At 63.8% G+C, this 57671-nt stretch carries 49 protein-coding genes and 2 tRNA genes; 31 read left to right on the forward strand and 20 right to left on the reverse strand.

What is annotated here, in order from left to right; all coding sequences use genetic code 11:
• Window positions 1-205: 205 nt before the first annotated feature.
• Window positions 206-1267: a M14 family metallopeptidase gene (locus KMAL_RS00005; RefSeq protein WP_110093724.1), complete on the reverse strand. Its 1062-nt coding sequence runs from the start codon at window positions 1265-1267 to the stop codon at window positions 206-208.
• Between the two features lie 176 nt (window positions 1268-1443).
• On the reverse strand, window positions 1444-2583 hold the full coding sequence (locus KMAL_RS00010; protein WP_110093725.1) for a DEAD/DEAH box helicase: 1140 nt from the start codon (window positions 2581-2583) through the stop codon (window positions 1444-1446).
• Window positions 2584-2667: 84 nt separating this feature from the next.
• Here KMAL_RS00010 and KMAL_RS00015 point away from each other — a divergent pair, with 84 nt between their 5' ends.
• The 3 genes from KMAL_RS00015 to KMAL_RS00025 all read left to right on the forward strand — a co-directional run bounded on the left by KMAL_RS00015 (window position 2668) and on the right by KMAL_RS00025 (window position 5984).
• Window positions 2668-3660, forward strand: coding sequence for a mitochondrial fission ELM1 family protein (locus tag KMAL_RS00015; protein ID WP_110093907.1), 993 nt, complete (start codon window positions 2668-2670; stop codon window positions 3658-3660).
• Between the two features lie 48 nt (window positions 3661-3708).
• On the forward strand, window positions 3709-5595 hold the full coding sequence (locus KMAL_RS00020) for a hypothetical protein (RefSeq protein WP_110093726.1): 1887 nt from the start codon (window positions 3709-3711) through the stop codon (window positions 5593-5595).
• A 146-nt stretch (window positions 5596-5741) separates the two neighbouring features.
• Entirely contained in the window at window positions 5742-5984 is a 243-nt protein-coding gene (locus KMAL_RS00025; RefSeq protein ID WP_110093727.1) for a hypothetical protein, read from the forward strand.
• A gap of 189 nt (window positions 5985-6173) precedes the next feature.
• Here the strand turns inward: KMAL_RS00025 and KMAL_RS00030 are convergent.
• From KMAL_RS00030 to KMAL_RS00045, 4 genes are all read right to left on the reverse strand, one after another.
• Window positions 6174-6248: transfer RNA gene (locus KMAL_RS00030), tRNA-Val, on the reverse strand.
• 66 nt (window positions 6249-6314) lie between these two features.
• Window positions 6315-7829: a YifB family Mg chelatase-like AAA ATPase gene (locus tag KMAL_RS00035; protein WP_110093728.1), complete on the reverse strand. Its 1515-nt coding sequence runs from the start codon at window positions 7827-7829 to the stop codon at window positions 6315-6317.
• A gap of 231 nt (window positions 7830-8060) precedes the next feature.
• Window positions 8061-9155: a glycosyltransferase family 4 protein gene (locus KMAL_RS00040; protein ID WP_110093729.1), complete on the reverse strand. Its 1095-nt coding sequence runs from the start codon at window positions 9153-9155 to the stop codon at window positions 8061-8063.
• A gap of 210 nt (window positions 9156-9365) precedes the next feature.
• Window positions 9366-9439, reverse strand: a tRNA-Gln gene (locus KMAL_RS00045).
• A 178-nt stretch (window positions 9440-9617) separates the two neighbouring features.
• On the opposite strand from KMAL_RS00045, the gene KMAL_RS00050 reads away from it, so the two are divergent.
• Both KMAL_RS00050 and KMAL_RS00055 read left to right on the forward strand, forming a co-directional pair.
• Window positions 9618-10775, forward strand: a complete 1158-nt coding sequence (locus KMAL_RS00050) for a Ppx/GppA phosphatase family protein (protein WP_408887868.1) — start codon at window positions 9618-9620, stop codon at window positions 10773-10775.
• Window positions 10750-11520 carry an RlmE family RNA methyltransferase gene (locus KMAL_RS00055; protein ID WP_110093731.1) on the forward strand — a complete coding sequence of 257 codons (771 nt, stop codon included), beginning with the start codon at window positions 10750-10752 and terminating at the stop codon, window positions 11518-11520. The genes KMAL_RS00050 and KMAL_RS00055 overlap by 26 nt, the downstream gene beginning before the upstream one ends.
• Before the next feature lie 58 nt (window positions 11521-11578).
• On the opposite strand, the gene KMAL_RS00060 is transcribed toward KMAL_RS00055, so the two are convergent.
• Entirely contained in the window at window positions 11579-12478 is a 900-nt protein-coding gene (locus tag KMAL_RS00060) for an ROK family protein (RefSeq protein WP_110093732.1), read from the reverse strand.
• A gap of 135 nt (window positions 12479-12613) precedes the next feature.
• Between KMAL_RS00060 and KMAL_RS00065 the strand changes: the two genes are divergently transcribed.
• From KMAL_RS00065 to KMAL_RS00115, 11 genes are all read left to right on the forward strand, one after another.
• Window positions 12614-12856, forward strand: coding sequence for a sulfurtransferase TusA family protein (locus tag KMAL_RS00065; protein ID WP_110093733.1), 243 nt, complete (start codon window positions 12614-12616; stop codon window positions 12854-12856).
• A gap of 159 nt (window positions 12857-13015) precedes the next feature.
• The gene (locus tag KMAL_RS00070; RefSeq protein ID WP_110093908.1) at window positions 13016-13246 is read left to right on the forward strand and encodes an exodeoxyribonuclease VII small subunit; all 231 of its coding nucleotides are present in this window, start codon (window positions 13016-13018) and stop codon (window positions 13244-13246) included.
• A gap of 56 nt (window positions 13247-13302) precedes the next feature.
• Window positions 13303-14190 (forward strand): polyprenyl synthetase family protein, encoded by an 888-nt coding sequence (locus KMAL_RS00075; protein WP_110093734.1) that lies wholly within the window; start codon window positions 13303-13305, stop codon window positions 14188-14190.
• Between the two features lie 4 nt (window positions 14191-14194).
• The gene (dxs, locus tag KMAL_RS00080; RefSeq protein ID WP_110093735.1) at window positions 14195-16201 is read left to right on the forward strand and encodes a 1-deoxy-D-xylulose-5-phosphate synthase; all 2007 of its coding nucleotides are present in this window, start codon (window positions 14195-14197) and stop codon (window positions 16199-16201) included.
• Window positions 16202-16237: 36 nt separating this feature from the next.
• On the forward strand, window positions 16238-16978 hold the full coding sequence (locus KMAL_RS00085; RefSeq protein WP_110093736.1) for a TlyA family RNA methyltransferase: 741 nt from the start codon (window positions 16238-16240) through the stop codon (window positions 16976-16978).
• 229 nt (window positions 16979-17207) lie between these two features.
• Window positions 17208-18440: a 23S rRNA (adenine(2503)-C(2))-methyltransferase RlmN gene (gene rlmN, locus KMAL_RS00090; RefSeq protein ID WP_110093737.1), complete on the forward strand. Its 1233-nt coding sequence runs from the start codon at window positions 17208-17210 to the stop codon at window positions 18438-18440.
• Between the two features lie 151 nt (window positions 18441-18591).
• Entirely contained in the window at window positions 18592-19821 is a 1230-nt protein-coding gene (locus KMAL_RS00095; RefSeq protein ID WP_110093738.1) for an argininosuccinate synthase, read from the forward strand.
• A 41-nt stretch (window positions 19822-19862) separates the two neighbouring features.
• On the forward strand, window positions 19863-20357 hold the full coding sequence (locus KMAL_RS00100; protein ID WP_110093739.1) for an FKBP-type peptidyl-prolyl cis-trans isomerase: 495 nt from the start codon (window positions 19863-19865) through the stop codon (window positions 20355-20357).
• Between the two features lie 141 nt (window positions 20358-20498).
• A complete protein-coding gene (locus KMAL_RS00105) occupies window positions 20499-20945 on the forward strand; it encodes a c-type cytochrome (RefSeq protein ID WP_239019859.1) in 447 nt (148 codons plus the stop codon).
• 47 nt (window positions 20946-20992) lie between these two features.
• Entirely contained in the window at window positions 20993-21988 is a 996-nt protein-coding gene (gene trpS, locus KMAL_RS00110; RefSeq protein ID WP_110093741.1) for a tryptophan--tRNA ligase, read from the forward strand.
• Between the two features lie 16 nt (window positions 21989-22004).
• A complete protein-coding gene (locus KMAL_RS00115) occupies window positions 22005-22424 on the forward strand; it encodes a secondary thiamine-phosphate synthase enzyme YjbQ (RefSeq protein ID WP_110093742.1) in 420 nt (139 codons plus the stop codon).
• 32 nt (window positions 22425-22456) lie between these two features.
• Here KMAL_RS00115 and fghA read toward each other — a convergent pair whose 3' ends face one another.
• Together fghA and KMAL_RS00125 are read right to left on the reverse strand one after the other, a co-directional pair.
• On the reverse strand, window positions 22457-23335 hold the full coding sequence (fghA, locus tag KMAL_RS00120; RefSeq protein ID WP_110093909.1) for an S-formylglutathione hydrolase: 879 nt from the start codon (window positions 23333-23335) through the stop codon (window positions 22457-22459).
• A gap of 14 nt (window positions 23336-23349) precedes the next feature.
• A complete protein-coding gene (locus tag KMAL_RS00125; protein ID WP_110093743.1) occupies window positions 23350-24465 on the reverse strand; it encodes an S-(hydroxymethyl)glutathione dehydrogenase/class III alcohol dehydrogenase in 1116 nt (371 codons plus the stop codon).
• 244 nt (window positions 24466-24709) lie between these two features.
• On the opposite strand from KMAL_RS00125, the gene KMAL_RS00130 reads away from it, so the two are divergent.
• Window positions 24710-25585, forward strand: a complete 876-nt coding sequence (locus KMAL_RS00130) for a bestrophin family protein (RefSeq protein WP_110093744.1) — start codon at window positions 24710-24712, stop codon at window positions 25583-25585.
• Between the two features lie 76 nt (window positions 25586-25661).
• Entirely contained in the window at window positions 25662-26258 is a 597-nt protein-coding gene (locus tag KMAL_RS00135; RefSeq protein WP_040510844.1) for a CarD family transcriptional regulator, read from the forward strand.
• A gap of 101 nt (window positions 26259-26359) precedes the next feature.
• On the opposite strand, the gene KMAL_RS00140 is transcribed toward KMAL_RS00135, so the two are convergent.
• Complete coding sequence (locus KMAL_RS00140; protein WP_110093745.1) at window positions 26360-30547, reverse strand: translocation/assembly module TamB domain-containing protein; 4188 nt, start codon at window positions 30545-30547, stop codon at window positions 26360-26362.
• Window positions 30547-32418, reverse strand: a complete 1872-nt coding sequence (locus KMAL_RS00145) for an autotransporter assembly complex protein TamA (protein ID WP_239019877.1) — start codon at window positions 32416-32418, stop codon at window positions 30547-30549. Before KMAL_RS00145 ends, KMAL_RS00140 begins: the two co-directional genes overlap by 1 nt.
• 630 nt (window positions 32419-33048) lie before the next feature.
• Here KMAL_RS00145 and miaB point away from each other — a divergent pair.
• From miaB to KMAL_RS00175, 6 genes are all read left to right on the forward strand, one after another.
• Window positions 33049-34443, forward strand: coding sequence for a tRNA (N6-isopentenyl adenosine(37)-C2)-methylthiotransferase MiaB (gene miaB, locus KMAL_RS00150; RefSeq protein ID WP_110093910.1), 1395 nt, complete (start codon window positions 33049-33051; stop codon window positions 34441-34443).
• Window positions 34444-34460: 17 nt separating this feature from the next.
• Window positions 34461-35612, forward strand: a complete 1152-nt coding sequence (locus KMAL_RS00155) for a PhoH family protein (RefSeq protein WP_408887869.1) — start codon at window positions 34461-34463, stop codon at window positions 35610-35612.
• 28 nt (window positions 35613-35640) lie between these two features.
• Window positions 35641-36189 carry an rRNA maturation RNase YbeY gene (gene ybeY / locus KMAL_RS00160; RefSeq protein WP_239019860.1) on the forward strand — a complete coding sequence of 183 codons (549 nt, stop codon included), beginning with the start codon at window positions 35641-35643 and terminating at the stop codon, window positions 36187-36189.
• Entirely contained in the window at window positions 36186-37121 is a 936-nt protein-coding gene (locus tag KMAL_RS00165; protein ID WP_110093748.1) for a hemolysin family protein, read from the forward strand. The genes ybeY and KMAL_RS00165 overlap by 4 nt, the downstream gene beginning before the upstream one ends.
• A 158-nt stretch (window positions 37122-37279) precedes the next feature.
• Window positions 37280-37900 carry a thioredoxin domain-containing protein gene (locus KMAL_RS00170; RefSeq protein WP_110093749.1) on the forward strand — a complete coding sequence of 207 codons (621 nt, stop codon included), beginning with the start codon at window positions 37280-37282 and terminating at the stop codon, window positions 37898-37900.
• Window positions 37901-37924: 24 nt separating this feature from the next.
• Window positions 37925-42481 carry an AAA family ATPase gene (locus KMAL_RS00175; protein WP_110093750.1) on the forward strand — a complete coding sequence of 1519 codons (4557 nt, stop codon included), beginning with the start codon at window positions 37925-37927 and terminating at the stop codon, window positions 42479-42481.
• A gap of 66 nt (window positions 42482-42547) precedes the next feature.
• Here KMAL_RS00175 and KMAL_RS00180 read toward each other — a convergent pair whose 3' ends face one another.
• Window positions 42548-44068 carry an acetyl-CoA hydrolase/transferase family protein gene (locus KMAL_RS00180; RefSeq protein WP_110093751.1) on the reverse strand — a complete coding sequence of 507 codons (1521 nt, stop codon included), beginning with the start codon at window positions 44066-44068 and terminating at the stop codon, window positions 42548-42550.
• 749 nt (window positions 44069-44817) lie between these two features.
• Between KMAL_RS00180 and KMAL_RS00185 the strand changes: the two genes are divergently transcribed.
• From KMAL_RS00185 to gltA, 4 genes are all read left to right on the forward strand, one after another.
• On the forward strand, window positions 44818-45519 hold the full coding sequence (locus KMAL_RS00185) for a metallophosphoesterase (protein WP_110093752.1): 702 nt from the start codon (window positions 44818-44820) through the stop codon (window positions 45517-45519).
• 102 nt (window positions 45520-45621) lie between these two features.
• Window positions 45622-45957: a chorismate mutase gene (locus tag KMAL_RS00190; protein ID WP_110093753.1), complete on the forward strand. Its 336-nt coding sequence runs from the start codon at window positions 45622-45624 to the stop codon at window positions 45955-45957.
• 11 nt (window positions 45958-45968) lie between these two features.
• On the forward strand, window positions 45969-46520 hold the full coding sequence (locus KMAL_RS00195) for a SixA phosphatase family protein (RefSeq protein ID WP_110093754.1): 552 nt from the start codon (window positions 45969-45971) through the stop codon (window positions 46518-46520).
• A gap of 211 nt (window positions 46521-46731) precedes the next feature.
• On the forward strand, window positions 46732-48030 hold the full coding sequence (gene gltA / locus KMAL_RS00200) for a citrate synthase (protein ID WP_110093755.1): 1299 nt from the start codon (window positions 46732-46734) through the stop codon (window positions 48028-48030).
• Between the two features lie 126 nt (window positions 48031-48156).
• Here gltA and KMAL_RS00205 read toward each other — a convergent pair whose 3' ends face one another.
• A complete protein-coding gene (locus KMAL_RS00205; RefSeq protein ID WP_110093756.1) occupies window positions 48157-48396 on the reverse strand; it encodes a hypothetical protein in 240 nt (79 codons plus the stop codon).
• 233 nt (window positions 48397-48629) lie between these two features.
• Here KMAL_RS00205 and KMAL_RS00210 point away from each other — a divergent pair, with 233 nt between their 5' ends.
• Window positions 48630-49391, forward strand: a complete 762-nt coding sequence (locus KMAL_RS00210) for an orotate phosphoribosyltransferase (RefSeq protein ID WP_110093757.1) — start codon at window positions 48630-48632, stop codon at window positions 49389-49391.
• 29 nt (window positions 49392-49420) lie between these two features.
• The gene (murI, locus tag KMAL_RS00215; RefSeq protein ID WP_110093758.1) at window positions 49421-50224 is read left to right on the forward strand and encodes a glutamate racemase; all 804 of its coding nucleotides are present in this window, start codon (window positions 49421-49423) and stop codon (window positions 50222-50224) included.
• A 12-nt stretch (window positions 50225-50236) separates the two neighbouring features.
• On the opposite strand, the gene KMAL_RS00220 is transcribed toward murI, so the two are convergent.
• Window positions 50237-51241: a polyprenyl synthetase family protein gene (locus tag KMAL_RS00220; RefSeq protein ID WP_110093759.1), complete on the reverse strand. Its 1005-nt coding sequence runs from the start codon at window positions 51239-51241 to the stop codon at window positions 50237-50239.
• A gap of 194 nt (window positions 51242-51435) precedes the next feature.
• Here KMAL_RS00220 and KMAL_RS00225 point away from each other — a divergent pair, with 194 nt between their 5' ends.
• Window positions 51436-52194, forward strand: coding sequence for a methyltransferase (locus KMAL_RS00225; protein ID WP_239019861.1), 759 nt, complete (start codon window positions 51436-51438; stop codon window positions 52192-52194).
• A 66-nt stretch (window positions 52195-52260) separates the two neighbouring features.
• Here KMAL_RS00225 and KMAL_RS00230 read toward each other — a convergent pair whose 3' ends face one another.
• The 6 genes from KMAL_RS00230 to pgsA form a co-directional block, all read right to left on the reverse strand.
• Window positions 52261-53265 carry a ribonucleotide-diphosphate reductase subunit beta gene (locus KMAL_RS00230; RefSeq protein WP_110093761.1) on the reverse strand — a complete coding sequence of 335 codons (1005 nt, stop codon included), beginning with the start codon at window positions 53263-53265 and terminating at the stop codon, window positions 52261-52263.
• A gap of 213 nt (window positions 53266-53478) precedes the next feature.
• Window positions 53479-55335, reverse strand: coding sequence for a ribonucleoside-diphosphate reductase subunit alpha (locus tag KMAL_RS00235; RefSeq protein WP_239019862.1), 1857 nt, complete (start codon window positions 55333-55335; stop codon window positions 53479-53481).
• A gap of 270 nt (window positions 55336-55605) precedes the next feature.
• On the reverse strand, window positions 55606-56124 hold the full coding sequence (locus KMAL_RS00240) for a molybdenum cofactor biosynthesis protein MoaE (RefSeq protein ID WP_110093762.1): 519 nt from the start codon (window positions 56122-56124) through the stop codon (window positions 55606-55608).
• A gap of 7 nt (window positions 56125-56131) precedes the next feature.
• Window positions 56132-56386: a molybdopterin converting factor subunit 1 gene (gene moaD / locus KMAL_RS00245; RefSeq protein WP_110093763.1), complete on the reverse strand. Its 255-nt coding sequence runs from the start codon at window positions 56384-56386 to the stop codon at window positions 56132-56134.
• Window positions 56387-56433: 47 nt separating this feature from the next.
• Entirely contained in the window at window positions 56434-56940 is a 507-nt protein-coding gene (locus KMAL_RS00250; RefSeq protein ID WP_110093764.1) for a hypothetical protein, read from the reverse strand.
• Between the two features lie 104 nt (window positions 56941-57044).
• Complete coding sequence (pgsA, locus tag KMAL_RS00255) at window positions 57045-57644, reverse strand: CDP-diacylglycerol--glycerol-3-phosphate 3-phosphatidyltransferase (RefSeq protein WP_110093765.1); 600 nt, start codon at window positions 57642-57644, stop codon at window positions 57045-57047.
• Window positions 57645-57671: the final 27 nt, after the last annotated feature.

The following is a 57671-nucleotide window of genomic DNA, read 5'->3' on the forward strand; positions in this document are numbered from 1 at the left end:
ATCCGTTTTCTTGCCAAGGCACAGCGGTTCCATTTTCGCCCATTGGGCGTCTGTCAGTACGAAGCGATCCATGCAGACCTTGAATCACAATCACACGCTTTTAAAAACCATAATTCCCAACAGACCCCAAAAAAGCTTCAGAAGACGCTGTCTTTTTTTTAAAGGACAGCGCCATTTCGGATTGTTTTTCTGTCCTCCGCGCCTTTCAGGGTGTGGGGCGGGGAAATGATCCGTCCGTAGTGGGTGTAGCACGTCGCGCCAGGCGCAGTGCGGTCTGTCCACGGCCCGGACGCAGGTTGGGCATGACCAGCATGCAGTCGTCATAGGGTGTACGGATTTCATCATCGCCGTCGCGGGCCAGGAGCGTGCCGCGCCGGGCGATGATGTCACCACCACGAAAAGGGGCGACAAAGGCAAAGCGTGAGGAGTGGGCACGGACAAGGTCGGTGACCATCATGCATTGCGCGGTCTCGCGGCCCTCCCGTCCTGCAGTGTCCGCTGCCACGAAGCACGATGGGCGCAGCACCGCGCGCACGGCCCTGCGTGCGGTCTGCAGCGTCTGTGCCTGCCAGTGCTGCCCGGCTTCGAGCAGGCAGGCGCGTGCCTGCGTCCGGGGGGAGGAAAATCGCGCGAAATCGATCAGCCGCGTGCCATCGGCATGCCCGTCGTCGGCCACGATCAGTTTCGTCGCCCCGATCTGCCGGGCAAGTGTCACGCCACGCGGGGCGCGTCCGGACAGGACCAGCGGCCTGCCGGGCCATAGCATGGAGTGCAGGTCGATCAGAATGTCCGCCGTATGGATGACCGGCAGGATCTGTCGCGCGCGGTCAAGTTCATGGGACGAGCGCGTGCCATGCAGCGTGTCCTCGGACCAGACACGGTTCATGTCCTCGTCAATGAAGCGCGAGGCTACGGGATGGTCGGGATCGAACTGCGCCAGTGCCGCCATGTTGGCGAAAATGACGGACAGGCGCCCCGATCCGGGGCGTATGCGCGCGCGCAGCAGTTCGTCCATCACGATCGCGCCGGTATATTCATTGCCGTGGATCAGGCACACCACGACCACATGTGGCCCGACGCGGCGGCTTTCGAAATGCATGACGCCGGGGATGCCGCAGTTTCCCTCCCGCCATGCCGACAGGTCGGGCGGGGGGACCTCGACCTCGAAGCGCGGCAGCGGGGCAGGGGGCGGGGGAAGCGTTTCCATGAAGACGCCGCTGCGGCGCGTGCGCACCGGACCGCGCTCTGCGGAGGTGGCGCGCTTCATGTGGACCGCACGTCCCATGAAAATACGGCCCGTACATCAGCGCGGTATGCACCGACAGAATGCCAGTCGTGACGGGGGGGCGGGATCATGGGGGCAAGTTTATCGCCTCGGCCGCAGGCCGCAATCCATGGTGCGTTCATTTATGCGCCAGCGTCACACGCGGGTCACGTGGCGATTCACACGGGGGCTTCGATCGCTTTCAGCCGTGCTCCGGTTACCCGTTCGATTTCCTTGAGCGCCAGCCGCTCCTCCGGCGCACACAGTGACAGCGCGCTTCCCTGCCTGCCGGCACGCGCCGTGCGCCCGACGCGGTGCACATAGGATTCGGGCAGGGCAGGAATATCATAATTGACCACCAGCGTGACGTCTTCGATGTCAATGCCGCGGGCCATCACGTCCGTTGCGATCAGGACATGCAGCCTGTGGTCACGAAAATCACGCAGCGTACGTTCCCGCCGGGCCTGCGTGTGTTCGCCATGCATGACGCCACACGCCATGTCCCGCCCCAGCGCCTTCGCCAGGTCATCGGCCTGCCGCCGGGTTTGCGTAAAGATCAGGATCCGTCGCGCCGGGTGGGTGGACAGGAAGGAGACGAGCGCGGGCACCTTGCGCCGCGACGGGACGAACATGACCTGCTGGCGGATGCGGGGTGGTGGCGCGTCGGTGATGTCCACCTTTACCCGGACCGGTTTGTGCAGCAGTTTCCGTCCCAGTTCGACAATCCCGTCCGGCATGGTGGCGGAAAACAGCAATGTCTGGTGCGTGACCGGCAGGCGTGAGGCAATCGCCATCATGTCGTCGATGAAGCCGAGGTCGAGCATCCGGTCCGCCTCGTCTACGACAAGGGCGACCGTCTGTTCCAGCGCAACCGCGCCGTCGGACATCAGGTCCACAAGCCGTCCCGGCGTTGCAACAAGGATATCCGTTCCTGCCTCCAGGTCGCGCGCCTGTCGCGCCTTCGGCACGCCGCCGATGGCCACCGTGACCTTCAGGCCCGTGCCCCGCGCACATCCACGCCATGCGCCGCCCGTCTGGTTGGCCAGTTCGCGCGTGGGCGACAGGCATACGATCCGCGCCAGATGCGGTGTGCGTTCCTGTGGTGCCGCCAGCAGGCGCTGCGTCAGGGGGGCGGCGAAGGCGACGGTCTTGCCCGTGCCGGTGGGGGCGATTCCTTCGACATCCCGCCCGGCCAGAATCGGGGGGATGGCCTGTATCTGGATGGGCGAGGGAATGCGTACCCCCATGCGCGACAGGTTGTCACCCACAGGCGTCGCAAGCCCGGTTTCGGCAAAGGAGGTGCAGGAATCTTCGGTCATCGGGTCAAGCCATACAGTGCTTTGCCCCCGCAGGAAAAGGGAAAGGGATTGACGCTGCGATTCCGCGTACGCCAGATGCGTACCATGACGAGTTCCTTCCCCTCCGATGCCGTACCCGATGACGGGGCATCAGGCCCTGTGGCAGGCGTGATTGCCGAAGACTTTGCCGGGATGAAGTCGCAGGCTTTCGGGCTTGCGCGGCGTGCGGGGCTGGAGCCTGTGCTCTGTCCCGTCAGCGTGCGCCCCGTCTGGCGTCACCTGCCCGCGTCGTGGTGGCCCAGCCCCCTGCGTGCGATCCATCCGCTACGGGTGCCCCCGGCCTGCATGAAGCCACCGGGCCTGATGATCAGCATCGGCGGCACGGGCGGGGCGGTGGGTGCGGCCATGCGGGCACAGGGCGGCCAGGTGGTGCAGATACAGAACCCGCGCATGGACCTGCGGAAATTCGACCTGGTGATCGCCAATCGCCATGACGAGATTTCAGGCCCGAATGTCCTGCTGTCACGCACCGCGCTGCACGGGGTTTCCCCCGACTGCCTGGCGCGGGCCCGGCGGGAATGGGCACCGCGACTGGCCCACCTGCCGCGCCCACTGGTCAGTGTCCTAGTCGGTGGGGGGAACGGGCGTTTCCGGCTGGGAGAAGCGGAAGGGCATGCGCTTGCCATGCAGCTTGGGCGGATGATCGATCGTGACGGGGTGGGCATGGCGATCACGCCATCGCGCCGGACCAGCGCGCAGGTGCGTGAAATCCTGTCGCGCCATCTGTCGCCCAAGGGGGCATGGGTCTGGGACATGGAGGGGGAAAACCCCTATCTCGGCCTTCTGGCCTGCGCGGACGCCATTGTGGTGACAATGGACAGTGTCTCGATGATATCGGAAGCCGTGGCGACGGAGGTGCCGGTCATGGTCGCCACGCTGCCGGGACGTTCGCGCAGGATCGGCCTGTTCATGCAGGACCTGTTGCAGGCGGGGCGTGTCCGGATGTTCGATGGGCGCATGCGCGACTGGCAGGTCGCGCCACTTGATGACACGCAGGCCATCGCACAGGAAATGCGCCACAGGCTGGGCCTGAAATGATTCACGAATTATGCGTGTTTCCAGCAGGTAATTATGACATAAGCAGGTATGCTCGATATCCGCACCTATGATGCACGCACCGGTGGCAATATCGCCTACAAGGCATTCTCCCATCCCTTGGCGGCGGAGCGTCTGGCGGCGCTGGCGCGGGTGCTGGGCGACAGGGGGCCTGTTGCAATCTATGACCCCGCGGGCCATGCACGCACGCTTCTTGCACTGCTGCCGCACGATGTGCAGGTCGAGGGTATTTATGTCCATGACTGCGAAAAGGTAGGCGAACCCACGCCCGTCGGCCCGGCCCGGCCACTGGCCGACCTGCCGCATGCGCCCGTGCGGGTGGTATGGGCGCTGGATTTCGAGCATGAGCGGGTCTGCATCCGGCTGCGCGATATCCTGCCCGACGGGATGGAAATCTTCACGCTGGCGGATGCCCGGCTGCCTGACGACATGCTTACGGTGGCCGGTACCTATCTCAACCGCCTCAATTTCGCGACGAATTATGCGTTCTTCCGCGATGAAGGGGGGCTTTCCACCCGTCTGGTCACCACCAATTACTGGGCGCGTTATGGCGCGGGGGATGTCAGGCTCTGGCTGCGGCTGTTCGGACAGGATGGCCGCCCCCTTGCCAGCTGGGTCGAAGGTCCTTTCGCGCCGGAACAGTCGATCGTGCTGGAGAGTGGCGAGGTCCGGCATCGGTTGGGGCTGGGTGCGTTTACGGGGCAGTTGTTCATCCATGTCCTTGGCGTGGCGGGACATGATGTCGTCAAATACGCACTGGAAATCCATGGCGATGCGGCCAGCCATACCCTGTCCGTCACCCATGACGCCAATGCGTGGCCCGCCGAACGCTATGCCAACCTGCCTGCGCCACGGCGGGGCGAAGAGGTGATCCTGTGGGTCCAGAACAGCCATGCGGTGCCCATTCCCGCCGGAGCGATGGCGCTGGGCCGCATGGGGCATGACGGGCGGGCGCCGATTGAGCGGATACTTGGTCCATATGAAACGATGGCCCTGTGTGTGAACGAGTACCTTCCACATGCTTCCTGGCCGGAACAGCTTGAATTCCATGGCGGTCATCATGTGGTGCGGCCGCGTTACGAAATCCGCGCGGACAGCGGGACCCGCATCGCCCACCTGAATGTGGAACGCAGCGACCTTGCCCATGATCCCGGGATCGTCACCCTGTCGCCGCGCTTTTTCGGGCGCGGATACCTTCTGCCATTTCCCATCCCTGATCCGGCGCGTTACCGCACGATCGTGCAACCCGCGCCGATGTCGCATGCGCTGCAGACGCTGCCGGTGCGCGTCGACTGTTTCGATGAGGGCGGCCAGCCATCAGGGGAGCGGTTCCTTGGCTGCCTTGCGCGTGGCCATGCGATCGCGCAGGACCTGTCGGATGTTGCCGGCCGGGCGGGGCATGGGGAACTGGTCTATGATTTCCGTGATGGCGGGCAGGCGGATGGATGGCTGCATGCCCTGATCCGGTACGAGGACCTGCAGACGGGTCATGTCGCGGAAACCAGTTTCGGAGCCCACATCTTCAACACGGTCATGACCTACCGCAATGAGCCGCAATCCTATTCCGGGCCGCCGCCGGGCCTGACGACGCGACTGTTCCTGCAGGCCGGTGCGGGCCATGCGCCGAGTTTCTGCCACCTGATCTATCCCGTTTCGGCCATATGGCATGATGGTTCCGAAACCGTGCTGAGCCTGCATGATGAAAAAGGCGGGAAGGTCGCGGAACAGCAGGTCAGCATTCCCGCGCGGGGATCGATGACGCTCTGGCCCCACCGGATTTTCGGGGCGGAGGCCATGGCGCGCACGGGGGCGGGGGGCTATGTCATGATCCGTGACCAGTCCTGTCGCCTGTTCGGATACCATGGCCGCCTGCGTGACGATGGCGTGTTCTCACTGGATCACATGTTCGGCTTCTGACGCCGTATTTCGGAATTTCCCCGCAGGTCATGCATTCGGTGCGGGGCTGGGTTTCGCGACATTCACGTAACCCCGCCATGCCCATGCGTTTCTTACCGGAGTGCCATCGCCACGATAGAGTGATGGAATCACAAAGGAATACTGAAATGACCGATTCGCATACGCCTTCCGCTACCGAACACCTGCAGAAACTCGCGGCCCGTGGCCAGCACGAGCCCAAGCTGCTGACCCGCGAGGAAGTCACCATGCTGGCCGCACATGTCGGCAAGGAGCATGCCGGGGTTGAAAAGGAAATCGCCAAGAAGGCGGAACATAACCCCGAAGGTGTGACGGCGGACGAGCTGCGCACGCTGTGCAAGCACATTCTGGGTGAAAAGAAGGTCCGTTAATCCGGGCTGACGGCTCATGCGTCCTGTCCCGGACAAGGGGATGGGGCGCAGGCACGTCCCGTAGCATAAATGCAGCAGTCGTGATCCATGCGGACGCAGGTATATGCGCCTGTATCCCAAGTCATGCCAATCGTCGCAGTGTTCGTATACCTGCGACATGCACTCTATTTATTTTATGTGAAGTCCGGATGGTGGGTGCGACAGGGATTGAACCTGTGACCCCCGCCGTGTGAAGGCGATGCTCTACCGCTGAGCTACGCACCCATCCGCTCGGTGAGGTGTTATTAGTCGATCCTTCCTTCGGATGCAAGCACCTGAAGACAGGATTTTTTATCTTCGTACCGGACGCCGCAGCCGGTAGGCGAGTGCTTCGGCAATATGGGCCTGTTCGATGTCCACCGCTGCCGCCAGATCGGCAATCGTGCGCGCCACGCGCAGCAGGCGGGTATAGCCGCGGGCCGACAGGTGCAGGCGCTCCGATGCCATGACGGCGTAATCGCGCGCCGCCGCCTGTATGGGGAACAGGTCGATACTGGCCTCGGCATTGCGCAGGCCGTCCTGACGGCTGGCCTGGCGCGCATATGCCGCTTCGACCCGTTCGGCCACGATGGCGCTGCTTTCCCCACGGGCAAGCCCGGCAATCTGCCCGAGCGGGACGGGTTCGACGCGTACGTACATGTCCATGCGGTCCAGCAGCGGGCCTGAAATGCGGGCCTGGTAATCCTCGCCACAGCGGGGGGCCTTGCGACATTCCTGTGCTGCATCGCCAAGGTATCCGCAGCGGCAGGGATTCATCGCGGCGATCAACTGGAAGCGGGCAGGGTAGGTGACATGCGCCGCCGCGCGGGCGATGGTGATGGAGCCGGTTTCAATGGGCTGGCGGAGTGTTTCCAGCGCGTGGCGGGAGAATTCCGGCAGTTCGTCCAGGAACAGCACGCCCCGGTGCGCAAGGCTGACTTCACCCGGCCGTGCGCGGGCGCCACCGCCGCTCAGCGCGGCCTGGCTGGTGGAATGGTGGGGGTCACGGAAAGGAGGACGCACGATGGGGTTGCCATCCGACAGCAGGCCGCTGACGCTGTGGATGCGGCTGACCTCAAGGATGTCTTCGGCCGTCAGGTTGGGCAGGATGCCCGGCAGGCGCGCGGCCAGCATGGATTTCCCGGCACCCGGCGGCCCGGACATCAGCAGCGAATGGCCGCCCGCCGCCGCAATTTCGAGCGCCCGTTTCGGGCTTTCCATGCCGCGCACGTCCGCAAGGTCAGGCTCCGGCATGATTGACGCAGCACGCCGGAGGTCCGGAAGTTCAACGGGTGTGAGGACCTGCTGGCCCCGGAAATGATTGACAAGGGCAGGGAGGCTGTCAGCGGCGAGGATGTCCATGTCCTCGCTGGCCCAGCGTGCCTCCACACCCTGTGCGCGCGGGCAGATCAGGCCCAGAGACAGGTCATGCGCGCTCATGGCTGCGGAAAGCACGCCGCAGACGGGATTGAGGCCGCCATCAAGCGAAAGCTCGCCCAGGGCGGCGTAACGTGCCGCCATGTCATGCGGCACGACACCCATGACACATAAAAGGGCAAGGGCGATGGGAAGGTCGAAATGCGATCCTTCCTTGGCCAGGTTGGCGGGCGCAAGGTTCACGACGATCCGCTTGGCCGGCAGAGCCAGTCCCATGGCGGAAAGTGCCGCGCGCACGCGTTCACGGGATTCCGCGACGGCCTTGTCCGGCAGGCCGACAATCAGGAACGATGGCAGTCCGGTCGAAAGCTGCACTTCAACCTTAACGGGTGTGGCGTCAATGCCACAGAAGGCAAAGCCATGAACACATGCGAGCAACGTGTCAGCCATCGGTCAGAATTCAATCCGTCAGTCAGTAGAAATCCATGATGCCGGAATGCAGCGCAAAGCGCCAATTTCCATCTTCCCGGAAACATTTGTTGGCATAATATATATTATGAGACTTTTGACGCAGACCGGACGGGGACGAATTCCGGGCTGTCCGGATGCTGCCTGATGTCCGCCATGCGCATCACCAGCGCCAGTCATGGCATCAGCCCATCTGGCGCTGGTTCGCTTTTATTATTTATGGAGTCCCGTAATTGCCTGCACACGCTCCAGGATGTCCATCCCCGCTCTGGTGAAGTTTTCCTCGCTGAACTGGGTGCAGACGTAATTGCGTGCCTGCTGCCCCATGTCATGGAAGCGTTCCGGCTGGGACAGCGCCCGGATCAGTACATCCGCCAGCGATTGCGGGTCACGTGGTGCGGCACGCCAGCCGGTTTCCCCTTCCCGCACCGAGTAGCGCATTTCCCCCACGGCAGTCCCCAGTACGGGCAGCCCCGCCTGCATCGCTTCGTGCATGGCGACGCAGAACCCTTCCCAGCGCGATGGCTGCACATACATATGCTGTGATGCGAGGAAATCGCGTGTATCGGTCACAAATCCCGGAAAATGGATCATGTCGAGGCCATGCGCCCTGCATCGTTCTTCGATGAAAGCGCGATGGTTGCCCTCACCGCGGACGGTAATTTCGTAAGGCGGCAGGTTGTGCCGGGCTTTCTGCACCAGCGCCAGCGCGGCACAGAGGTCGCCATATCCCTTTTCACGCGACAGGCGTCCCAGTGACCCGATGCGGATCACTTCTCCTTTCTGCCATGGCTGCGCCTGCGGGGCCTGCGGGGTGGCATAGAAGATGGGCCAGCACGCCAGGCGTTCACGCGGGATTCCGAGGATCCTGTGCGTTTCATCGGTCACGAATTGCGAATCCCCCACCCAGAAGCACGACAGCCGGCGCATCGACAGCAGGAGGCGCCGGTTGATGGGTTTGGGGTTCGCGTTGTGCTGCCAGCTGACCACGGGCCAGCGATGGCGCGTGCCAAGGATCTGCCCAAGGAGCGTGGCGCGGATCAGTGATGTCCACAACAGGTCCGGCTTCCACGCTGTCAGGGCATGGTTGAGCCAGCGGAGCGTCTGGACCTGCTGTTTTTCCCCTGCGGGGCAGATCTCGACCCTCAGGCCCGCCTCTTCCAGTCGTGGCAGCGCCAGTCCGTCACGTCGCGACAGCGCGAAGACGGCAACTTCATGCCCGGCCTTGCGAAAGACGGATGTGATGGCGGGAACCGGGAAACATGCGCCGCCGCCTTCAAGTGAGTTTATGATATAGGCAATGCGCATTGTCCGTCACGTTCCGTCCATGTTTCCACAATGCGCGGTTTTAACAAAAAAACCGTGGAAAACCAGTATCGGATCCGCGCTCCCCTGCTTCGGGGCCGGATGGCTGGTAATGGGAAGAACTGCCGTTCCATAGACATGGATAATCGCATGACGGACTTCACATGTCCGCAGCATATCACACAGGAACTTTTATGTTTTGGAAGGAAGTTTTGGCTGGGGGACCTGGATTCGAACCAGGGCTGACCGGGTCAGAGCCGGTAGTTCTACCGCTAAACTATCCCCCAGCAGTTCCGCCTGAGTGGCGGAGGCGCTGTCGTTGCGGTGAAGGGGTGATAGCACCGGGCCGGGGGGTATGCAACCACCTTTTTTCGATCTTTTCACAAGATCACATATTTGACTTGCGTTTAATGCAGGACAGTCCCCACAATGATGGAATGCCTTGAAAGGCAAAGGATTGCACGCATGCTCCATGACGTTCCCCGTCCCGCAGCGCCGGGACAAGGTCTGCAGATGTTCGGGATGCCTGATTTCAGGCGTCTTCCGTATGCCGCCCCCCTGTACGCGGCGCTGGACCTGGGAACGCATAACTGCCGCCTGATGGTTGCCGCCCCCGCGGGGCGCGGCTTTCGGGTGATCGACAGCTTCAGCCGCGTCGTGCGCCTTGGCGAAGGGCTGCACCATACCGGGCGCCTCGGGCATGAAGCCATGGAACGTACGGCCGATGCCCTGCGCGCATGCGCCGTGCGGATGCGCCGTGCGGGCCTGCGGAAATATACCGCCATCGCGACAGAGGCCTGCCGCCGTGCTGAAAATGGCCCGGCATTCCTTGATGGCATCCGCGATGAGACCGGCCTGTCCATTTCCATCATCTCCGCGCGGGAGGAAGCCGAACTTGCCCTGACAAGCTGCGCCTCCCTCCTGCATGATGGCCGCTTCTCTCCCCTGCGCGAACGTGCGCTGCTGTTCGATATCGGCGGCGGCTCGACGGAAATCGCATGGGTGCGGACGGATCACGCACGCAGGCGGCAGTCCCTGATCGGGTATCTGAGCCTGCCGATGGGCGTCATCACCATATCCGAACAGATGGGCGATGCGGCCTTCACGCCCGAAGGATACGGGCGCATGGTCTCGATGGTGCGGCAGCGGCTGGAGGCGTTCGAGGACGTCCACTGCATCCGGCGTGAAATTGCATCTGGCAATGTCGTGCTGATGGGAACCAGCGGTACGGTGACGACCCTGGCGAGTGTCGCGATGGGGCAGGTCCGCTATGACCGTGCCATGATCGATGGCGCGACCCTGCCGATGGAGCAGGCGCTGGCGGTGATCCGGCGGCTCAACGGCATGGATCGGGCGGGATTGTCCGGCCATGTGGGAATCGGGCCTGACCGCGCCCGTTACATCATGGCGGGATGCGCGATTTTCGAAGCGATTCAGCAGGCATGGTCGGTGCCCGAAGTGGTCGTGGCGGATCGAGGATTGCGTGACGGCATGCTTTTGCGCATGATTGACAGGAGTTCGCGTATCGCTTTTCAGCCGGTACCTTCTTCCTTTTCTCCTGTCCGGCACAAGCTGAAGCCGACGAGCGGCCCCTTACATGAAACGACGACCAGCAGACCCTAAACCCAGAATCCCGGGAAAATCACGCACCAGCAGTCTGACGCCCGGCGAATCCCTCGCCAGTGCGGACTCCGGTGCCGTCCGCTCCGCGCGCAACCAGACCGTTACCGTCAAGAAGGCGCGCGGCCGCACCACGGCGCAGCATCGCTGGCTTCAGCGGCAGCTCAATGATCCCTATGTGCAGGCGGCCCAGAAACAGGGATGGCGGTCGCGTGCCGCTTTCAAGCTGATAGAACTCGATGACCGCTTCCACCTGATCCGGCCGGGCATGCGCGTGGTCGACCTTGGCGCGGCACCCGGTGGATGGGCGCAGGTGGCGGTCAAGCGCGGCGCAGGCCACGTCGTGGGGGTGGACCTGCTGCCGGTTGATCCCGTTCCCGGCGCCACGATCATCGAGGGGGACTTCAACGATCCCGACATGCCGGACCGCCTGCGTGAACTGCTTGATGGGCCGCCCGACCTTGTCATGTCGGACATGGCCCCCAATACGACCGGCCATGCGCCAACCGATCACCTGCGCATCATCGGCCTTGCCGAACTGGCGCTGGATTTTGCGGTCCAGATACTGGCGCCGGGCGGCAGTTTCATCGCCAAGGTCTTTCAGGGTGGATCGGAAAAGCAGATGCTGCAGGCGCTGAAACGCGCCTTCGGGCAGGTCCGCCATGCCAAGCCACCGGCAAGCCGCAAGGAATCCAGCGAACTCTACGTCATCGCCACTGATTTCAAGGGGCGCGCGCCTGCATCCTGAAGCCGTGAATGTCCCATCCGCCACCCCATCAGGACCGGGGGATGGGACTGTCAGAGGATTACGGCGTATTCCACAGCCACGCCGCACCGCGCACGCCGGAACTGTCGCCATGGACGTTCTTGACGATCGGGGTGTTGCAGTTCGGGGTGATCGCATAGCGCCGCATCATCGGCGGCACCCGTTCATAGATTTCCTTGATGTTCGAAACGCCCCCGCCCAGCACGATGACGTCGGGATCAAGGAAATTGATCGCCAGCGCGCAGGCGCGCGCCATGCGTTCCATGTAACGGTCCAGCGCGCCGATGGCCGTGATGTCGCCACCTTCGGCGGCTTCCACGATTCCGCCCGCGCTGCGGTGCCCCGGTCCCTTCCAGTCCTGCGCCAGTGCGGAACCGCTGAGGAAGCGTTCCATGCAGCCCTCATTGCCGCAGAAGCATTTCGGCATGGGAAATTCTTCCAGCCGTGGCCACGGCAGCGGCACATGCCCCCATTCACCGGCAATGTGATGCGCGCCGATGATCAACTGGTGGTCCGTGACGATCCCTGCCCCCATGCCCGTGCCGATGATGACGCCGAACACGGTCTTGTAACCCTGCCCCGCCCCGTCGATGGCTTCGGAAAGGGCAAAGCAGTTGGCGTCATTTTCCACGCGGACATCGCGGCCAAGGGCCTCGGTCATGTCCTTGTGCAGGGGCTGGTTGTTCAGCCATGTCGCATTTGCATTCTTGATGACGTTCGTGTCGGGACTGATGGAGCCGGGAATGCCGATTCCCACGCTGCCCTGCCCGCCATGTTCCTGGTCCACGCCCGCGATCAGGTCGCACATGGCGCGGATGGCGCCACTGTAATTGCCGGGATTGGTAATGCGACGACGGACCAGTTCCCTGCCGTCCTGGCCCAGGGCCGCGATCTCGATCTTGGTGCCGCCAAAATCGATTCCGATACGATAAGGCCCCATCAGCAGCTACTTTCGTGCGTCATGATTACATCCATGGCTTGATTTTCTTTTATGATCCGAATTGGCTCAGACTTCAAACCCCGTCCCGGCCCTCATGCCGGGGATGGGCCCCGTATCATAAGGAACAGACGTGGCATGAACGAAATCCTACTTGATGCACGCGGACTGACATGTCCACTCCCCGTGCTGAAGGCGAACCGGATATTGCGTGGCATGCCTGCTGGTGGCCGCCTGCGTGTCATGGCCACGGATCGTGCGTCGGTTGCCGATTTTCAGACCTTCTGTCGGGAGACCGGGCATGCGCTTATCGCATTCGGCGAGGAAGGAGGAACCCTGTCCTTTGTCATTCGCCGGAAACAAGATACTGAAAATAAATAGTTTTTTATGATCTGGCGGCAGCATTGACAGCGATCGGTGCAAAATGCCGTACCCGTGACACCCGCGGCGCGGGATAATCCGTTGATATGTCCCCTTGGCAGAAGGCCGCCCAAGGTTGTAATTCCTGCGCCACCATGATGATGAAAGTGTGACATGCCGATGACAGATGACCTGACTTCCCTTTCCTTCGAGGACGCGCTTGCCGAACTGGAAGGCATTGTCCGTCAGCTGGAAGGCGGTCAGCTCAGGCTGGAGGATGCCATCAAGGCATATGAGCGTGGCGCCGCCCTTCGACAGTATTGTGAGACCAGGTTGAACGAGGCCGAGGCCCGCGTTCAGGCGATCATCCAGCGCGCCGACGGCACGCTGGATGCGAAATCTATGGATTGATGCATCAGATGAGCCAAACAACAGCACCCTCGCCCGAAAAAGACGGCAAGGACCGTATGGTCCGTCTGCGTGCGTCACTCGCCACGCGGGCCGAAGCCGTCGAGCATGCGATTGATCGCCTGCTGGCCCCGGTCAGGGGCGGCGAAGCCCGCCTGATCGATGCCATGCGCTATGCCACGCTTGGCGGCGGCAAGCGCCTGCGCGGATATCTCGTGGCCGAAGTCGCCAGCATGTTCAGGGTGGACGAGGCCGGGGCCTATCGCGCCGCCGCGTCGGTCGAAATGCTGCATGCCTATTCCCTGGTGCATGACGACCTGCCGGCCATGGATGACGACGACCTGCGTCGTGGCCAGCCCTCCACCCATCGCAAGTTTGACGAGGCCACGGCCATCCTGGCGGGCGATGCGTTGCAGACCATGTCGTTTGGCATCCTTGCCGATCCTGCGACCCACCCCGATGCCGGCGTGCGCATCGACCTTGTCACCACGCTTGCCGCCGCGTCTGGCGCCGCGGGCATGGTCGGGGGGCAGATGATCGACATGGAAGGCGAAGGCCGTTCGCTGTCGCTTGAGGAAGTGGCGCGGCTGCATGCGCTCAAGACCGGCTGCCTGATCCGCTATTCGGCGGAAGCCGGGGCGATCCTCGGTCAGGCCGCCCCGGACGTACGTGCCCGCATCGCGGCCTATGGGCGTGACCTTGGCGCGGCCTTCCAGGTTGCGGACGACGTGCTCGATGCCACGGCAAGTGCCGAGGAACTTGGCAAGACGGCGGGCAAGGACGAGGCGGCCGGCAAGTCCACCTATGTCGCCCTCCTCGGCGTGGAAGGCGCCGCGCGGGAAGCGCGTCGCATCGCCGCGCAGGCCGAGGCACATCTCGATATCTTCGGGTCCGAGGCCGATCGCCTGCGTGACCTTGTGAATTACGTGGTAGAGCGCAGGAACTGAGTGCATGACTGATACCCCGACACCCAAGGCGGACACATGGGGGGCGATCCCGACGCTGGGGCGTTTTCCGCAACTGGACCGTGTGCGCTACCCGCATGACATGCGCAACCTTTCTGTGGAGCAGTTGAAGGCGCTTGCGGACGAACTGCGGGCGGAGACGATCGACACGGTCTCCACCACCAGCGGGCACCTTGGCGCGTCGCTGGGCGTTGTGGAACTGACGGTCGCGCTGCATGCCGTGTTCGACACGCCCGATGACCGCGTGATCTGGGATGTCGGCCACCAGACCTACCCGCACAAGATCCTGACCGGGCGGCGCGACCGCATCCGCACCCTGCGCCAGCCGGGCGGCCTTTCGGGCTTCACCCGCCGCAGCGAGAGCGAATACGACCCGTTCGGCGCGGCGCATTCCTCCACCTCCATTTCCGCGGGGCTTGGCATGGCGGTGGCGCACCACCTGCGCGCCGAACATGACCCCTCCTACCGCGAACGCAACGTCATCGCGGTGATCGGCGATGGCTCCATCTCCGCCGGCATGGCGTACGAGGCGATGAACAACGCCTCGCACTGCGGCCCGGGCGCGGAGCGGCTGATCGTCATCCTCAATGACAACGAGATGTCGATCGCGCCCCCCGTCGGCGCGATGTCGAGCTACCTTTCGCGGCTGATGTCCTCGCGCAAGTTCCTCAGCCTGCGCGACCTCGCCGCCAAGATGGCAAAGCGCCTGCCCGACCGGCTGGAGCGCACGGCGAAGAAGGCCGACGAATACGCACGCGGCATCATCACCGGCGGCACGCTGTTCGAGGAACTCGGCTTTTACTATGTCGGCCCGGTCGATGGCCACGACATGACGCAGCTTGTCCAGATCCTGCGCAACCTGCGCGACGCGGACGACCTCGGCCCCGTGCTGCTGCATGTCATAACAGAGAAGGGGCGTGGCTATACCCCTGCCGAATCGGCGGGTGACAAGTACCATGCCGTCGCCAAGTTCAACGTCGTCACCGGCGAGCAGAAGAAAGGCCCCGCCGGGCCGCCGTCCTACACGTCCGTCTTCTCGCGCGAGCTGCTGCGCCAGGCGGAGGCGGATGACCGGATCGTGGCGATCACGGCGGCGATGCCGTCGGGCACGGGCCTCGACAAGTTCGCCAAGGCGTTCCCCGAGCGCTTCTTTGACGTCGGCATTGCCGAACAGCACGCCGTGACGTTCGCCGCCGGCCTTGCGACCGAGGGGATGCGCCCGTTCTGCGCGATCTATTCCACCTTCCTGCAGCGCGCCTATGACCAGGTGATGCATGACGTGGTGCTGCAGAACCTGCCGGTGCGCTTCGCCATCGATCGCGCGGGCCTTGTCGGCGCGGACGGCGCGACGCATGCCGGCGCGTTCGACCTGAACTACCTCGGCTGCCTGCCGGGCATCACCATCATGGCGCCGAGTGACGAGCTGGAACTGCTCAACATGACCACCACGGCGGCGGCGTTTGACGAGGGGCCGATCGCCCTGCGCTACCCGCGTGGCGGCGGGTTCGGCCTCGACCTGCCGGCGGCGGGCAGCGTGATGGAGATCGGGCGCGGACGCATCGTGCGCGAGATGACGCGCCAGTCCGGGCCGGAACGCGGCGGGATCGCGATCCTGTCGCTCGGCCCGCGCCTGGCCGAGGCGCTGAAGGCCGCCGACATGCTGGCGGCGCAGGGGCTGTCGCCCACGGTGGCGGACGCGCGCTTCGCCAAGCCGCTGGATACCGCGCTGATCGAGCAGCTGGCGCGCAACCATGCCGTGCTGATCACCATCGAGGAAGGCGCCCCCGGCGGGTTCGGCGCGTTCGTGATGATGCACCTTGCGAAAACCGGCCTGCTGGACCGCGTGCGTTTCCGCCCCATGGCCCTGCCCGACCGCTTCATCGACCACAACACCCAGACCGCCCAGTATCACGAGGCAGGCCTCGATGCGCAGGCGATCGTGGATACGGCGCTTGGGGCTCTGGGGCGTTCCCCGTCGCAGCAGATGGCCTGATTGCCGGGCAGCCGGGTCAGGAAACAGGGGGCAGGCATGGCAAAGCGGCGCGTGGACCAGATGCTGGTTGACCGGGGACTGGTTGAAACGCGCACGCGTGCGCAGGCCCTTATCATGGCGGGTCTGGTCTTTACGCCCAACCGCCGCATTGACAAGCCCGGCGACCAGTTGGCCGAGGATGTGCCCCTGACGGTCAAGGGACAGGATCACCCGTGGGTATCGCGCGGTGGGATCAAGCTGGCGCACGGGCTGGAGCATTTCGGCTTTTCGCCGCAGGGTCTGACCTGCCTTGACGTTGGTGCTTCGACGGGCGGCTTTACCGATGTCCTGCTGAGCAACGGCGCGTCGAAGGTCTATGCCGTGGATGTGGGGCATGGGCAGATCGCATGGAAACTGCGCAATGACCCACGGGTTGTCGTGCTGGAAAAGTGCAATGCGCGGCATCTGGATGCCGGTGTGATCCCTGATCCCGTCGGTGCGCTGGTCTGTGATGCCAGCTTCATCGGGTTGCGCACGGTCCTGCCTGCGGCCATTGACCTGTGCGCGCCCGGCGCGTGGGCGATCGCGCTGATCAAGCCGCAGTTTGAGGCAGGGCGGGAAGCCATCGGTCCGAAGGGGGTGGTGCGTGATCCCGCCATTCATGATGCCGTATGCACCATGATCCATGACTGGTGGCAGTCGCTGCCGGGATGGTCCGTGATCGGGATTGAGCCCAGCCCCATCACCGGTCCGGAAGGCAACCGCGAATTCCTGATCGCGGCGCGCAGGGATGCCTGATAACAGATAAAAGTTTCCGGACACTGTCTTTTCCTGAAAAGGCAGCGTCTTTCGAGGCTTTTGGGAAAGAGCTTCACCAAAAACTTTCTGAAATTTCGATATGGTCTGCGGGTGGGCTTTTGAAACCGCCTTTTAGTCTGTGGTCGCTTTCGGTGGGGCAGATGTGTTAGGGAGCGGGCAATCCCATTCCTGAACCTGTCCCGGTCCGAACATCAAGGCGTGTTTCGTTATGTCCGCAGTCCCTCCCCCTTATGCCAGTCCCGTTCGGGAGGCCGCGTCGGCAGCGGCGCTGACCGATGATGAACGCAGCCGCATCCTTGCGAAATCGGCGCAGTTCGCCCCCCCTTCGGCCGTGCTGCCGGACGGGCGGCGTGAACTGGTGGGGCTGTCGCGGGAGGAACTGACGGAAATCCTGCTGGAAATCGGGGAAAAGCCCTTCCGCACCAAGCAGTTGTGGCACTGGATCTACCATCAGGGTGTGACCGACTTTTCCCGCATGAGTTCGATTGCCAAGCCCCTGCAGGAAAAGCTGGCGGAGCGTTTCGTCGTCAGCCGCCCGCAGGCGGCGACCGTCCAGACGTCGAGCGACGAGACCCGTAAATTCCTGTTCCGTTTCCGCGACGGGCAGGAGGCGGAGACCGTCTATATCCCCGACCGGCGCGAAGACCGGGGGGCCGTGTGCATTTCGTCGCAGGTTGGCTGCACGCTGTCGTGCACCTTCTGCCATACCGGAACGCAGGGGTTGGTGCGCAACCTCGGTGCTGCGGAAATCGTAGGCCAGTTCATGGCCGCGCGCGACAGCTATGGCGAATGGCCCAGCCCCAAGGGGGAGACGCCGCGCCTTTTGTCCACCATCGTGCTGATGGGCATGGGCGAGCCGCTGTACAATTATGAAAACATCGCCAAGGCCATGAAGATCATCATGGATGGCGAAGGGATCGGCCTGTCGCGGCGGCGCATCACCCTGTCCACGTCCGGTGTCATCCCGATGATGGACCAGTGTGGCGACGAACTCGGCATCAACCTCGCCATTTCGCTGCATGCGGTGCGTGACGACCTGCGCGATGAACTTGTGCCGCTGAACCGCAAATATCCCATCGCCGACCTGATCGCCGCATGCCGCCGGTACCCGGCCGCCAGTAACGCCCGGCGCATCACATTTGAATACATCATGCTGCGTGGCGTGAACGATAGCGAGGCCGATGCACGCGAACTGGTGCGCCTGATCGCCGGCATCCCGGCCAAGGTCAACCTGATTCCGTTCAACCCGTGGCCCGGCAGCAGGTTCCAGCCCTCCACGCGCGAACAGCTGGACCGTTTTGCGAATATTGTCATGGATGCCGGCTTCGCCTCCCCCATCCGCATGCCGCGCGGGCGTGATATCCTTGCCGCGTGCGGGCAGTTGCGCACCGAAAGCCAGCGCGCGCGCCGACAGCCTGCCGCGACCACGGGCGACGCCTGACGCCGGGGGCATGGGCGCATGACTTCGTGGCGGGGCGGATAAAACCTGTCCTCGCTGCTGGTCGTGGGCGCGTGGGGATGCTAGGACGGCATGCTGCCGACAGGGTGGTCGGCAGGAAATTTTCAGTTTTGTCGACAGGAGACCTCTCCCCATGGCCGCCAAGGACGTCAAGAAGGTTGTGCTCGCCTATTCAGGCGGTCTCGATACGTCCGTGATTCTTCGATGGTTACAGACCGCGTATGGCTGCGAAGTCGTAACCTTTACCGCCGACCTTGGTCAGGGCGAGGAACTGGAACCCGCGCGCAAGAAGGCCGAGATGTTCGGCGTGAAGGAAATCTTCGTCGAGGATCTCCGCGAGACGTTCGTCAAGGACTTCGTCTTCCCGATGTTCCGGGCGAATGCGCTGTATGAAGGCCAGTACCTGCTGGGCACCTCCATCGCGCGCCCGCTGATCGCGCAGCGCCAGATCGAGATCGCCGAGCAGGTCGGCGCCGACGCCGTGGCGCATGGCGCGACCGGCAAGGGCAATGACCAGGTCCGCTTTGAACTGGCCTATTACGCGCTGAAGCCCGACATCACCGTGATCGCCCCGTGGCGCGAATGGGACCTGACGTCGCGCACGAAGCTGCTTGCCTTTGCCGAGGAACACCAGATCCCCATCGCCAAGGACAAGCGCGGCGAGGCCCCCTTCTCCGTCGATGCCAACCTGCTGCATTCCTCGTCCGAGGGGAAGCTGCTTGAGGACCCGGCGGTCGGACCTGACGAGATCGTCTTCCAGCGCACCATCTCCCCCGAGGCGGCCCCCGACAAGGCGACGGAAATCACGATCGATTTCGTCTCCGGCGATCCGGTTGCGCTGAATGGGGAAACCCTGTCGCCCGCGACGCTGCTGACGCGCCTGAATGAACTGGGCCGGGCGAATGGCATCGGGCGTCTGGACCTGGTGGAAAATCGTTTTGTCGGCATGAAGTCGCGCGGCATCTATGAAACGCCGGGCGGCACGATCCTGCTGACCGCGCACCGCAGCATCGAGAGCATCACGCTCGACCGCGAGGCGATGCACCTCAAGGACAGCCTGATGCCCCGCTATGCGGAGATCATCTATAACGGGCTGTGGTTCTCCCCGGAGCGGCGGATGCTCCAGGCCCTGATCGACCAGAGCCAGCATTCGGTAAGCGGGCGCGTGCGGCTGAAGCTGTACAAGGGCAACGTGATCTGCGTTGGTCGCGAAAGCCCCAACAGCCTGTATGACACGCGCGTCGTCACGTTCGAGGATGACGAGGGTGCGTACAATCAGGCCGATGCACAGGGCTTCATCCGCCTGAACGCCCTGCGCCTGCGCCTTGGCGCCAAGATCGGCCGTCGTGGCGGCGCCCTTTGAGGAGTCGCGCCGTTCATTTCCATTCCATCAACCGAGGTGTCATGAAACGTTTTTCACGCGTCATTCCCTTTCTTCTGGCGACTGCGCTGGCGGTACCGCTGGTGGCATGTGGCGGCAGCAAAAAAGAAGATGAGCCCGAACTGACGCCTGCGCAGTTCATGGCAAACGTGAAGACGCAGCCCGGCGTGAAGGTCCTGCCGGACGGACTGGCGTACAAGGTGCTGAAGTCCGGGCCGAAGGACGGGGCGCAGCCCACGGTCAATGACAGCGTCATGGTCATCTATGAAGGCCGCCTGCCTGATGGCGGGATCTTTGACAGTTCGGACCAGCACGGGCATGGCGCCTACATGCAGATGCCGCTGGAAATGGTCATCAAGGGCTGGCAGGAAGCCGTGCCCATGATGCATGTGGGTGACGTCTGGATGCTCTATGTCCCGCCGGAACTGGCCTATGGGCACAAGTCGATGGGAATCATCCAGCCTGACAGCCCGCTGATCTTCAAGATCCAGCTCCTCGGTGTCGCGCGCTCCCACTGAGGGAGGCCGACTGGCAGGGACACCGGTTTTGGAAACGCCATCAGGGTCAGCCCTGGTGGCGTTTTTCGTATCCCTTCCCGGCCGCTGGCGGTATCGTTGGGCATGTTGACTTTTCCAGACATGCCGCGCCTCGCGAAAGGCATGATTCTTCTCTGTCTCGGGACATTTTCGCTGGCGGCCTGTTCGGGCAAGCATGAAGGTGCCGCGCGCTACCGTACCAACTGTGGCATCTGCCATCATAATGGCGAGGGCATGAAAGGTGAGATCCCGCCCCTGATCGGGCGGATCGACCTGATCGGGTCCTCTGCCGAAGGGCGGCATTACCTGGCGGATGTCCTGCTCAATGGTCTGAATGGACCGCTCGACATCCGCAGCGTGCATTACAATTTTTCGATGCCATCGTTTCGCACGCGGCTGTCGGACCATGAAATCGCGTCCATCCTCACCTATCTTGCGGCGCGTGGGGATTCACCGACCCCGCCGGTCTTTACTGCTGAGGAAATCGCGGCCGTGCGGGCGCATCCCATTCCCACCAGCGCGGTGGCGGAGGAGCGGCGCCGGCTTGATCAGATTCATCGCCTCCCCTGATGTCAACGCGCTTGACGTATGGGCGCGAAAGAGCGGAAAACAGCGGGATGCGACGCATATTTTCCGGCATCCAGCCGACTGGAATTCCGCAGCTTGGCAACTATCTCGGTGCGATACGCAACTGGGTTGGGCTGCAACGTGACAATGAATGCATATTCTGCCTTGTGGACATGCATGCCATCACCGTCTGGCAGGACCCTGCGGCCCTGCGCGAACAGACGCTGGCGCAGACGGCTGTCCTGCTGGCCTCGGGCATTGATGTGCAGCGTCACATCCTGTTCAACCAGTCCGCCGTGACGGCGCATGCGCGTCTTGCGTGGATATTCAACTGTGTGGCGCGCCTTGGCTGGCTGAACCGTATGACGCAGTTCAAGGACAAGGCGGGCAAGGACCGTGAAAACCATTCGGCGGGTCTGTATGTCTATCCCGACCTGATGGCGGCCGACATCCTGACCTACAAGGCGACGGCGGTGCCCGTGGGCGATGACCAGCGCCAGCATCTGGAACTGACCAACGATATCGCACAGAAATTCAACCATGATTACGGGCTGGACTTCTTTCCTATCGTCGAGGCGCTGATCCCGCCGCAGGGCGCACGGATCATGAGCCTGCGTGACGGCACGAAGAAGATGTCCAAGTCCGACCCTTCGGCCCAGAGCCGGATCGAGATGACGGATGATGCCGATACGATCGCGCTGAAGATCCGTCGGGCGAAGACCGACCCCGAACCCCTCCCTGCTGAGGAATCCGGCCTTGAAAACCGGCCCGAGGCCCGTAACCTCGTGACGATCTATGCCACCTTGCAGCAGTGCAGCATTCAGGATGTGCTGAACCAGCATGGTGGCGAAGGGTTTGGCCCGTTCAAGAAGGCGCTGACCGATGTGCTGGTGCAGCATATCGCCCCCATCGCGGACGAGACGACGCGCCTGCTGAAAGAACCGGGTTTCCTGCGCGATACGCTGCGTGACGGTGCGCGCCGCGCCAACGTGATTGCCGAACCCATCGTGGCCGAGGCGGAAGCCCTCGTCGGGTTTCTGAAATAACCACAAGGAGCATGCCATGCGTCAGGAACTGCACACCCTGCATGTCAGGACGCATGGCAAGGGGCTGGTGCCCATCACCCGTCCCGTCATCGACTGGGTTGCATCCACCGGGATCGGCACCGGTCTGCTGACGCTATGGTGCCGGCATACCTCGGCCAGCCTGACCGTGCAGGAAAATGCCGATCCCACGGTGCGCGAGGATATTGCCCGTTATTTCGAGGCGCTGGTACCCGAAGACCCGTCGCGCTACATCCATGATGATGAAGGGCCGGATGACATGCCTGCCCACCTGCGCACCATGCTGACCAACACGCAACTTTCGATCCCTGTCGCGGACGGGTGTCCCGTGCTGGGCACGTGGCAGGGCCTGTATCTGTTCGAACACAGGCGCATGGCCCATCGGCGTGACATTGTGCTGCACATCATCGGCGCCTGATATGCCAGCGGGCATGAGCCCGCCGGTGTCGTTTATCGGGCAGGTGTGCCGTTCAGGATCGCGGCATGGTGGCGGACATGGTCCTCGATAAAGGACTGGATGAACCAGTAGGAATGGTCGTATCCCGCATGCAGGCGCAGGTCCAGCGCCTGCCCGGCGGTGGCCGCCGCGTCACGGAACAGGTCCGGACGCAACTGGTCATGCAGGAACTGGTCCGCCTCCCCCTGATCGATCAGGATGGTGGTGGGATGGGTATGACCCACCCCCAGCAGCAGTGTTGCGTCATGCGCGGCCCATGTGGCGCGGTCGGCCCCGAGATAGGTGGAAAATGCCTTCTCCCCCCACGGCACGATGGCCGGATGGACAATCGGGGCAAAGGCGGAGACCGATTTCCATTTCTGCGGTGCACGCAGGGCATGGACCAGCGCGCCGTGCCCGCCCATGGAATGTCCCATGATCCCGCGGCGTGATCCATCCAGTGCGAACAGTCGTTCCGTAAGGCTGGGCAGCTCCTCGCCCACATAGGTTCCCATGCGGTAATGCGCATCCCATGGCGCGCGCGTGGCGTCGAGGTAGAAGCCTGCGCCGGTGCCAAGGTCGTAGGCATCGTCTTCGCCCGGCACCCCTGCCCCGCGCGGCGAGGTATCGGTCGCCACCAGCGCAATGCCATGGCGTGCGGCAAAGCGGATGGCGTTGGACTTGATCAGGAACGTCTCCTCGGTGCAGGTCAGGCCCGCAAGCAGGTGAATGACCGGCACGCGTTCCGCCATGCTGGCCCCTGCTGGCATGAATACGGCGAAACGCGCCTCCAGCCCCAGCGCGTGGGAGGCATGGCTGTAGAAGCCGACCCGGCCGCCACAGCACGCATGTTCCGCACGGATCGTCAGTTCCCCGCCCGGATCGGACAGCATCGCGGCATCCATGGTCAGAATTCGACCACGGTGCGGATGCTTTCGCCGCGCGCCATCATGTCAAAGCCTTCATTGATGCGCTCCAGCGGCAGGCGATGGGTGATCAGGTCGTCGATGTCGATGCGGTTTTCCATGTACCAGTCCACGATCTTCGGCACGTCGGTGCGCCCGCGCGCGCCACCGAAGGCCGAGCCGATCCAGCGCCGCCCGGTTACAAGCTGGAACGGGCGCGTGCTGATTTCCTGTCCCGCGCCCGCAACGCCGATGATGGTGGACACGCCCCATCCCCGGTGTGCGCATTCCAGCGCCTGACGCATCAGGGTGGGATTGCCGACACATTCAAAGGAATAGTCCGCCCCGCCCCCGGTCAGTTCGACCAGGTGCCCGACGATGTCACCATCGGGGCCAAGGTCATTCGGGTTGACGAAGTCGGTCATGCCGAATTTGCGGGCGATGGCTTCGCGCGCGGGGTTGATGTCTACGCCGATGATCCTGTCCGCGCCCACCATCTTCGCGCCCTGTATGACGTTCAGGCCGATCCCGCCCAGCCCGAAGACCACGACGGAGGCCCCGGCCTCCACCTTGGCGGTGAACAGGACCGCGCCGATGCCGGTGGTCACCCCGCAGCCGATATAGAACACCTTGTCGAAGGGCGCGTCGGGGCGGATTTTCGCCAGCGCGATTTCAGGCAGCACCGTATAGTTCGCAAATGTCGAGCAGCCCATGTAGTGGTGGATCGGCTGTCCCCTGAACGAAAAGCGCGACGTTCCGTCGGGCATCAGGCCCTTGCCCTGGGTTGCACGGATGGCGGTGCACAGGTTCGTCTTGCGCGACAGGCACGACTTGCATTCGCGGCATTCGGGGGTATAGAGCGGGATGACATGGTCGCCCGGCTTCAGGTGGCGCACGCCCGGCCCGACCTCGACCACGACGCCGGCGCCTTCATGGCCAAGGATTGCGGGAAACAATCCTTCGGGATCGGCGCCGGAGAGGGTGTACTTGTCAGTATGGCACAGGCCGGTCGCCTTGATTTCCACCAGAACCTCGCCCTCGCGCGGCCCTTCGAGCTGCACGGTCTCGATTTCCAGCGGTTTCCCTGCTTCGAACGCAACGGCGGCCCTGACATCCATGATCTGTAAACCCTTTTCCAGCAAGATAAAGTGACGGGTGGCGGGGACACATAAGAAACGCCCGACGCCCCTTGCGTCAATGTCGATACGACAGTGTGGGCGTGTGTGGCGGGTATTACAAATCATGCAATCGTGAGGGCGGGACGTTTCCCCCCATGCCGATATGGTATGTGCGGAAACCATGGTACGGGCCATCCGGTCCGTGCCATTTCCATCGACCCCATCATTTCAGGACATTGCCCAGATGATCGTGAATCGCCGGATCGGACTGTGGATACTCATGCGCGAGAGCCTGCTGTCGCTCGTGCTGCTGTGCGCGTGGGATGTGGTGGTTGTCGTCATGTTCCAGATCTATCATCAGGACTGGATGGAGCAGCCGACGCTGCCGATCTCCCTGATCGGCTCGGCGCTGGTGCTGTTCATGAGCTTCCGCAACAACACGGCCTACAACCGCTGGTGGGAGGCGCGCACCCTGTGGGGGGCGGTCACCAACAACAGCCGTTCCTTCGGGCGCCAGGTCGGGACGATCCTGCGCGGCAGCCCGGAACTGGCGCGTGCGATGGCGGCCTATCCGCATGCGCTGCGCGGCGCGCTGGGCCGCATCGACACGATGGAGGATGTCAGGCGTCTCCTGCCCGAAGAGATGCTGCGCGGGATCGAGGGACGCGCCAACATCCCGGCGGCGATCCTGTTCCAGCTGGGCCTCGGCGTTGACGCCCGTGCCCGCGCGCTGGGAATCGATGGCGCGCTGCAGGGGCAGATCGACCGCATCCTGTCGGACCTGAGCAACGCCCAGGGCGGGCTGGAGCGGATCCGCAACACGCCGCTGGCGATCCAGTTTTCCGTGCTGCCCAAGCTGGTGGCGACGGTCTTCTGCATCATCCTGCCGCTGTCGATGGTGCAGACGCTGGGATGGATCACGCCGCTGGGGTCGTCGCTGGTCGGGCTGCTGTTCGTTGCGCTGGACAAGATCGGCAGCGACCTGCAGGAACCCTTTGCCTCCACCCCGCATGGCATGCCGATGCGCACGATCGCGCGCACCATCGAAATCGACCTGCTGCAGTCATGTGGGGAAGCAGCCCCCCCTGCCCTTGCCGCCGTGCGGGGCGTGCAGAACTGAAAACATTTGGCGGACACACCCTCATGGCTTTCGATCAGTCAAGACATATGGGGAAATTTATGTTATATGACATGTCATGAGCATGTTCAGAACGACCCCGAAGGGCAGTGTGACCGATGCAATGGCGCGGACCGCCGCAGCAGTGACCGCCGCCGAAGCCAAGAGCAGCAAGCCGGAAAAGGACGAGGATCCGTTCCGCGAAGGTGACGCCATCGTCTATGCGGCGCATGGCGTGGGACGGGTTGACCGGATCGGCATTGACGAGATCGCGGGAACGAAGCTGGAAATGATCCAGATTTCGTTCCCCGGCAACCAGATGACGTTGCGTATCCCCCTGTCCAAGGCCCGCAAGTCCGGCCTGCGCAAGATCGTCTCGCGTGAGATCGTGGACAAGGCCATGGCGATCATCAAGGGCAAGCCGCATGTCAGTCGTGGCATGTGGGCGCGTCGTGCCGTCGCCTATCAGGAAAAGATCAATTCGGGCGATCTGGTCCAGATTGCCGAAGTGCTGCGCGACCTGCGCCGCAATGTCGACAGTCTCGACGGCAGCTTCAGCGAACGCAAGCTGTTCGAAGCCGCGCAGGAGCGTTTCGTGGCGGAGGTCGCTGTGCTCGAAGGCAAGGAACCCGCCATCGTGCTGGAAACGCTGACCGCCGTCATGAAGGCCGCCTGACCTTCCTGACCCCTTCCTTGACGTCTTTCCCCCGCCTGCCAGGCCTTTTGCCTGGCAGGCTTTTTCATGTTCCAGACCAGTGCCCTGCCCTGGAACATGCCTCAGTAATTGAACTGGTAGAGCAGGCCGATGCTGCTGCCGGGGTCATTTTCAGGGGTCGTGAAGCCGGTCACGTTGCCGCCGGTCCCGACCGTCGTGTTGAGCTTGAGGCGCTTGGTCAGGTCCACCTGCACCTGTGCCTGCGTGCCGGACCCCGATGTCGCCTGTTTCGCCCCGACATAGACGCCGCGCATGACGTATTTCCCGGCCTCGATACTGCCGGTGTCGTTGCCGCCCGAACCGTTGGACGAACTGCTCATCTGCAGGCGGTCGAGATGCAGCGTCTTGCGCACGATGCCCAGCGGGTCGAAGGCCGAGCCGCCGCTGATGGTGGCGATGGCCGAGGCGATTTCCGCCATCTGCGTGGGCGACAGCGACTGTGAATCCGTTCCGAACAGCAGGATCGCAAGGATCTGGTCCTGCGACAGCGGCGGGGTGGAGGAGAAGGTGATCTTCGGCGCGCTGGCGTAACCGCCGACATTCAGTCGCGCCGTGCCTTCGTTCGTGCTGCGCTCCGCCACGAAATCAAGGCTGGGGTCGATGGTGTGGGTGACGCCCATGCCATCGAACCCGACCTTGCCCTTGCTGAAGCTGAGTGAAATTCCCCCAAGGGCGAAGGTGCCCTTGGCCATGGAAAATGACCATGTCACTACGGGCGTGTCGGTGGTTCCGCCCAGATGCAGGTTGCCGTGCATTTCGGTATTCAGCCCATGCCCGCGCACAAAGAACTGCCCCGGGGAGCGCAGCGCAAGGTCAAGGCCGATGACCAGCGGGGATTGCGGCTGCTGGGCAGGCGTCGTGGCGTCTTCGGGGCGGATGACATTGAGGTGCGCGACCGATGTCGGCAGGGAATCCGGAATGTTCACGTCCACGCGTGACAGGGTGATATCCCCGCCTGCGTTGATGCGTGATGCAAGCTGCCCCTTGACGTTCAGGTTGGCGTCAAGGGTCGCGGTGATGAGGTCGCTCGCCAGCGGGCGGGCATTGCGTGCCGTCAGGGTCAGGTCAATGGGATGTCCGGGTTCGAATATGCCATAGGACCCTGCGGCCGTGATGGTCCCCTTGCCCGCGTTGGCATTGAGCGACTGGATGACAAGCCGGTTGCCCTGCGCCAGCACGCTGCCCCTGATTGCCGAAAGCTGCACGCCCTGCGCGTAATCATGGAACGTGCCGTCCGCAAGGTCGAGCGTGCCGGAGACAAGCGGGACTTTCGGCGTGCCGCGGACATCCACGTTCATCCGCAGCATGCCGCCCGCCTGCCGGGCCTGCGCGCCGAGATAGGCGTTCGCCGCGGCCAGGTCGATCGTGCCGGCGGAATGCAGCGCCAGCGTGCCGTTCATGCTGGTCGGCGCCTCCCCCTTCACGCTCAGCGCGACCTGCCGCCCGGCATTGAGGCTGGCGTCCACGCGCGCCGTGGCCCCGTTCAGCACCGCAGTCGCGTCAAGGCTGGCGGCGGCAAGGGAGGACGTATAGTCCGTATGGTATTTCAGTCCTTCGGCCTGCAGCGCAATCCGCCCGCCCGGTCGCGCCAGTATCCCGGTCAGCCGCGCCTGGGCCGAGATCTCGCCTTCCGCGCGCAGCGACGGCATCAGCGGGCGCAGCAGTGCTGGCGTGACATGCGCAAGGTCGGCCTTGAGGTCGAGGGCCGGCCGAACCGACCCGGCAATGTCGAGGCTTGCGGCCTGTCCCTGCGGTGGTGCAAGGCTCGCGCGTACATGATCGACGCCCAGTGTCGCGCCATAATTGACGGTAGCCGGGGCCAGCAGTTGCAGCCGTTCGCCGCGTGCCTCGGCCGACAGGGTGCGCGCCGTGGCCCTGTGTCCAGGGATGTCCAGCAGCAGCGCCGTATCAAAGCCCGCCGGGCCGAGTTGCGTCGTGCTCAGGCGTGACGTGGCGCTGACCAGCAGGGCGTTCAGCGGCCCCTTTGCGGTGACGTGGGCATTGGCCCGGATATCGTTGATGGCCGCATTGTCAATGCGCAGGTCCAGGTCCGGGTGCGGTGCATCCACCGGGTCGCGGATCGTGCCGCCAAGTTGCAGCCGCCCGATATTGGCCCAGGGCGAACCGATGGCCCCGTCAAGGTTGAGCGAGACGACCGGCGGCACCGTCGCCGTGCCGGCGGTGGTGTGTACGGCGGTTGCGACATGCCCGGTGATGTCATGCCCCAGAAGGTCGCGCCAGTCCGCCAGTCGCGCCATATGGATGTCCATCGTGCCCGATGGCACCATGTGCCCTTCCGGCAGGGCCATGTCCGCCTGTCCTGACAGGCTTTTCCACGACAGTTGCGCAAGGCGCAGGTGGCGTGTCCCGTCCCCGTCCGTCGCCAGTGATGCGGCCAGTGCGACTGGTGCGTGATCGAGCGTCCCCCTGATGGTGGCCTGTCCTTCACGCACTGCGGGCAGGTGGCGGAAATCCAGGTCGGTCGTCAGGTTCCCCGGCTGGATCTGTGGCGTTCCGATCTGTGTCTGCGCATGCACGATCGCGGCAAGGTCGTTGACCGGTCCCTTCGCCGTCAGCGTCACATTGCTCTGCCCGCGCAGGGAGGGCGCGAGTTTCTGCAGGTCAAGCAGCGCAAGCCGTGCCGTGAGGTCGAGTTGCGTGGGCGATGACAGCGTGACCGTGCCGCCGCTCGCATCCAGATGCAGGGTCTGCCCATCCACCGTCAGGGTCTGCAGGCGCATGATGCGCGGCGAACCGTCGGCGGGCGGCAGGCTGGCCATCACCTGCACCTGTCCCGTCCTGCCGATCAGGCCGACGGCCTGTGCCTGCCCGCCCGTCAACGCCACCTGACCATCAAGTGCGACCCGTCCCGCCGTTTTCGCGTCCGGCACGTCGAAATTCGCATGCAGGTGCGCGTTGCCGTCCAGTCGGGTGGAGGCGAGTGCCGCAAGCGGGGTGAGTTGCGGCAGGTCGAGCGTCACGTCGCCCTGTCGCGGGGCCGTGGTGCGGATGTTCCCCTTCAGTTGCATCAGGTCGTGATGCACCGTGATGTCGGCGGGCGCGCCCTGCGCATCGGGGTGCCATGTCAGGTCGATGGCAACCGGGCGTGCCGCAAACACGGTGGGATGCGCGCCCGGTATCCGCAGTCCGTCGATATCGGCATGGACGTTGATGGCATCGCCCGCGCCCTGACCCGAAAGCCCGCTGAAGACGGCGTGCAGGGTATTGAGGCCGGTCGCCCCCTGGTTCAGTTGCCCGATATCGAGGGTGCCCTGCCCGGTGGGGCGTTCCATCGTCCCGCCAAGTTCGGTGCGCAGCGCGATCGACTGCCATCCCGTATCCGGCCCCAGCATCATGGCCGGGGCGTCAAGGCTGGCGCGCAGGCGCATGGCATGGTGGATCAGCCCGACCTGCCCGTCGATCTGTGCCCGTGCCGCGCCCGCCTGCATCGCCAGCGCAAGGGTGCTGTGGTCACGCGGGCCGCTGGCATGCATGTCGAGGTTGAGCGGCGCGAGCATTGGCAGGCCGCTCAGCGTGCCGAGGAACCCTTCTTTCTCCTCATGGGCATGGACATCGAGTGCCAGGGTGCCGGTATCAAGCACCGTGTGGACCGACAGTTGCCCCGGCCGGTCCAGCCGATGGACCGCAAGGTCGATGTCGGCCGCAGGCAGCGTCGCGACCGATATGCCATTGAGGACGGGCGCGATATCCGCGAGGCGCGCATGCCCGTCCAGGCTGAAGGTCGCGGGCAGGCGCGCGATGGGCGCGCCGACATCGATGCGTGCGATATGGGCATGGCGGATATCCACGCCCATATGCAGGTTGTCGCTGCCCGGCTTGCCCGGCGGCGACGGGTGCGCGGGGTCTTCCTCGCTCAGGCGTGGAATGGACAGGTGGGCAATGGTGATATTGTCCACCACCGCCCTGCGCAGCAGCAGGCGCAGGGGCGACCAGTCCAGCGCAAGGTCGTCGATTGCAAGCCAGGTGCCGCGATAGTCGTCAAGTTCAAGATGCGCGATCCGTAGCGAATCAGGAAACCGCCCCGACAGCCCCGTCATCCGCACGCTGCCGCCCGTAAGGCCCGGCAGGCGGCGTTCGATTTCGTGGCGGCCCATCCCGGTATTGGCCCCCACAAGGATCAGCGCGAACGCCAGCACCACCAGCCCGGCAGGCACGCCCAGCAGCAGTCCGCCGAGTTTCAGCAGTTTCCGCCAGATGGCGGGACGGGCTGGTTCCTGCGTCTCGCTCATCAGAACGTTTCCCCCAACCCGACATACAGTTCCCATTTATCGCCGCGTGGCGGGCGGTTGAGCGGGACCGCGATGTCCAGCCGCACCGGCCCGATGGGCGTGTAGTAGCGTGCCCCCGCGCCCGCGCCCGCACGCAGCGTTCCCTTGAACGGCGTGCTGCCGTCGGACACCTGTCCCGCGTCGATAAAGCCGACCGCGCCGAATTTCTGCAAGATGCGCTGCCGGTATTCCAGCGACCCCGCATCCATTGACGTGCCGCCAATGGCATAGCGGCTGTTGGGGAACTGTGGTCCCACCCCCTGGTAGCGATAGCCGCGCACGGTCGCGCTGCCACCGGCATACAGCCGCTGGTCGGGGGGGATGGCATAGGTGGAGGCCCCTTCGACATTGCCGATCGTCCCGCGCACGGCGAACACGCTGCGTCCCTTTCGCGCCAGCCCGAGGTTTGCGAGGTCGAAATAGGTCGAGACCGTCGCCTGCATGATCATGAAGAACGATGTCCCGTCCTCCAGCGAGGCGGAGGGCGTGACATTCATGCTGATGCGCACGCCGTGGGTCGCGGGCATGATGGGGTTGTCCACGCCGGTCCCGTCATAGGTCGCGCTCAGCGGCAGGGAGGCGATGAAGTAGCTGTTCGTGCGTGACATCTGGTCGATGCGCTCTTGCTCTATTTCCCCGCCAAAGGCGACGTTCCAGTGCGAACTGATGCGGCGCACGATGCCCGCGCGGGCCAGCACGGCGGTCTGGCGGTAGGAATACAGAAGCTGGCGGATCCCCTCGATCCGGGCGCTGAGGTTCTGGTTGCGAGACCCGAAATCCGGCTTCATCAGGTCGGCATACAGGTCATAGCCCAGCCCCTGTTCGGCCGAACCGCCAAGTCCGGTGGCAAGCGCGGTCAGGCGCAGGCGCTCGGCATTGCCGAACAGGTTGCGATGCGTCCACGACACGCCCACGCGCCCGCCAAGGTCGGTGGAATATCCGCCCTCGACCCCGACGCTGTGCAGTTTCGATTCCGCGAAACTGAAATCCAGCGGCAATGTCCCGTCGGAGGCCAGTTTCTGGTCGTGATGGACCTGCACGTCGGAAAATACCCCCATCGACGACAGGCCCTGCCGGGCGGCTTCGATGCGTGACGGCTGGTACAGTTCGCCCGGCGCGATGGTCAGGCGCCGCACGACGTAGGCCGGATGGGTCCGGCGCAGCCCGCTGAAGCTGAAGGCGCCAAGGTTGACCACAGGCCCGCGCGTCACCGTGATGGCGACATCAATGGTGCGTGTCTGCGGACGCAGCCAGGCCTGCGGCGTGCTGACATCGGCCAGCGCATATCCCTCTTCCGCAAGTGTCGTCTGGAGCTGTGACTGGGCCTTGAGGATCGTAGCGGCCAGCGCGGGATCCCCGCTCCTGATGCCCAGCGCCTCATTTTCGTGGGCGTCGAGCCTTACCGCAGGCTGCCCCTTTGCCGCGACGATGCTGATGGCGCCGATATGGTACTGCGGCCCCTTGGTGATGGAAACGCTGATTTCCATCTTCTGGCTGGCGGGGATGGCCTGCATCCATTCCGGCAGGTCGGGGTCATGCCCGTCCTGCGGCGTTGATGTCCCGTTCTTGGAGGCGATCGCCGCCTGTATTGCGATCGTGGGGGCGTAATAACCGAAGCTTTCCAGCGCGCTGCGGATGCGGGCGTAGTCGTTGTGGATGCGCCCGACAAGGGCGAACGGGCTGACGGTATGGGTCTTCTGCAGCCCCAGCAGGTCGGAGGACGCGCGCACGGCGGCGTCGAGGTCCGCATTCCCGGTGGGATGGATCACGGTGACGTAGGGCTGCGGGTCGGCCGCATGCGCGGGTGCTCCGGCCATGCACAGCGCGGCCATGCACAGCGTCATGGTGGTCAGGCATGCTGGCATCCGCCATGGGGACTTGCGCGAAAATGTCCCGGTTTCAGCCGGTGCGGGCCACGATTGCCGTGTCGTCAGAAAGTGACGCAAAAACGTCAAGCCGTCCCCATTCCCGGTTCTGTCATCCATCCACCTGCCACAGGCATGTTAAGCACGGAGTCTGCGCATGGTGATATGGAAAATCCCTCTGTCTGGGTATCTGGCATTCCGGTGACGCATATTCAAACCCATATCCATTCAGGCCATCCGGGTCGAGGCCAGAATTAAGGGCCAAATATGGTCATAAGGTGAACATGGCCATGGAATGCGGGTGCAGGCCCAAGACCACGGGGCATGGCCCCGGCGTGTGCCGGTCATCCGGGCCGTCCCGTGGCGGCGGGAATGCCAAAACTGTCCTTGACAAAACCCCTGCGTCATCCGCCATGATCGGTGGGCACGATACATGAGTCGGTCATCCCATCGGGGGATAATGTCACGATATGGGTCCTTCGTCCTTTATGACATGTGGTTTCGGGTCTTGACCATCCGCGCGACACACACGATGTGTTTGCGCCGCCCCGCGGGATCGTCCCGCCCGATGTCAAGGAACCCGTTTGCGTGAATGAGATGACCCCCCTTCCCTGCGCCACCAGCGCGCGGTCCGGCAAGCAGGCACGCGGATTGCATGTCATTACGTGGGGCTGTCAGATGAACGTGTATGACAGCGAGCGGATGACCGATGTCCTGCGCCCGCTGGGCTACGAGGCGGTCGATGCGCCCGACCGCGCCGACATGATCATCCTTAATACCTGTCATATCCGTGACCGCGCGGCGGAGAAGGTGTTTTCCGAACTCGGGCGGCTGCGCCTGGTCAAGGAAGCCCGTGCGCAGGCCGGGCAGCAGACCGTTCTGGCCGTGGCGGGATGCGTGGCGCAGGCGGAAGGGCGCGAGATCCTGGCCCGTGCCCCCTATGTCGATATCGTGCTGGGGCCGCAAACCTATCATCGCCTGCCCGAAATGGTCGCCCGTGCCGCCCGTGCTGCGGGCGCCGTGATCGAGACCGACTTCCCGGTGGAGCAGAAATTCGACTTCCTCCCCCCCGAACGCGAGGTGCCGGAAGGCGGGGCGGCGTTCCTGACCATCCAGGAAGGGTGTGACAAGTTCTGCTCCTTCTGCGTCGTGCCCTACACCCGTGGCGCGGAAGCAAGCCGTCCCGTTGCCGCCGTGCTGGAGGAGGCGCGCCGGCTTGTGGCGCATGGCGTGCGCGAAATCACGCTGCTGGGCCAGAACGTCAATGCCTATCACGGCGAAGGCCCGGATGGCGCGACATGGGATCTTGCACGACTGGCGACGGAACTGGCCGACCGGGTCGGGGTCGAACGCATCCGCTACACCACGTCGCATCCGCGGGACATGGGTGACGGCCTGATCGCGGCCCATCGCGACCTGCCCGCGCTGATGCCGTTCCTTCACCTGCCGGTGCAGTCGGGTTCGGACCGGATCCTTGCGGCGATGAACCGTGGGCATACGGCGCAGGAATACCGCGACCTCGTGGTGCGCCTGCGTGCGGCGCGGCCAGACCTTGCGCTGTCGTCGGACTTCATCGTCGGCCATCCGGGCGAAACCGATGAGGATTTTGAACAGACGATGCAACTGATCCGCGACGTCGGCTTTGCTCAGGCATACTCGTTCAAATACTCGCCGCGTCCGGGCACGCCGGCATCGAATGCCGGCGCGCAGGTGCCGGAGGATGTGAAGGACGCAAGGTTGCAGCGGTTGCAGGCGTTGCTGCGTGAACAGCAGGATGCCTTCAACGCGGCCAGCGTGGGGCAGCGTGTGCGTGTGCTGTTCACCGGCCGCGGGCGCAAGCCGGGGCAGATTTCAGGCAAGAGCCCGTATCTGCAGGCCGTGCATGTCGAAGGTCCCGACAGCCTGATCGGACAGGTGGCGGAGGTCGATATCGTGAAGCTGTACACCAATTCACTCGGTGGTGTGCTGACAGGGGAGACAGAGAGGGCTTGAGAGAACACGCGGCATCCATGATCCCGTCCCGCCGCCCCGAGGGCGGCCGGAATCCTTCCGTCAACGGCAGGCCGCCCGCGGCGTCCGGCACCCATACCGTGACGATGCAGTTTGATGACAATGCCCTGCTTGCGCAGCTTGTGGGGGGACATGACCGCCATCTCCTCCACCTTGAGCGCGGGTTCGACGTGCGGCTGTCATGCCGGGGCAACAGGATCGCCATTACCGGAAGCCCCGAACGTGTTGCGGTGACGCAATCCGCCCTGACATCGCTGTACCGTCGCCTGCAGGAGGGCCATGCCCTCGATAGCGGGGAAGTGGATGCGGCCATCCGCATGTCCGCCCAGCTTTTTTCCGCCCCGGACACCTCTCGCGACACGTCAAAGGATCCGCGCCCCATGGCCCCTGTCTCCCCCCTTGCGCGGCCGGAGGTCGCGGCCGCGCGCGTGGCCGACCTTCCCACCATCATGACGCGTCGTGGCGCGATTGCGCCGCGTTCCGCCGGGCAGGCGCGCTACATGGACATGCTGGCGCGGCAGGAAATGGTCTTCGGCATCGGGCCTGCGGGCACGGGCAAGACCTACCTTGCCGTGGCGCAGGCCGTCGCCATGCTGCAGGCCGGCCAGGTGGACCGCATCGTCCTGTCCCGTCCCGCCGTCGAGGCGGGGGAGCGGCTGGGCTTCCTGCCCGGTGACATGAAGGACAAGATCGACCCCTACCTGCGCCCGCTCTATGACGCGCTGCATGACATGATGCCGGGGGACCAGGTGGTGCGCCGCATGGCCACGGGGGAGATCGAGGTCGCCCCCCTCGCCTTCATGCGCGGCCGCACGCTGGCGCACAGTTTCGTGATCCTTGATGAAGCGCAGAACACGACATCCGCGCAGATGAAGATGTTCCTGACCCGCATGGGCACGGGCACTCGCATGGTCATTACCGGCGACCTGAGCCAGATCGACCTGCCGCGCGGCGTGACATCGGGCCTGCGCGAGGCGGTGGAGACGCTCGAGGGGCTGCCCGGGATTGCCATGACACGGTTTGAATCGCGTGACGTAGTGCGTCATCCGCTGGTTGCGCGTATAGTGGATGCATACGATCAGCGTGCCGAGGCCAGCAAGGAGGCCACGCGCACCAGATCGCGGCAGGAGAACAATGGAACCGCGAAGTAGAATAGCCCCCGTCCCTTCACCGGACGGGGTGCATGAAGATACCAGGCCCGTCGGTCAGGATGACGGGCCGGTCCCACAATCGCCCTTTGGCGATGACATTGATGTCAGCATTACCGACCGGCGCTGGCATATGGCAATGCGTGACCCGGCACGCGAGGTGAAACGCGCGGTCCGGGCCGCGATGCGTGAACTGGGCGTGTCGGGGGGCGTAAGCGTCGTTCTGGCGGATGACCGCACCGTGCAGCGCCTGAACCACCTTCACCGCGACAGGAACAGGCCCACCAATGTCCTGACATTCGAATACGCCCCGGCGGGTTCGGGCGCGTGGCTGTGGGGCGGCGACATCATGCTTGCCTTCCCCACGGTCGCGCGGGAGGCGCGGGCGGCGGGGCGCACGGTGCGCAACCACATGATGCACCTGCTGGTCCATGGCGTGCTGCACCTGTCGGGATATGACCATCACCATGCGGGCGACGCGCGCGCCATGGAAATGGAGGAAGCGCGCATCCTGGGGCGGATGGGCATCCCCAACCCGTGGAAGCATCGCAATGGCCGCGCGGCCGGGGCCGCACGATGACGCGCACCCCTTCCCCGTCGGAAACCGGCGCGGCGGCGCCCCCGCCCCGCGGGCGTGGTTTCCTGTCCCTGTTCGGGCGGCGGCGCAACAGTGACCAGGGCCTGCGCCATTCGATCGCGGCGCTGGTCAAGGAAGCTGACGCGGCGGCTGACGACACGACGGAATCCCCGTCCTCGGAACTGGACCGGCAGGAACGGGCGCTTCTGGCCAATGTCCTGCGCCTGCGGGGCATTACCGCCGATGACGTGATGATCCCGCGTGCCGACATCGTGGCCATGCCCGCCTCCATCAGTCTGGACGAGGCGCTGGCGATGATGCGGCGCGAAAACCATTCGCGCATGCCGGTCTATCGCGACCAGCTTGATGACATCGTGGGCATGATCCATGTGAAGGACCTCATCGCCTATCTCGGCACCAGCGAGGCGTTCAGTATCGAACCACTGCTGCGCCAGCCATTGATGGTGGCGCCGCAACTGCCGGTGCTGGACCTGCTGTTGCAGATGCGGCTGCGGCATGTGCATCTTGCGCTTGTGATCGACGAATATGGTGGGATCGACGGACTGGTCACCATCGAGGACCTGATCGAAACCATCGTGGGCGACATCTCCGACGAACATGACGAACCCACGGTGGCGATGCTGCAGGAACGCAATGACGGCACGTTCGATGTCGATGCGCGCCTGCCCATCGCGCAATTCGAACAGCGCACCGGCCCCATCCTGACGCAGGATGAGCGCGAGGCGGAAATCGAGACGGTGGGCGGTCTCGTCTTCCGGCTTGCTGGCCATGTGCCCACCCGTGGCGAGGTCGTGACGCATGAAAGCGGCACGGTCTTTCGCATCCTTGATGCGGATGCCCGCCACATCCGCAAACTGCGGGTGCGTCCCGTTGCCGATCCCGTGGCGGACCCGGTCCCCGCGCCACAGAAATAGGACGCGCCCGTCCCGGTCGCGTGATACGCAGGTGACGTCCGACAGGCCAGCCAGCCGTGCTGGTGGCCATGGTCGGGCGTCACTGGCCTTGACGCACCCGTCCTTTGACAGTTCTTTGCGATATCACGATGCGTTTTCTTATCCGGAGGTCCGCTGCAATGCTTATCAAACGTCGCACACTGCTTGCTTCCGCCGCGCCGGCCCTGCTCCTTGGCGCCGGGGTGGCTTCGGGCGCGCGGGCGCAGGCGGCCGACCCGCGCCTTGCGATCCGGGCGCTGGGCAATCCATCTGCCAAGGTGCATGTCGAGGAATGGTTCTCCCTGACCTGCACCCACTGCGCGCGCTTTTCGCAGGAAGTCTTCCCCGAGGTCCGCAGCAAGCTGATCGATACGGGGAAGGTCTATTACATCTTCTGTGATTTCCCGCTGGACCAGGTCGCGCTGTCGGCCGCGATGATCGCCCGCGCCCTGCCCGGCGAGCGTTATGAGGCGTTCGTGCTGGCCCTGCTCGCCAGCCAGGACCGCTGGGCGTTTGGCAAGGACGTCAATCCGCAGGACGAACTGCGCAAGATGGCGGCGCTTGCGGGCATGTCGGCGGACCAGTTCCAGCAGACGCTGGCCGATGACAAGCTGCGTCATGCCATCATGGACGAGGAAGACCGCGCCCAGGCCCAGTACAAGATCGACGGCACCCCGACCTTCCGTTTCAACGACAAGGAACAGGTCTCGCAGGAACTGACCTATGAGCAGTTCGCCCAGAAGGTTGAATCCCTTTCCTGATTTTCCAAGGCAGCCGGTTTCTTCATGACAGCACGTTTCGTCCGCCTTCGCATTGCCGGGTTCAAGAGCTTTGCCGATCCGGCTTCCATCGAGATCCTGCCGGGCCTGACGGGTATTGTCGGCCCCAACGGGTGCGGCAAGTCGAATGTGGTCGAGGCCCTGCGCTGGACCATGGGGGAAACGTCCGCGCGGTCCCTGCGCGGTGGGGAAATGGATGACCTGATCTTCGCAGGCACCGCAGCGCGCCCCGCGCGCAACACGGCGGAGGTCACGCTGTCGCTGGAAGGCACGGCCGAGGTCGCCCCGCCCCCGTTCCAGGGGCAGGATGAACTGCAGGTTGTCCGGCGTGCCGAACGTGGCGCGGGAAGCGGGTATCGCATCAATGGCAAGGCCATGCGCGCGCGTGACGTGCAGACACTGTTTGCCGACCTGGCGTCGGGGGCGCGTTCGTCCGCGATGGTCAGCCAGGGGCGCGTCTCCGCCCTTGTGAATGCCCGTCCGGAAGAGCGGCGCACAATTCTGGAAGAAGCCGCCGGGATTACCGGACTGCATGGCCGGCGGCATGAAGCGGAACTGAAACTACGCGCAACCGAAGCGAACCTTGAACGTGCGGAGGACCTGCGCCTCCAGCTTGAGGCACGCCTTGGCGACCTGCAGGCACAGGCGACGCAGGCCGCGCGGTATCGCGAACTTTCGCAGGGCCTGCGTGAGAGCGAGACCATGCTGCTCGCGCTGCTGCATGCCCGCGCGCGCAATGCGGTGACGCAGGCGCGCGAGACCCTGCATGCCACCCGCCAGGCGCTGGTTGCGGCCGAGCAGGCGGCCGAGGATGCCACCATCGCGCAGTTCGAGGCGACACAGGCCCTGCCCGGCCTGCGCACGCAGGCCGACACCCAGCGCAGCCTGCTGGAACGGCACCGGGTGATGGCGGAAAATATCGCGGCCGAAGTCGCGCGGGCCAATGCCGCCGTGGCGGAGGCACAGGGCCGCCTTGGGCAGTGTCAGGACGATCATGAAGCCGCGCTTGCGCGTCTGGGGGACGCCCAAAGCATGCTGGAACGCCTGGAGGCGGAGCATGCGGACGCGCAGGCCGCCCTTGAGGCCCTGCCCGGCCGCCGGGAGCAGGCGCGTGAAGAACTCGCCCGTCTGGAGACGCAGTTGCGCGATCAGGGCGAGGCCCTTGAAAAGGCCAGCGTCGCCGCGCGGGAGGCGCAACTGCGTTTCACCCAGATGGAGGAAGCCCGCACGGCCGCCAGCGAACGGCAGGCCCAACTGCAGGCCCGCCATGATGACATCGCCGCCGAGGTCGCGCGCCTGCGTGCGGAAATGCCCGATGCGCAAACGCTTGCGGCGCTTGACGCGACGGTGGCGGCGGCAACGCAGGCCGCCCGGCAGGCCCGCGCCGAACTGGAAACGGCGACACAGCATCAGTCCGACTGCGTGCTGAAGGCGAATATCGCGCGCAACGAGGCGGCGGAGAGCCGTCGCCAGCACGAACAGGCCGCACAGGAACTGGAGCAGGCGACTGCACGGCTGGAGACCCTGCAGCGCGATCATGCCGCGCTGAACCAGCGCGAGGCGGAGGCACGCGGACTGCTGGTGGCGCAGGAGCGGATGGCGGCGCTGGAACGCGATGTCGCGACGTCCGAAGCTGCCTTTGACGCCGCGCGGGAGGTGCTGGAACGCGCGGAGGTGGTGCGCACCGAACGTGCGGCGATGGAAATGGAAGTCCGAGCCCGTGTGGAGCAGGCCGCCGCGCGGCGTAGTGCGCTGGAGCAGGCCACCCGTGCCGCACGTTCCGCCTGCGCCCGGGCAGCGGCCCAACTGGCCTCCCTCACGGAAGAAACCGCCCGGATCGAGCGCGAGGCCCTGCCCCCCGGAAAACTGGATGCCGCCATCGCGGCGCGCGAGGCGGCCGAGCAGGATCATGCCAGCGCGGAGGACGCCCTGCAGGCGGCTGAACGGCGGATTGCCGACAGCCGCACCGAAAGCGAGGCACAGGCACGGCGTCTGGGCGAACTGACCGCTACCGTGACGGGCATGGAGGCCGAGGCCGACGGACTGGCCAAGGCCCTTGCCGCCGATGGCGCGGCGCAGGACAGCGATGCCCCCGACCTTGCCACGCTGCTGCATATTCCCGAAGGGCTGGAGACCGCCCTCGCCGTCGTGCTGGCCGAAGGGCTGGAGGCATCGGTTTCATCCGGGGCGGCGCGGCAGTGGCGTGACCTGCCGGTCCTTGATGCCCCGGATTTTCCAGCGGGTGGCATCCGTCCCCTGCGCTCCCTGATTGACGCGCCGGAGGCACTGGCGCGCGTCCTCGCCTTTGCCGGTCTGCTTGACGATGGGGCGGATGGCGACGCATTGCAGCGCCAGCTTGCGCCGGGGCAATGCCTTGTAACGCGCGCTGGGGCATTGTGGCGGTGGGATGGGTACCGGCTTGCCGGAAACCTGCCCAGTCGCGCGGCGCTGAAACTGCGCCAGATCAACCGGCTGCGCGATATCCGTGCGGAACTTGAGCGGCTGCGGGCCGAACTTCCGGGTCGCAGGCAGGCTGCGGATGACGCGCAGGCCGCACTGGATGCGGCCACCGTGGCCATGAAGGAAATCCGCGCCCGGCGGGCCGGTGTCGAGGAGAAACTCGGCCAGTTACGGCGGCATGAAGCGGAACTCGGGCGGCAGGATGCGGCGGTGCGCGCGCGTCTGGACACGATTGCCGTGCAACTCGAAGCTGCGCGTGCCGCCGATGCCGAGGCGCGCCAGACTCTGGAGGCCGCGCAGCATGAGGAAGAGGCCGAGCCTGCCCCTGCCCTGCTGCAGACGGAACTTGAGCGTGCAGCCGCCGCCGCGGTCGCGGCCCGGCAGGAGGAAGCGCAGGCCCGCCAGGCGCGGCAGGAGACTCAGGGTAAACTCGAAGCGGCGCGGCGTGCCCTTAACGAAGCGACCAACCGCCATGGTGAGGCCGAGACGCGGCTTCAGGCGATCACGCCTGCCCTTGCCCGCATGGTGCAGGACCTGACGCAGGCGCGGCAGGATCATGAACGCGCGCAGGCCTATCAGGCGTCACTCCCGCCGCCGGCGCAGGCCACGGCCACGCTGGAAGCGGCGCAGCAGGCGGCGGAAGGTGCCGCGCAACGCCTGTCCGCCGCACAGGATGGCCGGGATCGGACGCAAAAGGCCCTTGAGGACGCAACGCAGGCCCGGACCGCAGCCGGAAACCGGCAGCATGAGATCCGCAGCATCCTTGATGCGCAGGAACCGCGCCTTGATGAGGTGACGCGGGAACTGGCCACCGTGTCCGAAACCTGCGCGCGTATCCTTGCGGATCAGGCAGCCCTGCCCGATCGTGACGTACTGGCCCGCGAGCTTGAGGCGTTGCGGGAAAAAACGGTCGCGACCCGGCAGGCGGAACAGGAATTGCGTGACCTGCTGGGACGTATCGGCACGGAACACGACACCCTGACCCAGCGTATTGCCACGGCCGTTGCCGGCCTGGCGGAATGGCGCGAACGTGTGGAGGCGACACAGCGCGACGTGGCGGCAACGCACGAGCGCCTGCGTGTCGCGCGGGAAGAGCATGCGCGCACGGCCCTGCAGCCCGAGGAGATCACGTCACGCAGCGAAGCCGTCGCCACCGACCTGTCCACGGCGGAGGAGCGCCACAACCAGTCGGCGGAAGCGCTGAAGGTGGCGGAAAACAGGCTGGCTGCGGCGCAGGCCGCGCGTGAAAAGGCGGATGCCGCGATGATCGGCATGCGTGAGGACGTGCTGCGCGCCGAAGGCAGGCAGGAGCAGGCCGATGCCATCCTTGCCCAACTCCTTGCGGAATCTCAGCCCCCGGCCGGTATCGTGCCCACGGACCTGAGCGAGACGGCCGAGGCGGGATTGCGGCGCAAGGTTGGCCGCCTTGCGCGGCAGCGTGAGGAACTGGGGCCGGTGAACCTGCGAGCGGAGATCGAGGCCAACGAGGCGGGAGAGCAGATCAACACCATCATGACCGAACGCGCGGAGCTTGAATCCGCGATAGCCCGGCTGCGTGGGACGATCGGTAACCTCAATCGTGAAGGCCGGGAACGGCTGATGGCGGTCTTTTCGCAGATCGACCAGCATTTCCAGTCACTGTTCACCCGCATGTTCAATGGCGGGCGGGCGCATCTGGGCATGGTCGGCAATGACGATCCCCTGCAGGCGGGGCTGGAAATCTATGCCCAGCCGCCGGGCAAGAAACTGGCGACCCTTTCGCTGCTGTCCGGTGGGGAACAGGCGCTGACGGCACTGTCGCTGATCTTCGCGGTCTTCCGCTGCAATCCCGCGCCGATCTGCGTGCTCGACGAAGTTGACGCGCCACTGGACGATGCCAATGTCGGCCGGTTCTGTGGCCTGCTTGGCGATATGGTGGCGGAGGCCGGTACGCGCTTCCTGGTCGTTACCCACCATCAGTTGACGATGGCGCATATGGACCGGCTGTATGGCGTGACCATGCAGGAACGCGGGGTCAGTCGCGTGCTGTCGATCGACCTGGAACGTGCGTCGGCCATGGTCGCGCAGGAGAACGCATCCCCCGCGCAGGCCGTATCTTCCTGACGCCATAACGGCATGGCGCAGGTTGGGCCAGCACGTCCTGCCGGACGGACTGGCCCGCCGTCATGCTCAGGACGGGAGCATGGAGCCCGTTTCGATGAAGCGCTGGTGCCATGACAGGGCTTCGGTCAGCAGGTGCGGCGACTGCTGCCCGAACGACCCGGCGCGGGCGCGCTTGTAGTAATCCTGCAGCATCGGGCGATAGTCGGGATGCGCGCAGTTGGCGATGATGACTTCGGCGCGCTGCTTGGGTGACAGGCCACGCAGGTCGGCCAGGCCCTGTTCGGTCACCAGGACCTGCGAATCCTGCGTGATGTGATCGACATGCGACGCCATCGGCACGATCGCGGAAATCTTGCCCCCCTTTGCCGTCGAGGGCGTCATGAAGACGGAGATGTAGGCATTGCGGGCAAAGTCGCCCGAGCCGCCGATTCCGTTCTGGATCTTCGAGCCCATGATCTGCGTGGAGTTCACGTTGCCATAGATGTCGGATTCGATCAGGCCGTTCATCGCGATACAGCCAAGGCGACGGATCAGGCCGGGATGGTTGCTGATGTCCTGCGGGCGCAGGATGATCTTCTTATGGAACTCCCGCATGCGGGCATTCAGCGATTCCGCCGCTTCGGGGCTGAGCGAGAATGCGGTGGCCGAGGCGACGCGCATCTTGCCCGTTTCCAGCATGCCCAGCATGCTGTCCTGGATCACCTCGGTGAACGCGGTCAGGTTTTCGAACGGCCCTTCCTCCAGTCCGCCCATCACGGCGTTGGCGACATTGCCCACGCCCGACTGCAGCGGCAGCAGCGACTGCGGCAGGCGGCCACGCGCGACCTCGTGGCGGAAGAATTCCATCAGGTGCCCTGCGATGGCCTTGGCCGAGGCATCGGGCGGGCTGAACGGCGCATTGCGGTCGGGCGCATGGGTTTCGACGATGGCCACGATCTTGGCCGGGTCCACCCGCAGCGACGTCTCGCCAATGCGTTCGTCAGGCCGGATCAGGGGAATGGGCTGGCGGTGCGGCGGCAGCGCGGTGCCGGTCCAGATGTCGTGCATCCCCTCCAGCGCGCTGTCCTGCCAGCTGTTGACCTCGATGATGACCTGTTTTGCCGTGTCGAGCCATGTCTTGGAGTTGCCGACCGAGGAGGACGGCACGATGCTGCCGTCCTCGCGGATGGCGGTGGCCTCGATGATGGCGGTGTCGATCTCGCCAAAGAACCCGGCCCATGCCATCGGCGCGACATGGCTGAGATGCATGTCGAGATATTCGGTCTCGCCCTTGTTGATGCGCGCGCGCAGCGTCGGGTCGGAGTTGTAGGGCATGCGGAAGGAGATGCCGTTGACCTTGGCCAGCGCACCGTCGAGTTCCGGCCCGGTGGAGGCACCCGTCAGCAGGCGGATACGGAAATCGTTGCCCTTGGCATGTTCACTTTCCATCAGGGCGGCCAGCGCCTCTGGGACCGCCTTGGGATAGCCTGCGCCGGTAAAGCCGCTGGTGCCGACCGTCATGCCGGGCTTGATGAACGACGCAGCCTGTTCTGCGGTCGTGATCTTTGCCCGGAGCGCCGTATTCCGGATTCGGGTGTGGTCGATCATGAACTTTCCCTCAAAGTCTTTTTGTGTGCGCCAGCGCATCTGCTGCACCGGGCCGGTTTGTCGTCGGTGATGGCCCCGTGCGGCATGGGGGCGCTTTTACACCCCCGTTGCGCGCAGGCCACCCGGTGCGCATTCCCATGTGCCGGCCCTGCCGGCCGGTTCGTGCCGTGACGTTTCCCCTTACAGGATTGTTACGGTGCAGGCGATATGGGGGAATGCGCATCGTTTTCCCTCCTGACATCTGTTCTCCGTCTCGGGGCGGGCGTCACAACAAAAGCGTGTGACAGTTGCACCGCGCCTGCATCACCGGCTTCACGATTGCTCTAGCGACGGATCTGGATATGATTATGCGCAACATAGGCATGTGATTTTCGCATGGACCAGGCATCCGAAGCGTTATCTATTGTCGATGCGCAACAGCGTGGAGACGTCAAGGCAAGCCATCCCTGTGTTTGCGGGTAGTGCAAGGATCGTTATCCTGATGGATAATAGTCCTGATATGCGCATCTTTGGTGCGTCTGCTCTGCTATGGTTCGGTCAGGAAGCGGCGATGGGCCGTCATTCATTTTCAGGGAGAGGATTTTCGTTTGAGACGTCGATTACCCTCCCATCTTCCCCATGCCTTTCCGGGTGACATCGCCTCTCCTCCCGGTTTTCCTTCCCGCGTGCCTGTTCCGCCCACGGGGGGCGATCCGGTGGAGAGTCCGCGCCACCACCCGTCAGCGCCCGATAATGATGCGATTGCCCGGATGATCGGGGGGCGCCGCATCCGCATCGTGGGGGATGTGCATGGTGACCTGCATGCGTTCCGGCACGCGGCGGCAACCGACCGGTTCCTGATACAGTTGGGGGACCTGGTGGATTATGGTCCCGATAGCGTGGGGACGTTCCGGTTGATGCAGCAACTGATCGACGAACGGCGCGGACTGTTCGTGCTGGGCAACCATGACCGCAAGCTTGCCCGGGCCCTGCATGGGCGCAAGATGCGGCGTGACCCGCCCCTGATGGAAACGCTGGCGCAGTTTCTGGCGCCGGAGAATGAAGATGTGCGCCTGCGTGCGATAGATGACCTGTCAATGGCGCCCGCATGGATCGTGCTGGGGAAATATGTCTTCGTGCATGGGGGCTTCCATGTGCGCATGCTGGACGAGGCCCCGCCCCCCGGGCTGGGCACGGTCACACCCCTCCTTTCCCGCGCGCTGTTCGGAGAGACGACCGGCCGGATGCAGAAGGACGGATATCCCGAACGGCGTCTGAACTGGGTGGATCACATTCCCGCGGGCTATACCGTCTATTGCGGGCATGACCGGCGTTCTACAGACGGGCGGCCATGGGTGCGCACGGGGCGGGCTGGGGGGACAGCCATCTTTACGGATACCGGCGCGGGCAAGGGTGGCCATCTGGCATGGATCGACCTGCCGGGGATCGAGCCTGCCCCCGCCGGGGCATGAGCATACCTATCCCCTCATCCTGATGGACCCCGTCCTGCAGACCTGCTTCCCCCGGCGTTTGCTGGTATTCCTATTGCGACTTTACTGGGAGCCTTGACCTACATGAACGAAACACCCGTGACGGCCGTGCCGGACGAAGCGCGCGACGCCCTGCTGGAACTGCGCCGCAGCATCGACAATATCGACGCGGCGCTGGTTTACCTGCTGGCGGAGCGTTTTCGCCATACGCAGGCCGTCGGACGCCTGAAGGCCCGTTACCAGATGCCCCCGGCCGATACGGCGCGCGAAGCCCAGCAGGTCGAACGTCTGCGCGCACTGGCCCGCAGCGCGAATCTTGATCCCGATTTCGCGGAAAAATTCCTCGCCTTCATCATCAAGGAAGTCATCCGGCATCATGAGGCCATCGCCCGCCATGCCGATGACAGGCCCCAGTCCTGAGATCCCACGGCATGTCAGGTCTCGAGGAAGGCTGGCGGCATTCCGCGCGCCGGCTCGTGCTGATGCGCCATGCGCAGGCGCGGCCTGCGGTCTTTGGTGATTTCGGGATGGATGCCGATATCCGCCGTCCGCTGACCCCGCAGGGACGCGAGGCCGCCCGCCAGCGCGGTCGCGACCTGCAGGCGATCGGGTTCGTTCCCGACCTTGCGCTGGTCAGCCCATCCGTGCGTACGCGTGAAACATGGACGGGAATGGGATCATTTTTCGGAGATCGCGCGCCCGATGTCCAATATGTGAACGCACTTTACGAAACCTCTGCGGACCGTATCCGTGACGTGCTGTGCGAGGTTGATGAAAAATACAACAATATCATTGTCTTATCCCACAATCCGGGGATTGGAAACCTGGTCGTGGAACTGGCGGGACGCGACAGTTCGGGTAGCCTGCCCCCTGCCCTGTCATTTGGCTTCCCCCCAGCCGCGATGGCGTGCTTTTTCAGCGCAATTCCGTGGAATAATAACCGGAATTCCGAAATGGAACTGTATCGCGCCCTGTGTGACTGATGCCTCCCGGGCATGGCTGCCCCGGATTGCCATGGATGCCATTTCGTCCTTATCTCGGTTTTAACGCCCGCCATGATCCGCATCGGACGGGTGGGCACATAAAACGTGGGCAGGCACGAAACTGTCGCCAGAACGACAGGCTGCCCCAAGGTTGGAGACACGTTTCGCCATACCGCGACAGCGACGGCGGACGACCAGGAGGAAGTGTTTGATGAGAGAGTCAGGAAAAACCGCGACTATCTCGCTAGGCGAAACGAGCGCAACGCTGCCGGTTCTGTCCGGTACGCTGGGGCCGGATGTCGTTGATATCCGCAAGCTGCCTGCGCAGGCTGGCGTATTCACCTTTGATCCGGGCTATGGCGAGACGGCGTCGTGCACCAGCAAGATCACCTTCATCGATGGTGAAAAGGGCATCCTGCTGCACCGGGGATATCCGATTGCACAGCTGGCGGAAAAAGCCACTTTCATGGAGGTCGCCTATCTCCTGCTCAATGGCGAACTGCCGGACCAGAAGGCCTATGACGCCTTCGTGACGGATATCAAGCATCATACCCTGCTGCATGAACAGATCCGCAATTTCTTCAACGGTTTCCGTCGTGACGCGCATCCGATGGCGATCCTGTGCGGCACGGTCGGCGCGCTGTCGTCCTTCTATCATGACGGGATCGACATCTCCAACGCGGCAAGCCGCAACCTGTCCGCGATGCGCATCATCGCGAAGATCCCGACCATTGCGGCCTGGGCCTACCGCTATACGCAGGGCGATACCTTCATTTACCCGCGCAATGACCTGTCCTATGCGGAAAACTTCCTGTCCATGATGTTCGCGGTTCCCAGTGAGCCGTACAAGATCAATCCGGTGCTTGCCCGCGCCATGGACCGTATCCTGATCCTGCATGCGGATCATGAGCAGAATGCCTCGACCTCCACGGTGCGCCTTGCGGGGTCCACGGGGGCCAATCCGTTCGCCTGCATCTCCGCCGGCATCGCGGCGCTGTGGGGACCTGCGCATGGTGGCGCGAACGAGGCCGTGCTGAAGATGCTGGCCGCGATCGGGCACAAGGACAACATCCCCGACTTCATCGCCAAGGTGAAGGACAAGAGCAGCGGCGTGCGCCTGATGGGCTTTGGCCATCGCGTCTACAAGAACTTCGACCCGCGCGCCAAGATCATGCAGGCCACCTGCCACGAAGTCCTGAGCGAACTGGGCATCAAGGACGATCCGCTGCTCGACCTTGCGATCGAACTCGAAAAGATCGCGATCAGCGACGAATATTTCGTCAAGCGCAGCCTGTATCCGAATGTCGACTTCTACTCCGGCATCATCCTCAAGGCCATGGGCATCCCGACCAGCATGTTCACGGTGCTGTTTGCCGTGGCGCGCACCACCGGCTGGATCAGCCAGTGGAAGGAAATGATCGAGGAACCGGGCCAGCGCATCGGCCGTCCGCGCCAGCTGTATGTCGGCTCCCCGCAGCGCGACTTCACCCCGATTTCCGAACGTCCCTGATCCCTTCCCTTTCCCCGGCCCTGACGGATCGGGGAAAGCAGAAGGAACGTGCCAATGGAAACGGGCCTCTCCCACCTGTGGAAGAGGCCCGTTTTCCTGTCTGTGTCACGCCTGATGATGTGGTGTTCAGGCGCAGTCGCATCCGGCGGTCGGACCGGGCTTGTGATGGATGACGTGGTGGTCGATCCATTCGGAGACCAGCCGCCGTGCCTCGTTCAGCGATGCCTCGGGATGATGAATGCGATACAGCGTTGTGCAGGCATGAAAGGCGGACACATCGGTTGTCCCCACCTGACGCAGTTCCTGGTACGCGGTAACGACGGCCCGTTCGCAGTTGCGAACGATATGGCTTGTTTCAGAACCCACGATAAGACACCACCCGAAAATGAGAATTATTATTAACTAGGTGCAGTCTAGTCGATAAGTTGCCCTGAAATCAAGAAAACACTTGTGACCATTTCTCAAATTCATGTTTTTTCAAGGAAATCGCGCAGGTGCGGCACAATGTTGCGTCTGCCTGCGCTAATTATGGATTTTCCGCGCTTTTCCCGGTAAGCGTCTTTTCAACATTTCACATCCCTCATCTGGAGTCAGGTTAGATGCACGACGCAACAGGAAATGGCGCTGGTCTTTCAACCGGTTCAACCGCATGGGATCGGGACGCCGCGCTGACGACCGCGCGTCTCCTGCTGGAAATCAAGGCTGTCAATTTCCGCCCTGACGAGCCCTATACCCTGACGTCTGGCTGGAAGTCGCCGGTTTACATCGACTGCCGCCGGATCATTTTCTTCCCCCGCGCACGCCAGAAGATCATGGAGCTGGGTGTGGAGAAGATCGGCCGCCATGTCGGTTATGAAAGCATCGACGCCGTGGTCGGTGGGGAGACGGCGGGGATTCCCTTTGCCGCGTGGATTGCCGACCGGATGATGGCGCCGATGGCCTATGTCCGCAAGAAGCCCAAGGGCTTTGGCCGCAATGCCCAGATCGAGGGCGATGTGCCGGAGAACATGCGCACCCTGCTGGTGGAGGACCTGACGACGGACGGCTCCTCGAAAGTGCAGTTCGCGCAGGCCCTGCGTGATGCGGGCGCGATCGTGAACCATACGTTCGTCGTGTTCTTCTACGGCGTCTTCCCCGGCGCGTACCAGACCCTGGCGGACATGGACATCACGCTGCATGCCCTGTGCACGTGGTGGGACATCCTTGAAGCCTGCTCTGGCAAGCCGTACTTCTCTGAAAAGGATGCGAACGAGGTCCGCCGCTTCCTTGAAAATCCCTGTGCGTGGTCGGCCAAGCATGGTGGCGTCGCCAGCGCGGAAGAAGCCCTGGCCCGCAAGCTTGCCGCCGCCAAGGGAGCGTGACCATAAGGTGACGGATGGCGTGACGGGACGTGCGGATACTTGCATTTGATTCAGGTATCGGGGGTCTGGGAATCGTGCGCTGCCTCAGGAAGGACATTCCCGGGGCCTGTATCGACTACCTCGCCGATACGGCTGTTTTTCCCTATGGGGAACAGGCGGACGATTTTCTGGTCGCACGTATTGTCATGCTTGTTGGACAGGCCATCGCACGTCTGCAGCCGGATCTGGTTGTCATTGCCTGCAATACAGCCAGCACGCTGGCCTTGGGTGAATTACGTGCACGTTATGATGTGCCCTTCGTGGGGTGTGTGCCCCCCATAAAATGGGCGGCCGACCTGACGCAAAGCGGGACAATCGGCCTGCTGGCCACGCGCGCGACGCTGACGCGTTCCTATCTGCATGACCTGCAGAGTCGGTTTGCGCCTGACTGTACCCTTGTCACCTATGGTACGCGCAATCTGGCGGACCTGTCGGAGCAGGCCTTTCGCGGGCACCTGATCCCGGATCAGGTTCTCAGGGCTGAAATGGCGGGGCTGTTTTCCCAACCGGGCGGGGATGGCATTGATGTGGTGGGGCTGGGCTGCACCCATTACACATTCCTGCTGGATCACTTCCAGCGGCTTGGCCGTCCCGGCGTGCGCTGGATCGACCCGGCGCACGCCGTGTCACGACAGGCCGCACGTCTCGCCCGGAGCCTCGATAATGTCGCCCCCGACCGGGAGGAGACGGGACAGGCATTCTTTACGGCCCTGCCGGGAGATATCGAGGCGTTGCTGCCGGGATTGCGCCACATGGGATATGATACGGCCTGCCCCTTTACGGAGCAGGCATGATGGCAGGTCCGGTTATCGCAGGCGACTGACGGTGTAGGACGCCGTATCCTGCAGCAGTTGCTTCAGGCGCGAGGGCGGGAACATGTCCAGCGCCTGAGACGCCGCCTCGGCATAGCGCGTGGCATGGTCCAGCGTAATGCCGATCGCATTGGTGCGGGCAATCAGTTCGAGCGCATGCTCAAGGTCGCCGGGCTTCTGCTCGCTCTCCTCAATGACGCGGCGCCAGAAGGCGCGGTCTTCCTCGGAGCCGGCCGTATAGGCCGTCAGCACCGGCAGGGTGATCTTTCCTTCGCGGAAGTCGTCGCCGATGGTCTTGCCCAAGGTGGCCTGATCCGCTGCGTAATCCAGCGCGTCATCGACAAGCTGGAACGCCATGCCCAGGTTTGTGCCGTAGGAATCCAGCGCCTCTTCCGCCTTGAGCGGCTGGTCGGCCACGACGGCGCCAACCCGGCAGGCCGCGGCGAACAGGGCTGCCGTCTTGCCGTGGATCACTTCGAGGTATTTTTCGATGCTGGTCGAAAGGTCGTTCTGCGTGGACATCTGCAGCACCTCCCCTTCCGCGATGGTCGCGGAGGCGGAGGAGAGGATGCCCATGACCTTCAGCGAGCCATCATCCGTCATCAGCTGGAACGAGCGGGCGAACAGGAAGTCCCCCACCAGCACCGATGCCTTGTTGCCGAAGATGGCGTTGGCGCTGGCCAGGCCGCGCCGCAGGGTGCTTTCGTCCACCACGTCGTCATGCAGCAGGGTTGCGGTGTGGATGAACTCCACACACGCCGCAAGGGCCACGTGACGCTGGTGGGTGGCATCGGGTTTGTACCCGCACAGCCGCGCCGACGCGAGCGTCAGCAACGGGCGCAGCCTTTTCCCACCTGCCGCGACAAGATGTGCCGCCAACTGGGGGATCAGCGCGACCGGACTGTCCATGCGTTCAACGATCGCGCGATTGCATGCCGCCATGTCATCGGCGAGATATTCAGCCAGGTCGCGCAGGGCAACCTCAGATCCGTCTGCCATCGGGCGTCGAGCCCCTTTGTCTTTCTGACTTGCCGTTTTATCGGATTCCGGCAGACTAACTGCAAGGCCCAAAAGGTTATTCTCCCGGTTCCGAAGGTTCAATCTATCAGAGTATATGAGCGGCGCCGGAAAGGCGGTCAAGCCGGAGGACGAAACCGAATGCTTAATGCGCACGTATGACGGCGATCTCGCGCATGGATACGCTGCCCCCCGTGACGGTGGGAACGCTCCTTGATGGGCGGGTCCGTTACCGCCAGTTTTGCGATGGATACCGTACAGGACTGGAACCTGTCCTGATGGCGGCCTGTGTTCCCGCGCGTGCCGGACAGTATGTGCTGGAAGGGGGATGTGGCGCGGGTGCAGGACTGCTGTGTCTTGCGACACGGGTGCGCGGCGTTCGCGGGATCGGGCTGGAATGCGATTCCCCTACCGTCCTGCTGGGGCGGGCAAACATGGATGAGAACGGATTCGATGCGATTCGCATCCTGCAGGCGATCCTGCCGGTCCTGCCCGATGACCCGCTGCTCAGTGGTCCGGGCACACGGCGCATCGACCATGCCTTTGCCAACCCCCCATGGCACGACCATGCCAGTACTCCCTCCCCCATGCCCCGCCGTGACCGGGCGCGTCGCCTGCCACGGGCGGGTCTGGCACAATGGGTCGGAAGCCTGGCGACGCAGTTGCGCCATCACGGTACCCTGACGCTCGCGGTGCCGGCGACCCTGCTTGACCATACGATTGGCTGCATGGTGGAAAACCGGATGGGGGATGTCACGGTATTCCCCTGCTGGCCCCGGCAGGGCGTCGCGGCGAAGATCGTGCTGATACGCGGCCGTATGGGGTCACGTACTCCGGCGCGGCTTCTGCCGGGGATCGTGCTGCATCACGCGGATGGCACCTTCACGCCCGAAGCCCGCGCCGTGCTGCGTGATGGTCAGGCCCTGCTCGACTGAGCCGGAACCCCACCATCCGGCAACGCGGCCTCCAGAAATGTTTGAGTTTCCAACAGGCGGAGCGTTTCAGTCGAAGGCTTCATCCCATGTGCCCTGTGTGGCGGCACGACTGTATTCGGTGGAGCGGTTTTCAAAGAAATTCGCATGCTCCACCGCATTGACCATTTCATCCACCCACGGCAGCGGATTGGTCGCGACGTCATACAGCCCGTCAAGGCCAAGCTGCCCCAGTCGCCGGTTGGCGACGAAGCGGATATACTGCTTCACCTGCGCGGCATCGAGCCCTTCCACCGGTCCCATTTCAAACGACAGGTCGATGAAGGCGTCTTCATGCTCGACGATGTCGCGGCAGATCTGGCGGATGTCGTCCTGAAGCTTTTCCGTCCAGATTTCCGGGTTTTCCTGAATGAACACCCGGAACAGTCGCGCCATGGAAACACAGTGCAGCGTTTCATCGCGCACCGACCATGACACGATCTGCCCCATGCCCTTGAGCTTGTTGAAGCGTGGGAAGTTCAGCAGGATCGCGAACGAGGCGAACAGTTGCAGCCCCTCGGTAAACGCGCCGAACGCGGCCAGCGTGCGGGCGATCTCGTATTTGTTCGAGACCGAGAATTTCTGCATGTAGTCATACTTGTCCTTCATTTCCTTGTATTTCAGAAATGCGGAATATTCGGCCTCTGGCATGCCGATCGTATCAAGCAGATGGCTGTAGGCGGCAATGTGGATCGTCTCGATATTGGAAAATGCCGACAGCATCATCAGCACTTCGGTCGGTTTGAAGACCTGGCTGTAATGCTTCATGTAGCAGTTGTTCACTTCCACGTCCGACTGCGTGAAGAAGCGGAAGATCTGCGTGACGAGGTGCCGTTCGCTTTCCGTCAGGCTGCGGTGCCAGTCCTTGACGTCATCGGCAAGGGGCACTTCCTCGGGCAGCCAGTGGACCTGCTGCTGCGTCAGCCACGCATCATAGGCCCAGGGGTAGCGGAAGGGCTTGTAGACCGGGTTCGCGGTCAGCAGGTCAAAGTGCTGCTCGGTCCGGGTGTCCGGGCCGGATTGTGTGTCGCTCATGATGCTCACCCTATCTGAAGCCAAATAGGGTCAGGGCATATCGGCAAGCGCAACCGCGCGCAACTGGAAAAACGGCACCGGAACTGTTGAGCAGATCATCAAAAGTTCTTGGTGAAGCCTTTTTCAAAACGCTTCGAAGAACACCACCTTTTTGAAAAAGGTGGCCCCGGAAGCTTCTGATTTTTTATCACCGCATTCTTTCCAAATGCGCCCTTACTGGCAGGCAAGGCATTCCTCGTAATCTGTGGAGGATGCAGAAGGTGGCAGCGGCGGCAGGGCAGCATCATTTTCCTTCTGCATGATGTCGCTTTTCCCCTTGCCGTCACTGACGGCGTCAGCCCGCTGCACCGACAGCGAACGGCAGTAGTACAGCGATTTCACACCGCGTTTCCACGCCATGTAGTGGATCTGGTGCAGGTCGCGCTTGTGCACGTTGGCTGGCAGGAACAGGTTGATCGACTGCGCCTGGCAGATGAAGGGGGCACGGTCGGCTGCATGTTCGACAACCCAGCGCTGGTCCAGTTCAAACGCGGTCTTGAACACGTCCTTTTCCTGCTGGCTCAGGAAATCCAGATGCTGCACGCTCCCCTTGTTCAGGGTGATGGAGGACCAGACCTCGTCAGTGTTCCGTCCTTTCTGCGTCAGCAGGCGGTCCAGATGCCGGTTGCGCACGGTGAAGGAGCCCGAGAGTGTCTTCTGCAGGAACACGTTCGCCGCGATCGGTTCGATCCCCGGGCTGGCATTGCCGGCTATGATCGAGATCGACGCCGTTGGCGCAATCGCCATCTTGTTCGAAAACCGCTCCATCACGCCATATTCCGCAGCGTCGGGACAGGCGCCAAGCAGGTGCGCCAGCTTCCGGGAGGCCGCGTCGGCCTGCTTGCGGATATGTTCGAAAATCCGCTTGTTCCAGACCTTGGCGATCACGCTTTCAAACGGGATGTTCTTTGCCTGCAGGAAGCTGTGGAACCCCATCACCCCCAGCCCGACCGAACGTTCGCGCGCGGCGGCGTATTTCGCGCGTTCCATGTCATCGGGCGCGCGGTCGATGAAGTCCTGCAGCACCCGGTCGAGGAACAGCATCACGTCCTCGATGAACTGCGGGTCGTCTTTCCATTCATCCCACGTCTCGAGGTTCAGCGACGACAGGCAGCAGACGGCCGTGCGTTCCCTGCCATGATGGTCCATGCCGGTCGGCAGCGTGATTTCCGCGCACAGGTTGGAGGTCTTGACCTCCAGTCCCGCCAGTTTGTGATGCTGCGGGCGCGCGTTGTTCACATGGTCGGAATAGATGATGTAAGGCTCGCCCTGCTCCATGCGGGCGGTCAGGATGCGGATCCACAGCGCGCGGGCGGAAACCTTGCGGATGTGGCTGCCATCCTTGGGCGACAGCAGCGCCCATTCCTCGTCCGCCGCCACGGCGCGCATGAACGCGTCGGACACCAGGACCCCGTGATGGAGGTTGAGCGCCTTGCGATTGGGGTCCCCGCCGGTGGGGCGGCGCAGTTCGATGAATTCCTCGATCTCAGGATGCCAGACCGGCAGGTAGACCGCAGCAGAGCCACGACGCAGCGAACCCTGGCTGATGGCCAGCGTCAGGCTGTCCATCACCCGGATGAAGGGGATGACGCCCGAGGTCTTTCCATTGCGTCCGACATTTTCGCCGATCGAGCGCAGGTTGCCCCAGTAGGAACCGATGCCGCCGCCCTTTGAGGCCAGCCACACATTTTCATTCCACAGGTCGACAATGCCGCGCAGGCTGTCATTGGCTTCGTTGAGGAAGCACGAAATCGGCAACCCGCGTGTCGTGCCCCCGTTCGACAGCACCGGCGTCGCGGGCATGAACCAGTGGCGCGAGATGTAGTCATACAGGCGCTGCGCATGTCCCTCGTCCGCGCCGTAATAGGACGCGACACGGCCGAACAGGTCCTGGTACCCCTCGCCCGGCAGAAGGTAGCGGTTGTCCAGCGTCGCCTTGCCAAACGCCGTCAGCAGTTCGTCACGGCTGCGATCAACGCGGACGGGGAAGCCGCCCGGCAACTGGACGACGTCATCAAACATCTCGGGCATGGTGGCCGCATCCTTTCCGTGGATGGCATCCTGTTCATTACCGTAACCCTCGACCCCAGAACCGGAGATGCCATCCAGACTCATCCACTTGAACTCCATAAGCCGGCCGTGACATGTCGCAGGATCGGGTGATCCTGTTCCTGTGTGCCCGGTCATTGCTGCTGTGGCGCTATATATGGACCAATCCGCGCATTGATGCACTACATATATGACCGTGGCGACTGCTCTCGAATCTCGGGAAAACCGGCGTCAAGGGAAAAAAGTTATTTTTCACTCCGCTTTTGAAGGCGGGGCCGGGGACGATGGCGACGCGATTCCGGGACTGTCCCCCTGCCCGTCCTCCCACCTCTGCAGGCTGTGTGCATCCTGTTCGCGTGGCTGCACCCACTGGATGCGACCGTCGCTGAATTCCTCTTTTTTCCAGAATGGCGCGCGGCTCTTGAGCCAGTCCATGACGAACTCGACCGCTGCGAAGGCAGTGCCCCGATGGGCCGCCGTGCACAGGACCAGCACGATCGGCGCCCCGACCGTCAGTCGCCCGACACGGTGGATGATCGTGCAGCCCAGAAGTCCGAATCGGGAGACTGCCGATTCGGCGATTCGCGTCATCATCGATTCGGTCATGCCGGGATAATGTTCCAGTTCCATGGAGCATAGCCCCCCGTCCCCACGGACCAGTCCGACGAACGACGCCATGGCCCCCACATCGGGATGTCCCGCCAGCAGGAGCGTGCTTTCATGCGTGGGATCGAATGGTTCGGTCTGCACCTGGACATGGATGCGTGGCATGGCGGTCCTATCCCCCCGTAACTGGTGGGAAGAAGGCGATCTCGTCATCCGGTCCGATGCTGGCATCCAGCGTCGCGAAGGACTGGTTGACCGCAACGCGCACCAGTTCCGGCTGCCCGAAGATTTCGCCATAGGCGCCCCCACGCGCCTGCAGCACGGACACGAGGTCGCTGACCCGCGTCACGCCGGAGGGCAGGACCATGGCTTCGCGATCATGGCCAAGGCGATCCCGTAGCCATGCGAAGTAGAGAATGTCCGGCATCCGCCCACCCTTTTCCTGCCTCAGGTTCTGCTGTGCGTAGCGCTATATCAGGGATGGGGTTGCTCGACCACCGCGCCATCGGCCTGGATCACGGTTTTGCTGCCATCCGCATGGGGGACGATGATGGCGGCATTCGCGGCCTCGGCATGGTTCATGGCAGCGTGCACCGCGTCGCGGCGTCCTTCCTGCACGGCAGGCATGTCGGTCGCCGGGTCGTCGTCGTCACCGATGCTCAGCGATGCCCCATCGAGCAGTTGCTGCGTGCCATTGGCGGAGCGTCGCACGAAATGCCCGGAGTCCGCATGCACGCGGCCCGAACTGATGTCCGCCAGTGTCGGCATGGACTGGATCTGGTTGGCCCATATGTCATGCCCCTGCGACAGGATCGGCGGCTCTGCCACCGCATGGCCCATGGAACGGCGCACATTTTCGGATTCCATCTTCGGCATGTTCGGCAGGCTGCCGGGCAGTTCCGTGCTGTCGGCAAGGATATCGCCAAATCCTCCACACCCCGTCAGGCATAACAGCAGCAGGAACGGGGCCTTGGGACGCATCGCACTCTCCTTGGTTCATGGCGCATACAACCATAAGGAGAATTTGCCCGGATATTCACACAACCACAAGTGGTATATGTGGTGGCGATGACGTGGCGGCCCGGTCAGGGAACGATGTTGCCCACCGACTGGTTGTTGCGGGTAACGTGCTGGATGCCGGTGGACAGGTAATCCCATCCCGTAACCAGGGTCAGGGCTGCCGCGATCCACAGCATGATCGCCCCCAGCAGGTCGACCGGAAGCCAGGTGATGTGCAGCAGTCCGGCCGTGCTGTCCCCCGCCAGCAGGAAACCGATGGCTGTCATCTGTACCCCGGTTTTCCATTTGGCAAGCCGCGTGACCGGCAGTCCCACCTTGGTGGTCGCCAGATATTCACGCAGACCGCTGACCAGGATCTCACGCGAGAGGATGATGATCGCGGGATAGAGCGTCCAGTAAGGAAGCCGTGCCAGTCCGGCAAGCACCATCAGGCACGCCCCCACCAGCAGTTTGTCGGCGATGGGGTCGAGCATGCGGCCAAGGTCGGAATTCTGGTGCCATGCGCGCGCCAGTTTGCCATCGAGGTAGTCGGTAATCCCGGCCAGGATGAAAATGACGCACGCGGCGCAGTCCGTGCCCGGTGTGTTGATGACAACCAGCAGCACAACGACCGGCACCGCAACAATCCGCGACAGGGTCAGGAGGTTAGGCAGGTCAGTAAGCATGGTTCACCAGCTATATCCAAGGACAGC

Source organism: Novacetimonas maltaceti, assembly GCF_002906255.1.
Taxonomy (GTDB): domain Bacteria; phylum Pseudomonadota; class Alphaproteobacteria; order Acetobacterales; family Acetobacteraceae; genus Novacetimonas; species Novacetimonas maltaceti.

Coding starts and splice junctions, on each gene's coding strand:
- KMAL_RS00115 (WP_110093742.1), top strand. CDS start 22,005: ATGCGTCAGGAACTGCACACCCTGCATGTCAGGACGCATGGCAAGGGG.
- KMAL_RS00195 (WP_110093754.1), top strand. CDS start 45,969: ATGTCAGGTCTCGAGGAAGGCTGGCGGCATTCCGCGCGCCGGCTCGTG.
- KMAL_RS00095 (WP_110093738.1), top strand. CDS start 18,592: ATGGCCGCCAAGGACGTCAAGAAGGTTGTGCTCGCCTATTCAGGCGGT.
- KMAL_RS00230 (WP_110093761.1), bottom strand. CDS start 53,265: ATGAGCGACACACAATCCGGCCCGGACACCCGGACCGAGCAGCACTTT.
- KMAL_RS00035 (WP_110093728.1), bottom strand. CDS start 7,829: ATGGCTGACACGTTGCTCGCATGTGTTCATGGCTTTGCCTTCTGTGGC.
- KMAL_RS00190 (WP_110093753.1), top strand. CDS start 45,622: ATGAACGAAACACCCGTGACGGCCGTGCCGGACGAAGCGCGCGACGCC.
- KMAL_RS00005 (WP_110093724.1), bottom strand. CDS start 1,267: ATGAAGCGCGCCACCTCCGCAGAGCGCGGTCCGGTGCGCACGCGCCGC.
- KMAL_RS00020 (WP_110093726.1), top strand. CDS start 3,709: ATGCTCGATATCCGCACCTATGATGCACGCACCGGTGGCAATATCGCC.
- KMAL_RS00010 (WP_110093725.1), bottom strand. CDS start 2,583: ATGACCGAAGATTCCTGCACCTCCTTTGCCGAAACCGGGCTTGCGACG.
- KMAL_RS00050 (WP_408887868.1), top strand. CDS start 9,618: ATGCTCCATGACGTTCCCCGTCCCGCAGCGCCGGGACAAGGTCTGCAG.
- miaB (WP_110093910.1), top strand. CDS start 33,049: ATGACCCCCCTTCCCTGCGCCACCAGCGCGCGGTCCGGCAAGCAGGCA.
- gltA (WP_110093755.1), top strand. CDS start 46,732: ATGAGAGAGTCAGGAAAAACCGCGACTATCTCGCTAGGCGAAACGAGC.
- rlmN (WP_110093737.1), top strand. CDS start 17,208: ATGTCCGCAGTCCCTCCCCCTTATGCCAGTCCCGTTCGGGAGGCCGCG.
- pgsA (WP_110093765.1), bottom strand. CDS start 57,644: ATGCTTACTGACCTGCCTAACCTCCTGACCCTGTCGCGGATTGTTGCG.
- KMAL_RS00025 (WP_110093727.1), top strand. CDS start 5,742: ATGACCGATTCGCATACGCCTTCCGCTACCGAACACCTGCAGAAACTC.
- KMAL_RS00180 (WP_110093751.1), bottom strand. CDS start 44,068: ATGATCGACCACACCCGAATCCGGAATACGGCGCTCCGGGCAAAGATC.
- KMAL_RS00145 (WP_239019877.1), bottom strand. CDS start 32,418: ATGGCCGCGCTGTGCATGGCCGGAGCACCCGCGCATGCGGCCGACCCG.
- KMAL_RS00075 (WP_110093734.1), top strand. CDS start 13,303: ATGGTCCGTCTGCGTGCGTCACTCGCCACGCGGGCCGAAGCCGTCGAG.
- dxs (WP_110093735.1), top strand. CDS start 14,195: ATGACTGATACCCCGACACCCAAGGCGGACACATGGGGGGCGATCCCG.
- KMAL_RS00130 (WP_110093744.1), top strand. CDS start 24,710: ATGATCGTGAATCGCCGGATCGGACTGTGGATACTCATGCGCGAGAGC.
- KMAL_RS00060 (WP_110093732.1), bottom strand. CDS start 12,478: ATGGGGCCTTATCGTATCGGAATCGATTTTGGCGGCACCAAGATCGAG.
- KMAL_RS00040 (WP_110093729.1), bottom strand. CDS start 9,155: ATGCGCATTGCCTATATCATAAACTCACTTGAAGGCGGCGGCGCATGT.
- KMAL_RS00175 (WP_110093750.1), top strand. CDS start 37,925: ATGACAGCACGTTTCGTCCGCCTTCGCATTGCCGGGTTCAAGAGCTTT.
- KMAL_RS00225 (WP_239019861.1), top strand. CDS start 51,436: ATGGATACGCTGCCCCCCGTGACGGTGGGAACGCTCCTTGATGGGCGG.
- KMAL_RS00065 (WP_110093733.1), top strand. CDS start 12,614: ATGAACGAAATCCTACTTGATGCACGCGGACTGACATGTCCACTCCCC.
- KMAL_RS00250 (WP_110093764.1), bottom strand. CDS start 56,940: ATGCGTCCCAAGGCCCCGTTCCTGCTGCTGTTATGCCTGACGGGGTGT.
- KMAL_RS00100 (WP_110093739.1), top strand. CDS start 19,863: ATGAAACGTTTTTCACGCGTCATTCCCTTTCTTCTGGCGACTGCGCTG.
- KMAL_RS00235 (WP_239019862.1), bottom strand. CDS start 55,335: ATGCCCGAGATGTTTGATGACGTCGTCCAGTTGCCGGGCGGCTTCCCC.
- KMAL_RS00185 (WP_110093752.1), top strand. CDS start 44,818: ATGATCGGGGGGCGCCGCATCCGCATCGTGGGGGATGTGCATGGTGAC.
- KMAL_RS00165 (WP_110093748.1), top strand. CDS start 36,186: ATGACGCGCACCCCTTCCCCGTCGGAAACCGGCGCGGCGGCGCCCCCG.
- KMAL_RS00170 (WP_110093749.1), top strand. CDS start 37,280: ATGCTTATCAAACGTCGCACACTGCTTGCTTCCGCCGCGCCGGCCCTG.
- KMAL_RS00240 (WP_110093762.1), bottom strand. CDS start 56,124: ATGCCACGCATCCATGTCCAGGTGCAGACCGAACCATTCGATCCCACG.
- KMAL_RS00135 (WP_040510844.1), top strand. CDS start 25,662: ATGAGCATGTTCAGAACGACCCCGAAGGGCAGTGTGACCGATGCAATG.
- trpS (WP_110093741.1), top strand. CDS start 20,993: ATGCGACGCATATTTTCCGGCATCCAGCCGACTGGAATTCCGCAGCTT.
- KMAL_RS00105 (WP_239019859.1), top strand. CDS start 20,499: ATGATTCTTCTCTGTCTCGGGACATTTTCGCTGGCGGCCTGTTCGGGC.
- KMAL_RS00220 (WP_110093759.1), bottom strand. CDS start 51,241: ATGGCAGACGGATCTGAGGTTGCCCTGCGCGACCTGGCTGAATATCTC.
- KMAL_RS00140 (WP_110093745.1), bottom strand. CDS start 30,547: ATGAGCGAGACGCAGGAACCAGCCCGTCCCGCCATCTGGCGGAAACTG.
- KMAL_RS00125 (WP_110093743.1), bottom strand. CDS start 24,465: ATGGATGTCAGGGCCGCCGTTGCGTTCGAAGCAGGGAAACCGCTGGAA.
- KMAL_RS00070 (WP_110093908.1), top strand. CDS start 13,016: ATGACAGATGACCTGACTTCCCTTTCCTTCGAGGACGCGCTTGCCGAA.
- fghA (WP_110093909.1), bottom strand. CDS start 23,335: ATGCTGTCCGATCCGGGCGGGGAACTGACGATCCGTGCGGAACATGCG.
- KMAL_RS00015 (WP_110093907.1), top strand. CDS start 2,668: ATGACGAGTTCCTTCCCCTCCGATGCCGTACCCGATGACGGGGCATCA.
- moaD (WP_110093763.1), bottom strand. CDS start 56,386: ATGCCGGACATTCTCTACTTCGCATGGCTACGGGATCGCCTTGGCCAT.
- KMAL_RS00210 (WP_110093757.1), top strand. CDS start 48,630: ATGCACGACGCAACAGGAAATGGCGCTGGTCTTTCAACCGGTTCAACC.
- KMAL_RS00055 (WP_110093731.1), top strand. CDS start 10,750: ATGAAACGACGACCAGCAGACCCTAAACCCAGAATCCCGGGAAAATCA.
- KMAL_RS00085 (WP_110093736.1), top strand. CDS start 16,238: ATGGCAAAGCGGCGCGTGGACCAGATGCTGGTTGACCGGGGACTGGTT.
- KMAL_RS00155 (WP_408887869.1), top strand. CDS start 34,461: ATGATCCCGTCCCGCCGCCCCGAGGGCGGCCGGAATCCTTCCGTCAAC.